The organism is Thermotalea metallivorans (genome assembly GCF_001562415.1).
In the GTDB taxonomy this organism is placed as follows: domain Bacteria; phylum Bacillota; class Clostridia; order Peptostreptococcales; family Thermotaleaceae; genus Thermotalea; species Thermotalea metallivorans.
The window spans coordinates 1-50538 of sequence record NZ_LOEE01000059.1 but is presented as its reverse complement, the minus strand read 5'-3'; the positions used below and the strand labels follow the sequence as shown (position 1 = coordinate 50538).

The 50538-nt window shown below is 42.5% G+C and carries 50 protein-coding genes and 3 riboswitches; of the genes, 9 read left to right on the top strand and 41 right to left on the bottom strand.

Going from position 1 to position 50538, the window contains the following annotated elements:
• Positions 1–445: nucleoside-diphosphate kinase (locus AN619_RS12370; protein WP_278279906.1), on the top strand; the 445-nt coding region annotated here is incomplete at its 5' end.
• A gap of 122 nt (positions 446–567) precedes the next feature.
• On the opposite strand, the gene AN619_RS12365 is transcribed toward AN619_RS12370, so the two are convergent.
• Entirely contained in the window at positions 568–1950 is a 1383-nt protein-coding gene (locus AN619_RS12365; RefSeq protein WP_068557421.1) for an MATE family efflux transporter, read from the bottom strand.
• Positions 1951–2204: 254 nt separating this feature from the next.
• On the opposite strand from AN619_RS12365, the gene AN619_RS12360 reads away from it, so the two are divergent.
• Both AN619_RS12360 and AN619_RS12355 read left to right on the top strand, forming a co-directional pair.
• Positions 2205–2882, top strand: coding sequence for a DUF421 domain-containing protein (locus AN619_RS12360; RefSeq protein ID WP_068557419.1), 678 nt, complete (start codon positions 2205–2207; stop codon positions 2880–2882).
• A 16-nt stretch (positions 2883–2898) separates the two neighbouring features.
• Positions 2899–3279: a DUF4363 family protein gene (locus tag AN619_RS12355; RefSeq protein ID WP_068557417.1), complete on the top strand. Its 381-nt coding sequence runs from the start codon at positions 2899–2901 to the stop codon at positions 3277–3279.
• Positions 3280–3499: 220 nt separating this feature from the next.
• Here AN619_RS12355 and AN619_RS12350 read toward each other — a convergent pair whose 3' ends face one another.
• The 4 genes from AN619_RS12350 to AN619_RS12335 are packed head-to-tail and all read right to left on the bottom strand — an operon-like array spanning position 3500 to position 7413.
• A complete protein-coding gene (locus tag AN619_RS12350) occupies positions 3500–4417 on the bottom strand; it encodes a dihydroorotate dehydrogenase (protein WP_198153307.1) in 918 nt (305 codons plus the stop codon).
• Positions 4410–5177 carry a dihydroorotate dehydrogenase electron transfer subunit gene (locus AN619_RS12345; RefSeq protein ID WP_068557414.1) on the bottom strand — a complete coding sequence of 256 codons (768 nt, stop codon included), beginning with the start codon at positions 5175–5177 and terminating at the stop codon, positions 4410–4412. Before AN619_RS12345 ends, AN619_RS12350 begins: the two co-directional genes overlap by 8 nt.
• An 11-nt stretch (positions 5178–5188) precedes the next feature.
• Positions 5189–6133: an orotidine-5'-phosphate decarboxylase gene (gene pyrF, locus AN619_RS12340; protein WP_068557412.1), complete on the bottom strand. Its 945-nt coding sequence runs from the start codon at positions 6131–6133 to the stop codon at positions 5189–5191.
• A complete protein-coding gene (locus AN619_RS12335) occupies positions 6115–7413 on the bottom strand; it encodes a dihydroorotase (protein ID WP_330382085.1) in 1299 nt (432 codons plus the stop codon). Before AN619_RS12335 ends, pyrF begins: the two co-directional genes overlap by 19 nt.
• A 407-nt stretch (positions 7414–7820) precedes the next feature.
• Between AN619_RS12335 and pyrB the strand changes: the two genes are divergently transcribed.
• The 3 genes from pyrB (at position 7821) to AN619_RS12320 (ending at position 10429) form a co-directional block, all read left to right on the top strand.
• Positions 7821–8759: an aspartate carbamoyltransferase gene (gene pyrB / locus AN619_RS12330; protein ID WP_068557408.1), complete on the top strand. Its 939-nt coding sequence runs from the start codon at positions 7821–7823 to the stop codon at positions 8757–8759.
• Positions 8753–9181, top strand: a complete 429-nt coding sequence (locus tag AN619_RS12325) for an aspartate carbamoyltransferase regulatory subunit (protein ID WP_068557406.1) — start codon at positions 8753–8755, stop codon at positions 9179–9181. Before pyrB ends, AN619_RS12325 begins: the two co-directional genes overlap by 7 nt.
• Positions 9182–9276: 95 nt before the next feature.
• A riboswitch (cyclic di-AMP (ydaO/yuaA leader) is annotated at positions 9277–9412 on the top strand.
• A gap of 177 nt (positions 9413–9589) precedes the next feature.
• A riboswitch (cyclic di-AMP (ydaO/yuaA leader) is annotated at positions 9590–9725 on the top strand.
• Positions 9726–9799: 74 nt separating this feature from the next.
• A complete protein-coding gene (locus tag AN619_RS12320; RefSeq protein ID WP_068557405.1) occupies positions 9800–10429 on the top strand; it encodes a GNAT family N-acetyltransferase in 630 nt (209 codons plus the stop codon).
• 395 nt (positions 10430–10824) lie between these two features.
• Here the strand turns inward: AN619_RS12320 and AN619_RS12310 are convergent, their stop codons facing one another.
• The 7 genes from AN619_RS12310 to AN619_RS12285 all read right to left on the bottom strand — a co-directional run bounded on the left by AN619_RS12310 (position 10825) and on the right by AN619_RS12285 (position 15702).
• Positions 10825–11925, bottom strand: a complete 1101-nt coding sequence (locus AN619_RS12310) for an acyl-CoA dehydratase activase-related protein (protein ID WP_068557401.1) — start codon at positions 11923–11925, stop codon at positions 10825–10827.
• A complete protein-coding gene (locus tag AN619_RS12305; RefSeq protein WP_068557400.1) occupies positions 11879–12895 on the bottom strand; it encodes an acyl-CoA dehydratase activase-related protein in 1017 nt (338 codons plus the stop codon). Before AN619_RS12305 ends, AN619_RS12310 begins: the two co-directional genes overlap by 47 nt.
• A gap of 165 nt (positions 12896–13060) precedes the next feature.
• Positions 13061–13291: a glutaredoxin family protein gene (locus AN619_RS12300; RefSeq protein ID WP_068557398.1), complete on the bottom strand. Its 231-nt coding sequence runs from the start codon at positions 13289–13291 to the stop codon at positions 13061–13063.
• 83 nt (positions 13292–13374) lie between these two features.
• A complete protein-coding gene (locus AN619_RS12295; protein ID WP_198153306.1) occupies positions 13375–13938 on the bottom strand; it encodes a 4Fe-4S binding protein in 564 nt (187 codons plus the stop codon).
• 194 nt (positions 13939–14132) lie between these two features.
• Complete coding sequence (locus tag AN619_RS16740; RefSeq protein ID WP_242867398.1) at positions 14133–14240, bottom strand: iron-sulfur cluster biosynthesis family protein; 108 nt, start codon at positions 14238–14240, stop codon at positions 14133–14135.
• Between the two features lie 116 nt (positions 14241–14356).
• Positions 14357–14959: a nitroreductase family protein gene (locus AN619_RS12290; RefSeq protein WP_068557397.1), complete on the bottom strand. Its 603-nt coding sequence runs from the start codon at positions 14957–14959 to the stop codon at positions 14357–14359.
• A 158-nt stretch (positions 14960–15117) separates the two neighbouring features.
• Positions 15118–15702 (bottom strand): hypothetical protein, encoded by a 585-nt coding sequence (locus AN619_RS12285; protein ID WP_068557394.1) that lies wholly within the window; start codon positions 15700–15702, stop codon positions 15118–15120.
• Positions 15703–15980: 278 nt separating this feature from the next.
• Here AN619_RS12285 and AN619_RS12280 point away from each other — a divergent pair, with 278 nt between their 5' ends.
• Complete coding sequence (locus tag AN619_RS12280; RefSeq protein WP_068557393.1) at positions 15981–16856, top strand: patatin-like phospholipase family protein; 876 nt, start codon at positions 15981–15983, stop codon at positions 16854–16856.
• On the opposite strand, the gene AN619_RS12275 is transcribed toward AN619_RS12280, so the two are convergent.
• From AN619_RS12275 to AN619_RS12240, 8 genes are all read right to left on the bottom strand, one after another.
• Complete coding sequence (locus tag AN619_RS12275; protein WP_068557391.1) at positions 16848–17042, bottom strand: CooT family nickel-binding protein; 195 nt, start codon at positions 17040–17042, stop codon at positions 16848–16850. The two genes, AN619_RS12280 and AN619_RS12275, sit on opposite strands and share 9 nt — an antisense overlap.
• Positions 17042–17467 carry a DUF3842 family protein gene (locus AN619_RS12270; RefSeq protein WP_068557388.1) on the bottom strand — a complete coding sequence of 142 codons (426 nt, stop codon included), beginning with the start codon at positions 17465–17467 and terminating at the stop codon, positions 17042–17044. Before AN619_RS12270 ends, AN619_RS12275 begins: the two co-directional genes overlap by 1 nt.
• A gap of 4 nt (positions 17468–17471) precedes the next feature.
• Entirely contained in the window at positions 17472–19073 is a 1602-nt protein-coding gene (locus tag AN619_RS12265) for an NAD(P)/FAD-dependent oxidoreductase (protein ID WP_068557387.1), read from the bottom strand.
• A 238-nt stretch (positions 19074–19311) separates the two neighbouring features.
• A complete protein-coding gene (locus tag AN619_RS12260; RefSeq protein ID WP_068557384.1) occupies positions 19312–20646 on the bottom strand; it encodes a hypothetical protein in 1335 nt (444 codons plus the stop codon).
• Between the two features lie 27 nt (positions 20647–20673).
• The gene (locus tag AN619_RS12255; RefSeq protein ID WP_068557382.1) at positions 20674–21369 is read right to left on the bottom strand and encodes an FMN-binding protein; all 696 of its coding nucleotides are present in this window, start codon (positions 21367–21369) and stop codon (positions 20674–20676) included.
• 207 nt (positions 21370–21576) lie between these two features.
• Positions 21577–25440 (bottom strand): S-layer homology domain-containing protein, encoded by a 3864-nt coding sequence (locus tag AN619_RS12250; protein WP_068557380.1) that lies wholly within the window; start codon positions 25438–25440, stop codon positions 21577–21579.
• Between the two features lie 328 nt (positions 25441–25768).
• Positions 25769–25851: riboswitch (cyclic di-GMP riboswitch) on the bottom strand.
• A 98-nt stretch (positions 25852–25949) separates the two neighbouring features.
• Positions 25950–26822 (bottom strand): TPM domain-containing protein, encoded by an 873-nt coding sequence (locus tag AN619_RS12245; protein WP_068557377.1) that lies wholly within the window; start codon positions 26820–26822, stop codon positions 25950–25952.
• Between the two features lie 25 nt (positions 26823–26847).
• On the bottom strand, positions 26848–27411 hold the full coding sequence (locus AN619_RS12240) for a LemA family protein (protein ID WP_068557375.1): 564 nt from the start codon (positions 27409–27411) through the stop codon (positions 26848–26850).
• 298 nt (positions 27412–27709) lie between these two features.
• On the opposite strand from AN619_RS12240, the gene AN619_RS15700 reads away from it, so the two are divergent.
• A complete protein-coding gene (locus AN619_RS15700; protein ID WP_242867400.1) occupies positions 27710–27877 on the top strand; it encodes an H-type small acid-soluble spore protein in 168 nt (55 codons plus the stop codon).
• Between the two features lie 73 nt (positions 27878–27950).
• Here the strand turns inward: AN619_RS15700 and larB are convergent, their stop codons facing one another.
• The 18 genes from larB to AN619_RS12150 all read right to left on the bottom strand — a co-directional run bounded on the left by larB (position 27951) and on the right by AN619_RS12150 (position 46741).
• Positions 27951–28697 (bottom strand): nickel pincer cofactor biosynthesis protein LarB, encoded by a 747-nt coding sequence (gene larB, locus AN619_RS12235; protein WP_068557373.1) that lies wholly within the window; start codon positions 28695–28697, stop codon positions 27951–27953.
• 4 nt (positions 28698–28701) lie between these two features.
• On the bottom strand, positions 28702–29508 hold the full coding sequence (gene larE / locus AN619_RS12230) for an ATP-dependent sacrificial sulfur transferase LarE (RefSeq protein WP_068557371.1): 807 nt from the start codon (positions 29506–29508) through the stop codon (positions 28702–28704).
• Positions 29492–30313 carry a selenium-dependent molybdenum cofactor biosynthesis protein YqeB gene (gene yqeB / locus AN619_RS12225; protein WP_068557369.1) on the bottom strand — a complete coding sequence of 274 codons (822 nt, stop codon included), beginning with the start codon at positions 30311–30313 and terminating at the stop codon, positions 29492–29494. The genes larE and yqeB overlap by 17 nt, the downstream gene beginning before the upstream one ends.
• A 10-nt stretch (positions 30314–30323) precedes the next feature.
• The gene (locus AN619_RS12220) at positions 30324–31130 is read right to left on the bottom strand and encodes an XdhC family protein (protein ID WP_068557366.1); all 807 of its coding nucleotides are present in this window, start codon (positions 31128–31130) and stop codon (positions 30324–30326) included.
• A 2-nt stretch (positions 31131–31132) separates the two neighbouring features.
• The gene (locus AN619_RS12215) at positions 31133–32158 is read right to left on the bottom strand and encodes a molybdopterin-binding protein (protein ID WP_068557364.1); all 1026 of its coding nucleotides are present in this window, start codon (positions 32156–32158) and stop codon (positions 31133–31135) included.
• Positions 32133–32741 carry a nucleotidyltransferase family protein gene (locus AN619_RS12210; RefSeq protein ID WP_068557362.1) on the bottom strand — a complete coding sequence of 203 codons (609 nt, stop codon included), beginning with the start codon at positions 32739–32741 and terminating at the stop codon, positions 32133–32135. The genes AN619_RS12215 and AN619_RS12210 overlap by 26 nt, the downstream gene beginning before the upstream one ends.
• Positions 32738–33499, bottom strand: a complete 762-nt coding sequence (gene yqeC, locus AN619_RS12205) for a selenium cofactor biosynthesis protein YqeC (protein ID WP_068557360.1) — start codon at positions 33497–33499, stop codon at positions 32738–32740. Before yqeC ends, AN619_RS12210 begins: the two co-directional genes overlap by 4 nt.
• Positions 33500–33583: 84 nt before the next feature.
• On the bottom strand, positions 33584–34474 hold the full coding sequence (locus tag AN619_RS12200) for a carbon-nitrogen hydrolase family protein (RefSeq protein WP_068557358.1): 891 nt from the start codon (positions 34472–34474) through the stop codon (positions 33584–33586).
• Between the two features lie 81 nt (positions 34475–34555).
• Positions 34556–35341, bottom strand: coding sequence for a cyclase family protein (locus AN619_RS12195; RefSeq protein ID WP_068557356.1), 786 nt, complete (start codon positions 35339–35341; stop codon positions 34556–34558).
• Positions 35342–35387: 46 nt separating this feature from the next.
• Positions 35388–36674, bottom strand: a complete 1287-nt coding sequence (locus AN619_RS12190; RefSeq protein ID WP_242867397.1) for a YlbE family protein — start codon at positions 36672–36674, stop codon at positions 35388–35390.
• A 10-nt stretch (positions 36675–36684) separates the two neighbouring features.
• Complete coding sequence (locus AN619_RS16020; protein WP_068557354.1) at positions 36685–36864, bottom strand: hypothetical protein; 180 nt, start codon at positions 36862–36864, stop codon at positions 36685–36687.
• Positions 36865–36879: 15 nt separating this feature from the next.
• Complete coding sequence (gene fdrA / locus AN619_RS12180; RefSeq protein WP_083525130.1) at positions 36880–38481, bottom strand: acyl-CoA synthetase FdrA; 1602 nt, start codon at positions 38479–38481, stop codon at positions 36880–36882.
• Entirely contained in the window at positions 38421–39395 is a 975-nt protein-coding gene (locus tag AN619_RS12175) for a DUF2877 domain-containing protein (protein WP_068557352.1), read from the bottom strand. Before AN619_RS12175 ends, fdrA begins: the two co-directional genes overlap by 61 nt.
• Before the next feature lie 113 nt (positions 39396–39508).
• Positions 39509–41206, bottom strand: a complete 1698-nt coding sequence (locus AN619_RS12170) for a PucR family transcriptional regulator (RefSeq protein ID WP_198153304.1) — start codon at positions 41204–41206, stop codon at positions 39509–39511.
• 525 nt (positions 41207–41731) lie between these two features.
• Positions 41732–42970, bottom strand: coding sequence for a uracil-xanthine permease family protein (locus AN619_RS12165; protein ID WP_068557349.1), 1239 nt, complete (start codon positions 42968–42970; stop codon positions 41732–41734).
• A 129-nt stretch (positions 42971–43099) separates the two neighbouring features.
• Positions 43100–45409 carry a xanthine dehydrogenase family protein molybdopterin-binding subunit gene (locus AN619_RS12160; RefSeq protein ID WP_068557346.1) on the bottom strand — a complete coding sequence of 770 codons (2310 nt, stop codon included), beginning with the start codon at positions 45407–45409 and terminating at the stop codon, positions 43100–43102.
• A gap of 17 nt (positions 45410–45426) precedes the next feature.
• Positions 45427–45897, bottom strand: coding sequence for a (2Fe-2S)-binding protein (locus AN619_RS12155; protein ID WP_068557345.1), 471 nt, complete (start codon positions 45895–45897; stop codon positions 45427–45429).
• A gap of 1 nt (position 45898) precedes the next feature.
• Positions 45899–46741, bottom strand: a complete 843-nt coding sequence (locus AN619_RS12150; protein ID WP_068557343.1) for an FAD binding domain-containing protein — start codon at positions 46739–46741, stop codon at positions 45899–45901.
• 556 nt (positions 46742–47297) lie between these two features.
• Between AN619_RS12150 and AN619_RS12145 the strand changes: the two genes are divergently transcribed.
• Positions 47298–47930, top strand: coding sequence for a VIT1/CCC1 transporter family protein (locus AN619_RS12145; RefSeq protein ID WP_068557341.1), 633 nt, complete (start codon positions 47298–47300; stop codon positions 47928–47930).
• Between the two features lie 25 nt (positions 47931–47955).
• On the opposite strand, the gene AN619_RS12140 is transcribed toward AN619_RS12145, so the two are convergent.
• The 3 genes from AN619_RS12140 to AN619_RS12130 form a co-directional block, all read right to left on the bottom strand.
• Positions 47956–49077, bottom strand: a complete 1122-nt coding sequence (locus AN619_RS12140; RefSeq protein ID WP_330382084.1) for an amidase domain-containing protein — start codon at positions 49075–49077, stop codon at positions 47956–47958.
• A 135-nt stretch (positions 49078–49212) separates the two neighbouring features.
• Positions 49213–49878 carry a nitrite/sulfite reductase domain-containing protein gene (locus AN619_RS12135; RefSeq protein ID WP_068557338.1) on the bottom strand — a complete coding sequence of 222 codons (666 nt, stop codon included), beginning with the start codon at positions 49876–49878 and terminating at the stop codon, positions 49213–49215.
• A gap of 199 nt (positions 49879–50077) precedes the next feature.
• Positions 50078–50266, bottom strand: a complete 189-nt coding sequence (locus AN619_RS12130) for a hypothetical protein (protein WP_068557336.1) — start codon at positions 50264–50266, stop codon at positions 50078–50080.
• Positions 50267–50538 lie beyond the last annotated feature (272 nt).

Here is a 50538-nt window from a genome sequence, read left to right as displayed (position 1 = left end):
GTTATCGACTGTCAGTACAAACCTATTTTCTGCTTTCATCTTCTGTGATACAATAGACATGTTCAAGAACCTCCCAACCGTTGATTTTAATGGGGTTTTGTCACTTCTATTATATCACAGAGAGGGGGCTTCTTGGACTTTTTTATTGCCCAAAACTATTGATTTTTCAATATTCATCGCACATCAATTTTGTGCGAAAGTTGATTTAATTAAGTATATGTCTTGCGGGCCTATGATGGTAATGGTATGGGCTGGGGATTCTGTTATAGAAATCATTCGCATGATGAATGGAGATAAATCCCCCACAATGGCACTGCCTGGCACCATTAGAGGAGATTTTGCTTTTCATTTGACAAAAAATATAGTTCATGCTTCTGATAGCATAGACGCAGCGGAGAGGGAGATTAATATTTGGTTTCCTGAACTCAGTAAAGATCGGGCGTAGCCCGTTCATTTTAGACTCTACAAACATTTCAACCAGCATAAGGCCTATCATAAAAACACTTCAACAAGACCTAACTGATAAGAAAAGAAAAAACCTGTAAAGGTACTGCCCCTACAGGTCCTTTATTTCATCATATTCATTCTGTTCCCTGTAACCGCCTTGTTTTTCCATCTTCCTGTTCGATAGTAAACATAGCTGATCAAGGCATTCATACAAAGGCTGGCCAACATGGCGAACCATATCCCCCTTGCCCCAAGGGATGTTCCTGATAGTAACTTGGCCAAAGGTATTCTGATTATCCATAGGGTACAAATAGTAATCAGCATAGATGCAAGGGTATCGCCAGCACCTCGAAGTATGCCATTTAAAGCAAACATAAGGGCAATCGGCACATATCCCCAAGAAACAATCCGCAGATATTCTGCACCAATTCGTATTACCTCCCCATCTCGAGTAAAAAGTCTCATTAAAATTTCGGGAGATACCAATACAATCATGGTAATCAGAACGGTCACCGCACTGGAAAGAATACAACCCCACTTGGCGGTTTCTTTTACCCGGTCTTCTCTGCCGGCTCCTATATTTTGCCCTGCCAAAGTGGAAACTCCGATTCCAATAGCCATGGCCGGCATGAAGGCGAAATTGTCAAATCGCATGGCAGCTCCAAAGGCCGCCACGGTAATAGGCCCAAAGATATTTACGATAGAAGTAATCGCCACGGCGGCCAAGGATACCACAGTTTGTTGTATCCCTGTAGGCAAGCCAATCTTAATAGACTTTTTCAGAATATCGTAATCTATTTTTATTTCTGTGAACCGAAACTTAAATATATGATCCATTTTATCCAGATGGCGAATTCCTAAAACAAAAGAAATCCCCTGGGCAATGGTTGTAGCCAGGGCCGCACCACTTACCCCCATTTTTGGGAAAGGTCCTATGCCAAAAATGAATAAAGGATCTAAAATAACATTCAACACCGTTGCATAAATTAAAAACAATAGAGGTGTTTTTGAGTCCCCCAAGCCTCTCAAAATAGCACCCAAGGCATTATACCCAAACATAAACAGCAATCCCGCAGAAAAGACTATCAAATAGTCTACTGCCATGGGAATAATATTCTCCGGTGTATTAATAAATTTCAAAATAGACTCACTAAACAGAATCCCCACAATGGAAACGGCAATACCACATATACCCACAAAGGCAAGGGTTGTCTGGATTGTCTTTTTCAAACTTTCATATTCTTCAGCACCGAAATATTGGGAAATTAAAATTGTAGCTCCCATGGTTAAGCCGATAATCAAAGAAATAAGCACAAATAGAATCGGAAAACTTACCGTTACTGCCGCCAAGGCTTCGGCCCCTAAAAATTGGCCGATCCATATACTATCTACTACATTATAGGCAGCCTGAAGCAGATTTCCTATAAATATGGGTATGGAAAATTTGATCAAATGGGATCGAATGCTCCCCTCTGTCATATTCAGCTTCTGTAGATTGTTCATTGTTCTCTCCTTATGGCATTATCAAAATTGACTGACCAGTCATTCACTCATAACTATCTTACTATAAAATAGAGTGTATTTTCAATAGAATTTTCAGCATCATGATTATTTCCTCGATTCATGGAAATTATGTAGCACATCTCCCATGTCCATAATCTTTTTTTATTTCCAAATAGTTTTGGAATAAAAAAAACTTCTATAGACAAACTTTATATAGAATAGATGAATGAATGAATAGGAAAGGATGCCGTTCCATGATTATCATTCTGATCAGAACCTTATTGCTATATCTCTTTGTATTGGTCACCATTCGATTGATGGGTAAAGGAGAATTAACTGAGCTTCAACCCTATGAAATGGTTATTATGCTGATGATCGCTGAATTGGCAGCCTTATCCATAGAAGATACCGGTAGACCAATTCTAAATAATATGGTTGCCATCATCACCCTACTTTTTGCACAGATTATTATCTCCTATATCAATTTGAAAAGCCAATGGGCAAGACGCATTATTTGCGGGAAGCCCAGCATTCTAGTTCATAGGGGAAAAATCAATACAGAAGAGTTAAAACGTTTGCGAATTAATATCAATGACCTAATGGAACAAATTCGGGAAAAGGATTATGCCAGCCTTGCAGATGTGGAGTTCGCCATTCTTGAAACAAACGGAGAATTAAGTATTATCCCAAAGGCAAATAAAAAACCTGTTACTGCTGAAGATCTAAATATCACTCCTGCGTATGAAAATCTGCCGGTTTCCTTAATTATCGACGGCCATATTCATTATGAAAATCTGAAAATCGCACAGTGCAGCGAGCATTGGCTGATGGACCAATTAAAGATGTACCAGATTGATAATTATAAGGATGTATTGTTTTGCTTTCTTGATGAAAATCGAAAACTTCATGTGCAAAAAAAAGACAATCAGTAGGAGGTGTCCCTTTGCCATGAGATCATTGATTGGTGTTTCTATAGCCATCCTAGTCATCATTAGCGGCTGGTTTCTTTCTTACCGCCATGTGGACAACCATGCCGAAAATTTCATCGAATCACTGAATTTGCTGGAAAGAAAGATAGAAGCGGAGGAATGGGATATGGTCATGGAAAAATATTCAGAGATGAAAGCCCAGTGGCATCAAATTCGACACCGATGGGCCATCATCATAGATCACCATGAAATAGACAATATCGACCTTGCCCTAGCAAGAACCCGCAAGTATGTCCAAGAAAAAGATAAACCCCTTTCCCTAGGGGAGATCGAAGTCTTAAAACAGTTGTTTCAAATTGTAAAGGAAAGTGAAGCTGTTACATTAACAAATATATTGTAATGTAATGGCCTTGTAGAAAAATCCTTGGAACTTTCCTCACTATTCTGACCTGCACCCCTTCTCTAAATAAGAAAGTCTTCCGTTGGAAGATTTCAAAGAAGACTTTGTTGAAGACCATGACAGAAATTATGGCTTATCCATAGTTTATGGAAATGCATCATTTCCTATGTGTTATAAGAAAAAACAAGCTGGGATGATTCCCAACAAATCGTTTTTTTCTCTATGAAAAATTCAATTTCCCTATAATATCTTTTACCGATTGATACCCTTTTCTCTCAAGATAATCTGCAATTCCATCATAAATTTCCATGGTGACATAGGGATTTATAAAGTTGGCCGTTCCGACGGATATAGCACTGGCTCCTGCCAGTAGAAATTCAATGGCATCCTGATCATTTGCAATGCCTCCCATGCCAATGATCGGTATCTTCACTGCCTTTGCTGCTTCGTAAACCATTCTAAGGGCTACAGGCTTAATGGCCGGGCCTGACAATCCTCCGATTCCTCGGGCCAACACAGGTCTTTGCCGTTCAATATCTATACTCATACCGATCAGCGTATTGATGAGAGATATGCAGTCTGCCCCGCCTTCTTCTGCTGCTACGGCAATTTCTCCGATATCCCTTACATTAGGACTTAATTTCACAATCAAATATTTTGGGGTAGATTGTCGCACACACCTTGTCACCCTATGGACCATCTCCGGATCTCTCCCAAAGGCCACGCCTCCTTCCTTTACATTGGGACAGGATATGTTGAGTTCCAAGGCATCTACCGCCGTATCAGAAAGCCTTTCCGCCAGTCTGCAATATTCCTCGATGGTATTTCCGTTAATATTGGCGATGATCTTTGTATGAAATTGAGATAAGTAAGGCAGTTCTTCCTTAATAAAAGCTTCTACCCCCGGGTTTTGCAATCCCACACTGTTAAGCATTCCCATGGGGGTTTCGGCTACCCTCGGCGTAGGATTTCCTTTTCTTTCTTCCAATGTCAAACCCTTTACCATGATGGCGCCCAAACGGTTTAAATCCACATATTCTCCATATTCCCTTCCAAAACCGAAGGTCCCTGATGCCACAGTAATGGGATTTTGAAGCACCAATCCGTTCAAATCTACAGACATGTCTATTTTACTCATCAAACATCACCTCATCTCCGGAAAATACAGGGCCTTCTTTACAGGTTCTTACATAGTCCCAGCCCTCTCCCGCCTTTACTTTGCAACTGCATACCAGACATGCCCCTACTCCGCATGCCATCCTCTCTTCCATGGCCAATTGAGATTTGACGCCATATCTTCTGCTTATCCTCTGTACTTCTTTTAACATTACTTCCGGACCGCAGGCATAAATCATATCCATACTTCTCTTTGCTAATTCTTCCTCCAACAACGTCGTCACATAGCCTTTGTATCCTACACTTCCATCTTCCGTAGCCACTTTCACATGATGGCTATACCTTTGGAATACTTCCACAAGATAGGGTTCTGCTCTAAAGCCCAAAAGTACGGTCACGTCCTTGTCTTTAAATATTCTGCACAATTCCAGCAATGGTGCAGTCCCGATGCCTCCACCGACCAGGATGACCTTTTCCCCTTCTATGGTAAAGCCATTTCCCAAGGGCCCCAGCAAATCCAATGATTCTCCTGGTTTCCTGCTACACAGCAATTCCGTACCTTTTCCGGATTTTCTCACCACAAAGCTGATGCCGATCCCTTGAATCTCACACACGCTGATAGGTCTTCGCAATAGGGGATACCAATCTTCTCCGGCCCGGATATGAAAAAACTGACCTGGTCGAATATTTTCCCATCCTTGGGGCTTCTCTATCACAATTTTATAAACATCTGGTCCAATGCATTGTGTTTCAATAATTTGGCATATTTTACGTTCTTGCATCCTATCCCTCCTTACCAGTACTTTTTTCCATTTTCATCCAAAGCATCATTGATTTCTTCTCGCATCCTGGAAGTCTCTGCCCTTGCAGCTTTCCCGAAATCTTCTTCCCCATATTCCTTGGGATTTTTCCGATAAGCATATAAAATATCCCTTGAAGAGTTGATGATGGCACCCAGTCCCTTTTCGTCAAAACAATCCAAGATGTCTTTTGCAGTTCCTCCTTGGGCTCCATAGCCCGGCACCAGGAAATAGGATGCAGGCATAAGCATGCGGAGGGTTCTGGCTTGCTCAGGATAGGTAGCTGCCACCACGGCTCCCACCGATGCATATCCATATTCCCCTAAGGTTTCTTTGCTCCATCGATTCACCATCTGGGCAACAATTTCATAAATTTTCATTCCTCCCGACTCCAGGTCCTGCAGTTGGCCAGAGGTAGGGTTAGAAGTTTTTACAAGAACAAACATTCCCTTTTGGTACGTTTGAATGTCTCCTATAAATTCCTTCAGACAATCATCTCCCAAATAAGGATTCACCGTAACGGCATCCACGGAAAAGGCCTCCAATTTTTCATCTTCCACCTGGACCATGCCTAGATGGGCATCGGCATAAGCCTTTGAGGTCGTACCAATATCCCCTCGCTTGATGTCTCCGATCACCAATAGCCCCTTCTCCTTCGCCAGATTGCAGGTTCTTTGATATGCTTCCAAGCCCTCGAGTCCATACTGTTCATAAAAAGCAATTTGGGGCTTTACTGCTGGGACAATATCGTATACTGATTCAATGATTTCTCGGTTAAATTCCCATAGGGCCTCTGCAGCAGCCCGTAGGTTTTTTCCATAGAGCCCATAATGCTTTTCCCGAATAAATTTTGGTATCATTTCCAGTCTGGGATCTAATCCCACCACCACATTGCTCTTCTTTTCTTGAATCTGCCGAATCAATCGATCGATAAACATACAATCTCTCCTTTCTCCACGACAACTTTTCCTCCTACCAGCGTATACAACACTTTTCCAAATACTTTCCTGCCATGAAAAGGCGTATTTTTTCCCTTGGACACAAATCTGCAGGCATCAATCACCCCTTCTTCTTCCAAATCCAAAATTACCAAATCCGCCACACTGCCCACTACCAAGGTTCCTTTGTCAAGGCCGAGAATAGTTGCCGGTTTGCAACTCATTTTATCGATGAGTTGGTGAAGGGTTAATCTTCCCTTCCGTACCAGCTCTGTATAGGCGATGGCAAAGGCCGTTTCTAATCCGCTAATGCCAAAGGCCGCCCTTTCATAGTCTACCCTTTTGCTTCCCTCATCATGAGGGGCATGATCCGTAGCAATCATATCAATTGTTCCGTCCCTTAAACCTTGAATTACGGCTTCCACATCTGCTTGTCCCCGGAGGGGAGGATTTACCTTTGTATAGGTATTTTCCCTTGTGACAATTTCATCGGTCAGGGTAAAGTGATGGGGTGCAACTTCACAGGTGACCTTTATTCCCTTTCCCTTGGCCCTGCGAATCAGTTCAACGGACTCCTTTGTACTTACATGGGCTATATGCAGGCAGGCATCATATTTTTTCGCAAGGGCAATATCTCTTTTCACTATTTTCCATTCCGCCACACTGGGAATTCCTTTCAGCCCGGTCCTTTTGCTGGCATTCCCTTCATTGACACTCCCCCCTTGGGTCAGCTGATGATCCTCACAATGATCAATCAGAAGAATTCCATATCTTCTTGCCTCCGCAAAGGCCCTCTCCATAATCTCCATATCCATAGGCGTCTTTCCATCATCGGATATGGCCACGATTCCACTTTTTACCAATTCCCCTATATCCGTCAGTTTTTTTCCTGCAATATCCTCTGTAATACTGCCAATGATCAGCACGTTGACAATTGCTTCCGCCTCCGCCTTGTCCCGGATATAGGCAACGATCTCCTTGGAATGGATAGCAGGCTGTGTGTTGGGCATACAAGCTACAGTTGTAAATCCCCCTACGGCTGCACTCATGGTACCTGTACGAATCGTTTCTTTATATTCAAAGCCCGGCTCCCTTAGATGCACATGCATATCAATAAACCCCGGTGCCACAATTTTATTTCGTGCGTCAATAATCCTGGCCTGCTCTGCATGGATATTTTCCGCAATCATGCTGATTTTTCCATCCAGAATCAATATATCGGCAACCCGGTCTATTCCCTTTGGGGGATCAATGACTCTACCACCTTTGATTACAATCATCATACGCCTCCTTTTCCCCATAAAAAAACCTTCTGCCGGAGACAGAAGGTTGCAATATACCTATGACAAAAGACAGATACGGATTCATCGTATCCTTTTCACTCCATATTCCATCCTTACCGGCCTCACAGGACCAATTTAAAGGCATTTCTATTTGTTTTGTTTCATGTTATCATATTGCTTTTATCATTGTCAACCAAAATATTTTTAACGTTTTCTCATTGACATCCCATGTTTTCTATGATAGGCTTAAGAAAATGAATGTTCCTTTAAATTAACCCCGTGAGGTTAAAAAGGTTATATACAGCAGAATATATTGTTGTTTTGTCATGCCTTTTTTCCTCATGGAAAAAAGGCTTTTATATACCTTTAAATTGGTCCAGAGAGACTAAAAAGGAGGAGAAAAAATGAACAGGAAACCAGTAAGACATCTCATCGAACCAGAAGATTTTACCATCGAAGAGCTAAACGAAGTTGTGGAATTGGGCAAGAAAATGTACGAAGCCCCAGAAAAATATGCAGCCGTCTGTAAAGGAAAGATCCTGGCCACCCTTTTCTATGAGCCAAGTACGCGAACAAGATTCAGCTTTGAAACAGCCATGTTAAGACTGGGTGGCAATATTATCGGCTTCAGCGATGCCAATACCAGCTCCGTGTCTAAGGGCGAAAGCATTGCCGATACTATTCGATGCATGTCAGCCTATGCCGATATTGCCGTTATGCGCCACCCGAAGGAAGGGGCGCCAAAATTGGCTTCCCTCTACGCGTCTATCCCCATCATCAACGGGGGGGATGGAGGCCATCAGCATCCGACCCAAACCCTGACAGACTTACTCACTATTAAAATGTATAAAAGAACCATTGAAAATCATACGGTGGCTTTTTGTGGGGATTTAAAATTTGGAAGAACTGTCCACTCCCTCATTCGCACCCTAGCAAGATACAATACAAAAAAATTTATCTTAATCTCTCCTGAAGAGCTGACGCTGCCTGACTCATTAAAAAGAACCTTAACGGAAAACTTTGGGATAGAACTTCAGGAAGTTCGCTACATTGAGGATGTTATTGGAGAAATTGATATTCTATACATGACAAGGATCCAAAGAGAAAGATTTTTCAATGAAGCAGATTATGCAAGATTAAAAGATAGCTATCTATTAAGTCAGAGCAAATTGCAACATGCCAAAAAAGATATGATTGTCATGCATCCGCTGCCTAGGGTAAATGAAATTGCCTATGACGTAGATGATGATCCTAGAGCTGTATACTTCAAACAGGCAGAGTTCGGTGTATATGTAAGAATGGCTTTAATCACAAAATTATTGGGGGTGGATGTGACATGTTAGAGGTAACAAGCATAAGAAAAGGAATTGTTTTAGATCATATTTCTTCCGGCAATGGCTTGAAAATATTTAACAAACTTATGTTGGATCGCGTCGACTACCCTGTTGTTCTGCTGATGAATGTATCCAGCAAACAAATGGGTAGAAAAGATATCATCAAAATAGAAAACAATATTGACATTGATTTAGATTTTTTAGGCTTAATCGACCATCATATCACCGTGAATGTCATCGAAGACAACAAAATCGTCAGCAAAAAGAAAGTAGAAATTCCCAAAAAGGTAAAAGGCATTTTTTCCTGTCATAATCCCAGATGCATCACGAATTTTGACGATTATGTAAAACCTACATTCCATCTGGTTTCGGAAAAAACTTTAGAGTATAAATGCAGCTACTGCGAGGAAATCACCAAATATAAACTATAAACTTTTTCTAATTTTTTTATTTCTATATGTTTACAGCACCCTTTCTATATGATATAATAATCTTTAAATATCATCTGAATTCACAATTTTATAGTCAATTTGGAGCGCTGAGTTCTTACAAAACAAGAAGCGGGGGAACCATTCTTTTGGGGTGAATCTCTTTTCAGAGTAGGGTCATCTTCTTTCGATCCGAATCCGTCAGCTAACCTCGTAAGCGTGGAAAGAGGAGATTGATTGCGTGATAATGATTACGTTGACACGTTTGGTTTTTTATTCTCATTATCCCAATAAACCAACTATGGTGAAATCTCCATAGTTTTTCTTTTTCATCCTTCCTCATTTCCTAATTTTTGCATATCTTGTAATCCCTCACTTTTGCATCTTTTAGGCTCCCTATTGACTCTGTGATCAAACAATGCGCTGAATTCTTACGAAGTAAGAAGCGGGGGAACCATTCTTTTGGGGTGAATCTCTTTTCAGAGTAGGGTCATCTTCTTTCGATCCGAATCCGTCAGCTAACCTCGTAAGCGTGGAAAGAGGAAGATGTGGTTATGGATCTCCATATGCTCATTTTCCTTAGTCATGAAAAAATCAAATCAAAAAGGAGGATGAAGATTTATGGATGCAATGAATGTTTATCAAGGATTAGAGAGAGGTGCCATCCTTCCGGGTATTGACACTATTCAAGTTCGGAAGGCTACTTCGAAGGATTTGTCTGCCATATACCGCGTAGCTTGTTCTGTAGGCTCTAAAACCAAAGAATCCTATGCCGGTTTTTTAATGGATGACTATACTGCAAAACCAAAATATTATCAGAAATTTTTTATGGAAAGGATACTGGAATTGGATCATTTCTATGTAGCTGAGGCCTCTGGCATCGTCGGTTTCCTCATGGCTTATACAAAAGAACAATGGTTAAAATATAATCCCAATTGGATAGAAGATACCTATTGGTGTCCTGATTTCGATAAGAAAAAAATAGACAATTTCATTGTCATTGACAAAACTGCCATTCTTTCAAATTTGACAGGGAAGGGGATTGGCAGCATTCTTTATAAACAATTGATGAAGGATTTAAAGAAAAAAGGCATCCAAGATATTTTTGCCGAAACCATTATCAGTCCTACGCCCAATTTTGCGTCCCTGGCCTTTAGAGAAAAACAGAAATACACCTTATCCGGAGTACGTTACGAATTCTATAACAGTATCCTTTATACCGATTTAATCTACCACAAGCCCGTTTCTTAATCAATGAAACAAACCAAAAAAACGATGGAGTCCTTTTCGAGCCTCCATCGTTTTTCTGTTACAATCCTCGTCTCCAAAATTCCTTTGGTACTGGCGTCTCCCCTTTGGCAGGGTAAATCAATTATACCACTTCGGGTGATATTCTTAGGAGTACTCCTCCGACACCATTCAGCCCTCGGTTTATCTTCTCCGGCCCAAAGAAATTTTCTTAGCACCTTGATTTATCCCTATGAAGATTACGTCCAATACTTTGACCTCGGCAATTTTTCCGATCCCTTCATAGGTTTCTTTCAGGGATGACAGACAAAAAGGATGTCTTATAGGATAAGGATATTTGCTTCTGATTCTGTCAATGATATGCTGAGGATATAAAATTTTGAAAACGCCGTCCTTGCTCAGTTACTTTTTTTGCTTTTGTTTTTCTCTCTTCTATTCCTTAAAAGATCGATATAAGCCTCCAGCCTGGTCTGATACCCTGCTTCCCCCGTCATCTCATCAATCATCAGGGACAAAACCGGAATATTTTTTTCCTCTTGCACCTTCGGCATGATGCTCATGGAAACAATTTCGGGCATGCAGGTAAAGGGCATCAACTGAATGACGCCATCATAACCTTCCTCTGCGTATCGTACCGTATTGCCGATGGTCTCTCTCCCATGGCCGCCGATACATACTTGCACATAAGGTTCTGCTGCATCCCAAATACGTCTTTCACGGCTAGTACCAATGCTTCGATAATAAATAACATCCGTCATCCATTCTCCTGCACTCAAAGACTTATGGACTTCTACGCCCATATCGTTCAACTTCTTTCCAATATCTAAATTAGAAAAATCATCAATAACAGTATAAATCTCCCCTACAATCCCTACTTTTAAAACATCCCTTTTACGGTCTAGGGGAACCTCTTGCAATCGACCCATAGCCCAATCCATATGATGTATCATCGCCTTTGATCCCGTGCTATCTTCTAGTTTTTTCACAAGTTGATGGTATAGTTCATCAATATCTCCTTTGTTTACTTCATAGGGTCTTAATCTTAATACTTTTTCCTCAAAACCATTGATCTTCCTTAATACTTTCATGGCATTTGCAAAGCATTTCATAATCTTAATAGGATTTTTCGTATTGGTAATCTTTCCTATGCGATTACAAAATTCAACTATATCTCCTTCGGGTATTTCAAGAACTACAATTTCCACATTGTATCCCAAATCCCTTAATATTTCTTTTTGTACCTCTGAATAATATCCAAATCTGCAGGGTCCACAACTTCCTACAATGGCAATGGTATCGGCTCCTTTCTCTATGCTCTCTATGTAATTTCCTAAGTTAATTTTCAAGGGCAGGCAGATCAATTCCGGTGCATATTTTGTCCCCAACTCTAAAGTTTTTTTGCTGCATTTCGGAGGTACAACGGTTTCTACCCCTAAATCATCAAATAACGCTTTAATGGGTATGTATGTATTGCCCATGTGTGGAAAAGTAATTTTCATGATTTCTCCTCCATTTGATCATATCTACAAAGGCTTCTATTCTGGTATCCATCCCGGCTTCCCCCGTATGCTCATCCAGCGTCAGCAGCGCAAAGGGTTTATTGGAATGTCTTCTTATTCTCCGTTCTACAATATCTGCAATCACAGAATCCAAGCCACATCCAAAGGAAGATAGATAGATAATTCCACGGACCTCTTCCTGCTCCATGACATGAAGGGCGGTGCCAATAATTTTCCTCCCAAAACTCCAGAACATTTTTTTATCCATGGTGGCAGCCTTTTGATTGATGACAATTTTGTCCATACATTCAGGTGTGAGTACATCCAGTTGATGACTCCTTAACTTTTCAATGATATTCATACTGATATAGGCATCATAAAGATTATAGGGGTGTCCAAGAAGGGCAACTTTATCCCGATGGCAGATATTCTGATGCATGGACTGGTCTCTATCCCCTTTCAGCATATCGATGGGCAACCATCCCTTCCCCAATGCTTCCTTGTATCGATAATAATTTTTTAAAGCTTCCTGGAAAGCTCCTTCAATTTTTCTTATATCCTTTGTGAAATAGCTTCCTACCTCCCATACAATTTTTGATAAATCTTTTTTTGATTTCCGAAAATCTATGGTAGGCTGAATCATGATTGGTAATTTTTTTATGGAGTGATTCACCATTTCCGGCAATCCACAGAACTTAGGGCATATATATTCATTTCTGTACACACTCATCAGCCTAGGCAGAAAGATATAGTCTACCTTCCGATCTACTAAATCCATGACATGCCCATGGTATACTTTTACAGGCAAACAGGCTTCATCTACTGTATTTTTGACTCCCATCTCAACAATTTTTTTGTTAGTAGGTGCAGAAATTATCACTTCCGCATCAAGACATTTGAAAAATTTGGTCCACAGGGGTCCATAATAATAATATAGCAATCCCCTGGGTATACCAACGCGAGCTGTCATTGTATCTCTCCCCCAACCTCATGATATTTTTCTATATTGTCTTTTTTCTCATATGTATTACCTATATCAGTATGTACCATTCTGCATGATTTTAAACTTGCATTTCCCTGCAAAGCAAAAAAAGCTATGATTCCTTAGAATCACAGCTCTTTTCCCATCATGTTTTTAACCCAGCAGTTGTTCTAATCTTTCCTGATCAAAACCTTGAACAATTTCATCTCCGATCTTGATCACAGGAACTCCCATGAAACCCTGAGTCATTAATTCTTTGCGTGCTGCCATATCCCTTGAAACATTCTTCTCTACATAGGAAATTCCCCTTTTCTTAAAAAACTCCTTTGCATAATGGCAGTAAACACAGGTATCACTGGAATAGATCGTTACATTTTTATTCATAATATCTCCTCCTTTATTTTACCTTCATTTATGAATATATTTTCCTATGGACTTCATTTCCTGATTCTTTTATGTCCTAGCGATCATGCCACCTTTTTCCCATTCCCCACGTCTTTTTCCATCTTTTCCATCCTTTTTCTATCTTGGGCTTCTTTTATCAAGCCTGTCGCATACCCCATCGGGCATACCTGGCACCAGCTTCGGGGCTTAAATATCACGCCCATGATCACCCCAAGGGCCAAAGAAGCCATCATCAATCGAAAAAGCCCAAATCCTACAGCCTTGATGACATTGGATGCCTGAAAAGCATGATATAAAGATATGCCAAACATCGTCATCATGAGAATTAAGAGACCGTTCTTTACATTTTTCCCTTTCAGAGATTTCGGTAAATTATGCGCCATACTGATATTCTGTAAAAATTTTCCTAAAATAGACCCCCTTGGACAGTATTTGGAACAATGAATTTTGCCCCTGCCTCTGAAGGCATGGTAAATCGGTGCTCCCATGCAGATAAATCCTAACAAGCCAAAACGTATATCTACGATGGATAAGGTGATAAACAAAACCATCAATATCCATGACCATGATTGATGGGATTTGCTTCCGGACATATGGTCACCCCTTTCTGTCATCTTTTTTTCCATTAGCAGGAAGACCCTCCCCCCTCCGGAATAATCCGAAAGCCTTTGCTGAACCATCCATCTGAATAATCAATCTGAAATCCATGATACTGTTTCAGCAAGTCCCTCTCAGCAATTATTCTGATGCCGTTAATCTCTTCACTGTAATCTTCTTCGTTCTTAAACTCTTCCAGAGTTATACCAAAAACTGGACCTCCTCAGCCAAAAGCTTTCACCACAATCCTCAAAAATTTTTCTTCCATGTTTTTATCCTTCAACTGTTGTTTGATCATCTCCTGTGCCTTCTGAGTAATCGTTATATGCATGAATATTCCTCCTTTCAATCCCCTCCCCCCTGTATAGGGGGTACATTTTTATTTTAACTTACTCCCGCTTTTTTGTCAATAGCAGACAAGCTTTCATTTTTTAAAAAATTATGTATCTATTTGTTTTGAAAACTGCCTTCGAACACAAGCTCATCTAAGGGCTTTCTACCAGATGGCTTCTCCCTTTCCTGCAGTTCTATGGGTAACATTTCCTTTTTTCCCCTTTTTCCTACAGCAATAATCGCAAAAATATCATGGTCGTCATCCAAACCTAATATTTCCTTTGCTTTCTTGACGCTAAATCCCCCCATGGCATGGACCAGCAAACCTTGTCTTTCCCCTTCTAAGGACAAATAGCCCCAAGCAGTTCCTGCATCAAAGCCATGCCATCGATTTACCTTGCCGTTTTCAGTAAAGTTTGTCTTGGATATCCATGCAATCAGGACTGGTGCCTTTTCCGCCCATATGCGGTTGCTTTCCGTCAAAAATTCATAAAATCTCTCCCGGTCTTCTTTTTTTCGAGCCAAAATAAACCGCCATGGCTGTTCATTATAACAAGAAGGAGCCCAACGAGCTGCTTCCAATAAGGTAAACAATTCCTTCTCCGTGATCTCTTCTTCTGAAATAGCCCTGGGAGACCATCGATTTAAAATTAGCGGATTTATTGGATATGCCGTTTCTCTGATCCCTTTCACTTCATCCTTGATATAGTTCTCCATCCTTGTTCTCCTCCCTTTGTTTATTGTATTAAATATATCCAAATTCATCGCCTTTTACTCATTTTCCTATATATGATGCCGATTCCCCTTGCAGAGATTTCCGTAGGTAGTTTATCATTTTTCATAGAAAATAAAGGCTCCTGAAAAGACAGAAGCCTTTACTTCCTCAATATTTCCATCATCTTGTGTACCTTATTTAAAACATTCCTCACTTCTCTCCCCTTGTCTGCCTTTAGTATTTCCAGTATGTCGGTCATGTACTCAAAATCCTCTGCAATATTTCTATTCCTCGGATCCCTGTTTCTCAGCCGATTCACCCTGTCGTTCAATGTCAACAGCTTATCGATATTTTCTCTTCCCTTTCCTCGCATATAAGGTCGTATGGCCTCCATCACTTTTATGGGCTTATTCGCCACATTATGATAGGATTTGCCGAATCCTCCTTCTGATCTATACTCTCCCTTTGCATATCGATTCAAAGAATGGATGATATCTACAATATTTTCTGTTTTGGCAAGCACCTCCCTATGTTTGTCCCCAAAATAAGGCCTTGCTGTTTTCAGGATTTCTCCCGCACGATATAAATCATCTGAACTAAATTTCATAGTTCCTTCCCTGTTCAACATAATAAATAAAACAATGGGCAACCATATGTTGCCAGATGTCAAACTGGAGATCATATTTGCCAAGGGATGCTTTCCCCTCTCATGGTTTTCTATCTTTACCAAATTATTCCCTTCCATGGAACCCCTCCAATATATCGTCATACAGCACTTTCACGATTTCACTATATATTATGCCTAGGACTCTTGAATCGTGAAGATATGGGCAAATTTTCTAAGGAAGGGAAATGGTGCTCTACAGCGAATAGAGTATATATCAGAAAAACCTTTGAATTTTATATGGTCCCTATGGCGATCCCATGCTTGCTCCAGATTTCTCTAGTATGAAAGTTTGTGATGATCACATATATATTATGTAAAGAAGAAATATGCTATCTGCGAAAGGGGGCTTATTACCTATGGGAAAAAGATTAAAATCATCCCTGCACAGCCTTTTCCATCCGTTTCCCGCTTTTTTTAAGAAAAAAACTGTCTCTCTGCCACAGAAAACTCACCCTACCATTGCCCTGGCGCTGGGAGGCGGTGCCGTATGGGGCATCTCCCATATCGGTATTCTAAAGGTCTTGGAAAATCACCATATACCTGTCCACTATATGAGCGGCACCAGCATCGGCGCATTGGTAGGAGGTCTATATGCCGCCGGTATACCCCTTCAAAAACTTTATGAACTGGCCATTTCTACCCAATGGAAGAATCTATCCAAGCTTTCCCTTCCCTTGGGAGGAATATTGTCCAACGAACCCATGGAATTTTTTATCTGCAACCTCATCGGGAATAAAACCTTTGAAGATCTGAAAATTCCCTTTGTCGCCGTTGCCACCGACCTACTGACGGGAGAAGAGATTATACTGCATTCCGGAAAGCTTTCTACAGCCATCCGGGCCTCGACAGCCATTCCGGGTATTTTCCATCCTATCCATATAAACAATCGCACCCTGGTGGATGGAGGCGTTGTCAGTAATGTACCGGTCCATGCAGTCAAAGGTTTCAATCCGGATATTACCATTGCCGTCAATCTCGTTCCTTCCTTGGAGGACTGGCTTCCGAGCAACAGCCTTGAGACCATTTTAAAATCCCTTTTTATCATGCAACAGAAAGTGGTAGCAAAAGAAACCTCCCAAGCAGATTTGGTGATCAACCTCTCCATGAAAGGTTTCAGTCCTATTGATTTTTCTAAGGCGAAAGAACTATATCAAAAAGGAATGATGACAGGACTATCTTATATTTCTAGGATTCAAGAAATCATCGAAAAAAAGAAAAAAGAACTACCATGATTCTTCTAAGATGATCTTATGTTCCACCAATTTCATTTCTTTGACTCTTGCGGCAATAGTCTTTCGCTCTCCAAAAATATTCTCAATAAACAGCGTGCCGTCTTTATGGAAAATGATAATATTCGCCTGTTCCATAAATAGTTTCTCCTGTCCGTTCCTGTCTATATATACATTTGCTTCACACATTACAGATCTCCTTCCATTTCCCTTTTCATTTCTTGAATCATTTCCTCTATCAGATGGGGCAGCGGTTCTTTTGTGGATCCCATCAATACAACATTTTCTTGGGTAAGGGGCAAAAGCAACTTCTTTGCCTTACTTAACCCTATGGCCTCAGCTGCCTTTGGTGTCATTTCTCCTAACATGGCATTGGGAAACATAATCGATAGACAACCGATAATCAAGGATAAGTCGCCGTGCATGCAATTAAAGCAAATGGCACTTTCCCCCGTTGCCCCCTGATTGGCCCCTGCCTTCATCATTGCTGAAGTAGCCAAAGCATTGGTTCCTAAGGCCAATATATAGATATCTTGCTCCATGATTTTGCGAATTCTTTCTATAATATACTTTCCGATACCTCCTCCTTGTCCATCAATGACAGCAATTTTCATTATCTTACCCCCTTTCCATTGGTGCATAGGCTCCAATGATCTTCTCCGCTGCCTTGATTCCGTCTACGGCGGCAGAAACAATTCCTCCAGCATAACCGGCTCCCTCTCCCACGGGATAAAGTCCCTTTACTGTCAAACTCTCCATGGTTTCCTCATCCCTTTCAATCCTTATGGGCGCTGAACTTCTAGTTTCTACACCGGTCATTAAAGCATCTCCCATGGCAAAACCTCGCAGCCTTTTATCCATCTCCGGCAGGGCTTCCTCTATGGCTTCTGCCACAAAATCAGGAAGACATTTCCTAAGATCCGTCGGTGTCACTCCGGGCAAATAAGAAGGTTTCACCTTTCCTATCTTTATAGAGGGACGATTTTGTAGAAAATCTCCCACCAGCTGGCAGGGAGCATGATCATTGCTCCCTCCCAATGCAAAGGCCGCCTTTTCCCATTTCCGTTGAAAATCTACTCCTGCCAAAGGATGATCACTGTCAAAATCCTCCGTATTTACCTGTACCAAGAGGGCACTGTTGGCATTTTCGCGATTTCTTGCATATTCACTCATACCGTTGGTAACAACGGTGTTTTCCTCAGAAGCTGCAGCAACTACCATTCCCCCAGGACACATGCAAAAAGTATATACAGCCCTGCCGGTTCTGCTTTGATAGGTCAATCGATAATCAGCAGCACCCAATCGTGAGTGCCCTGCAAATCCCTTATATTGTGATTCATTCACAAGGTCTTGGGGATGTTCAATTCTTACACCAATGGAAAAGGGCTTCTGTCGGATTTTCACCCCTCTTTCATAAAGCATCTCATAGGTATCCCGTGCACTGTGTCCTACCGCCAATATCACTGCATTGGCTTCCATTTTCTCCGCCCCATTGATCTGAATACCCGCCAGTGCACTGCTCCTTATATATAAATCTGTCACCTTGCTTCCAAACCATACTTCTCCCCCAAAACTTTCGATAGCCTTTCTCATGTTTTTGACTACGGTTTTTAAAATATCCGTTCCAATATGGGGTTTATAAGAATAAAGAATCTCCTTGGGAGCCCCGGCTGCCACAAACTCTTCCAAGACCTTTCTCACACGAATATCCTTAATTCTTGTGGTCAGTTTGCCGTCAGAAAAAGTACCTGCTCCCCCTTCTCCAAACTGTACATTAGATTCCGGATTGAGCCTCCCCCCTTCCCAGAACCTTTTTACATCCTCGGTCCGAGTATCTACATCCTGCCCCCTCTCCAACAGAATGGGACGATAGCCCCGTTGGGCCAATAGGAGTCCTGCAAAGAGTCCCGCCGGTCCCATTCCTATGACAACGGGTCTATGTTTTAAAGGTTGTCTCCCATGGGGCACATCCTTATACTGAAAATCAGGGCTCCTGCTGACATCCTTATGTTTTTCCAGTATCTTTTCTTCATTTTTTAGAACTACATCCACCGTATACACAAAATGGACCTGATTTCTTTTCCGAGCATCGATGGATTCCCGGAAAATATGGCACTCTATAATTTCCTCGGGCCTTATTCTCAACTTCCTAGCAACCTTTTCCTGAATCTGACCTATATCCTCATGCAAAGACATCTTTATTTCATTTACCCGTATCATTCTAATACTTCCTTTCCTACAATCTCCAAAATATTATACCACAATTATTTTTTCAATATATTAATCAGCAGGATACTTTCTAATAAACTTTTGCTGGGAAGATTTTATTGCAATACATAACCAGAACGATAAAGTTATTTCTATTGATAATTTTCTACCTATCTATGAAGAAACCTCTTGGTTATCATTCAATAACCAAGAGGTATAAAAATTTTCTTGTGAAGCTTTTTCTTTACCATCAAAAGCCCGACATAGCATTTAGTTTTTTTCCGGACATATAAATAGAATTCATCAGAAAATCATAGTTTTGCTGAATAGATTTTTCAATCAATGCATATTCGGCATCTGTCAAAAACTTCGTATAATTTTCCAGTACATAATCTGCCGCAACCATATACCATGCCAGATAAGGTGTTTCTTTTGCCCCGTTTTTCACAGAAACATCAGAAAATTTAGTGTCATGGATTAATCCATAATCATCCATATGGTTTCTGATAGAATAGATTACCATATCTTTTATGAAATGAATATTTTGATTTCGAATGCCTATCAATGTTGCAAAAGGACTTTCATTCCACTTTTCAAGGCCATATAGGAAGGTATACAATCTTCCGGTATTGATCTCATCCTTTGTAGCTTGAGCAACACCTTTATCAATCTGAATTTCCCTTACAATCCCTTCCGGTTTATATGTAACATCCTTTACCAAGGCAGTTGTAAGCATTTTGTGAGTGTTTTTCATGATTTCCAAAGCTTCGTATCCATATCCGCCCTCAGCCAAGATTTGGGCTAATTCTTTGGAACCCCATAGGAATAAACCAAAGTCCCTTAAGTCAAACTTCACCTTATCGCTGTTTCCGTCAAAGGCATATACCCCATAAGCTCCATTCCATGAGGCTGCCATAAAATCATAAATTTCTTTGGAAACAGCAATATAATGTTGTCGGTGGGCTGTATCCTTTTCCAAATTCCATAAAGCATTGAATGCCAACAGGCCATTCCCCATAGACTTTATATCTATCGTTGCCTTTGAAGGCTCATTATAGAACTTTCCTGATTCATATAAGTGGCCCAGCACATATTTTGAAGTGCTTTGGGCATGCTTTAAGGCCTTTTGTTGACTTGTCTCTGTATACCAAGGGTTAGCATTGAATTTATCCCTATTTTGAAGGGCATCATAAAAAGCTGCACTAAATTGAGCTACGGATGCTATATCAAGTTTTGTATTGGGAACAAATTTTCCATCTTTATGGTCATAGGCGGGCAGCACACTGCCATCCGGTTTTAGAAAAAGAAATTCCGATGTAAGGATATAACTGGTATATGTATTTGCAATCCTGTTTTTTATATTTTCATTGTTATCCTGTATATTGGATAGAGCGAATAAAATTGACGCATAATCTGTAGCCGTTAGTTTCCCCTCTACAATTAATTTTCCATCTTTCGATACCGTATGAGGAAAAGCATTTTGCAGTATGGAAGCATCAAAAGTACTATAAGTGGATTCCAGAGCCATAGCAACATTGGAAAGCATGGCTAAAATCAGTATAAGGGATATCACGATTTTTTTCATATCTTATTTCCTCCTATGCTATTTTTTTTATTTTAATGCATTTTTCAATGCATTTTTTACTGCATTCATAAAGGCTTCAGAAGTTTTCGTAGCTCCTGCCACTACGTCTACGTTGGGATTTTGTTTTGAAATCATTTCTTTGGAAAGAAGACGAAAAACATTTTTAGCCAAGTTTTCTGTATCTCCATGGGACAACACTTCAATTGCTGCAATTTTTCCATCTGCTACTGCCACCTGGACTTCCATATTCCCTCCTAGCCCCGCAGCAGAACCCTTATATATCCCATCCTGATAGATAGGTACAGGAGCTGCTTGTTTAGGAGCTTCCTCTTGGGGGGTTTTTTCCCCCAATTGATTTTCCACGGACGGATTTGTACTGACTACCGGCGACTTGTTTTTTTCAGTATTTGAAGGAATATTTTCCTTTTTTTCAGATATCGTTGACGGCTTTTCGTAGGAAGTTTCTTTTTTTGCTGTTGTCTCCTCCTTTGTCTGTGTAGATTTCTCTTCCTTTTGAATATCTGGTGTTTTTGTTTTTTCTTCTTCCTTTTCTGCAGTTTCTTCAATCTTCGATTCCTCATCTTGATTATTGTAAGAAGCTTCCTGATTTTTCCCCTGATCAAAAGATTCCTGACTGGAATTTTTCAGAGAAGTACATGCCGGAAGAAGAAAAAGTCCCATCGTCAATAAAATTGACAAAAGACGATTACGGTATAGATTCAAATAATCTCACCTCTCATTTTGTAATGATATTCATTATCATTATATTTGTTTATATGCCTACTGTCAAGTGCTTTTAAAAAATCTTTATATCCTCAAACATATAACGCATATCCAAATATTAGAAAAAAAGGGGGACAGCAAAATGCATGTCCCTGTCAAAATACCTATTGAATCATCAATGCATATCTCTTAACTGTAAAGGCCCTTTTAGATTTTATCAGAAATAAAATCGAGGGTTTGGAGTACATTTTTTATTACAACAGCAGCCTCTGATCTTTTTGAAGTATTTCTAGGCCGAAAGGCATTATCTTCATATCCGCTTATGATCTTGTGCTGGACAGCAAAGGAGACCGCTTCTTTCGCCCAATCGCTGATTTTCTTTCCATCGATAAATACAGCCATCGAAAGATCAGCAAAGTTATTTTCTTGCTTCGTTCCTTTATCATTTTTGTCTTTATGCATTGCAGCATTTTCTAATGCTTGGGCCACAGCTTCCTTAAAACTTTGGCTGGTCACCGTTGCCCCGGTGATCACATCCACATCTGCCCTTTGATGTTTGATAACACTTTCAGCCATTTTTTGAGCTGCTACCCCGCCTATGGCCGGTGAATCATGGTTCTCCAGTATATCAATAGATTCAATCCTGTCTTGCAGTATTTTTACTTTTACTTTTACTCCCCCATTGGGTCCCTTTCCTGCCCCTTCGTATTCTCCATCTTTCCATTGTAACGTCTTCCCTTGTTGCGGTAGCTGAGCATGATCAGCTCTATTGTCCAGGCCATTCACCAGGTTCATGGCATTTATTGCCATAACAAGCATTTCTTCTCTAGTAATTTCCCGATTTGGTTGGAATGTATTGTCCGGGTAGCCTTTTGCCAGTCCAAAGGCAACGGCTGTATGGATATAGTTTTCATACCAGCTGTTTGCTTCTACATCCTTAAAGGAAATCTCTTTTTCTGTAAATGTCTTCAGACCCAAGCCTTTCACCAACATCGTTACAAATTGTGCCCTTGTTACAAAACCTTCCGGCATAAAATTTCCGCCCATCCCGCTGATGATATTTTTGGAAGCTAGCAATTCTACAACTTCTCTGCTCCAATGTTTTTCCACATCCGCAAAAGTTTTTTCAAATTCAGCTACCCCATAAATGCTATTGGAATTTCTTTTGATAACGGCTACTGTGTTCTCTCCTTCCATCAAAAAGCTCGTAGGTACAGCATGCCAGATTCCATCCTCAAACACAACGCCTGTTGTCCTTTTTACATTTATTGAATGAGGGATAATCAATCTTCTCTCAATAAACTGCCGTCCAAAATTACGAATTGGCATAGTGCTTTCTCCGAAGTCCGCCTCAATAGTAAATTTCACAGGTTGTACCAGCATTTTCCCATTGGAAATGGTGCCTGCAAAATCCTCTGCTTTTTCCACTTTTAGAACCAGCCCTTTGAAATCTCCCTGATCTTTTATTGCATCCAATGCACTGAATTTTGAAGGAATTGTGTAGCTTCCCCCATCAAAAATCACTGCAATAGACATATCTTTTTCTTTCAATTCCCTCAGACTTTCTCCATCTATGTTCAGCGCAAGATTGTCTGATTTTTGGGAAATTACGATCTCTATTTTTTGAATATTTTCTTTTTCCTCTAAGGCCTTATGGAGAACATCCAGCGTAAGTTTCGCCATCTGTTGATTCCCTTTTTTCTCCAAAGGAATGTCTTTTATTCGAAGGATCGATTTGTCATTTTTTTCTATTTTTTGTGTATTTTCTGCTGTTGTTCCCGTATTTGGGCTTCCTCCGCTTTCAGTTCTTGTCGCCCCTGAAACCGTATCTGGATAAGAAACCGGCGGCAATGGCGATATGGGCTCACCCTTTGCGGAGGCAAGGGCACGACTGACAGCAAGAATGATTCCATTGCTGGTGTAGGTAGCTCCTGAAACCACATCTACCTGAAGGCTTTTACTGCTAATAATTTTTTGGGGTATGGCAGAAAGGGCCGTCATGACAGCTCCCCTGTCCTTGGACTCATGATGGGACAACACCATAATTTCTTTTATGGCATGATTCTCTATAATGACTTTTACTTTCAGAGGCCCTCCGAAGCCATATCCTATTCCTTCAAATTCACCATTTTTCAAACCATCTGTCGCAGGAATCTCTCCTATTCCTACAATAACATCTTTGATTTCACCAATATCCGTACCATAGACAAAAACTTTGAAACTTACCTTGACCGCCTGACTATACCTGGCAGTCAATCTATATTCTCCATTCCCTGTTTCTTCGACTTTCACAAGTTCTCCTTTATTTAATGCGATTTGATTCGCTGGAATGCCAGTGATACTATTTCCATTTGCATCCCTCACCGTGATTGTAAATACAAAATCCTTATCTGCAATGACATCGCCATTAGGCCATGTGACAATGCAGTTTTCTTTTTGAGGCAATATTACTCCTTCCGGTGCTTTTACAACGATAGGCTTTATTTCCAAGAAATCTTTTCCGCTGTATCGGATTTTTAGAGATTCATCTGCCTTTGCCTGAGGAAGTCGAACCGTCAGTATGTAAATTCCTTGACTCTCCTCATGGATGGCTGCCAATGTTCCTTTATTTAAGCTGATTTTATCGGCTGCCCCTACTAAAGAATTGCCAAACCCGTCCTTCAATTCAAGGGATATCTGGAAATTTTCATTTGCAAAAATATCTCCTTGAGAAAGAATTCTGGCTGTGCTGTAATACCCATGGGCTATCCCAGTTTCGAAAGACGGATATATTTTTACGTCCTTTAATTCTTTGAATTCTTTGTTATTGAGCAATATTTTGAAAGTTTCCTTATCTTTATCTCCAGTATATTTTGCTTCTATAACATACTTTCCATCTGCCTCTGTTACTTGAATCAAAGAGGCTTTATCCAATGTAATCTGACTGCTCAAACCTGTCACAGGATTTCCATAGCCATCTAAAATCTCTACAGAAAAACTAAAAACCTCATGGGCTACTACTGGATTGGCAGGTAAATGGACAAGACTTTTTCCTATGTGGGGCACACCTGCTTCCAATGGTGCATAAATAGGCAAATCTTTTAACTCTACAATGTCAACACCATTGTATCTCACTTTAAAACTTTCTTTTTCCTTTGCTTCATTATGTCTCGCCGTTAATCCATACACACCGTTTCCTAGATTCTGTTTGTCAACAAGAGTCCCTTTGTTGAGAGTGATCAAGGATAAATCTAGATCATCAATCAGATTACCATGGATATCCTGAAACTCTACCGTAAAATAAAAATCTTGATTTTGAAACACATCTCCTTGCGGCCTTTCAAGAATTCTGCTTTTCTCCTTGCTTGGTATGCCTGGTCCTTCTACAGCATTTACCTTTAACTTCAGTTCTTTAATATCCGCACCAAAGGCTCTAACTTTAAAGGATTCTTCTGATTTTGCTTCATGATGCTTTGCAGTTATTATATAATAGCCCTCCGGATTTTGCTCAACGTTCTCTAGTATCCCTTTATTTAGAGTCACATCTTCCACAGGAATATTAGAAATAATTCCATTGCTAGCATCCCTAAATATAACAGTAAAACTAAAACTTTGATTTACAAATACAGGCTCTTCCGGAGGGATGATGGTGGTCTTGCTTCCATTTGGCATCATATATCCATCGGGAATGTTTACTTTTACATCTTTCAGTTCTACCATATCTTGACCGCCAACGCGAACTTTAAAGGTTTCCTTGTCTTTGACTTGAAGGGGTTTTACAGTTATGGTATATGTACCATCCCCATGATCTTCCACTCCTGCCAAAGTACCTTTATCAACAGAAATAGTATCTGTTAATCCTGCAATGGGAATTTCATTGCTGTCTCTTATAAGTACAACAAAACTAAACTCTTGTTTGTAATAGACTTTGCCAGCAGGCCCTTGAACAATAAGGCATTTTGACTTGTTCGGGGGTCCGGGCGGTATGCTATCCTCTGCCCATCCCATGGCAGGAATCATAAAAGAAAAAGTGCTGCAAATTAAAAGTACAACAAGAAAAATTGAAATGCTTTTTAGATTTTGAGAGAACATACAAAACCTCCTTATAATTGATAATGCATATCAATATTATAATATAATGATTATTGTTGTCAATTGGTTTTTAAAGGATATTTTTATCGGGTTTTATCTACATATAAGAAGAGTTTATGATTTTGGAGCACAGCTTCAGAAATCTTAGAGAAAATCATCCTAAACAACCATTTTTGTTTTTTGAATTATGTAATATATCCTAGTATGACTTGTTGGAAAAAATTTTACATCATAGGCAACGGTACCAATCATCCCACTCCCTTGTCAGATATCATTGCAATAAAAAACCCCATGCTGAAAAAAACATAGGGTTAGTCTAAACCTTAACTTCGACAGCCCGGCTATCATAGCAAATGCTTTAGAACCTTGGCTTTGCATCCCTGCCTTTCAACAGGTTTGCCCTTTACGGTTTTTGGTCTTATATGATTTATCCTTTTATTTTCATTATTTTTGACATAAAATCCTCATATCCTGTTCCATTCCTTCGCCGTATTACGGCATTATTCCTCCTAAAAACCCCGGCTGCTTCCACCACCGCCGGAACGTCCTCCGCCGCCGGAGCTTCCACCGCCAAATCCGCCCCCACCGCCGCGGCCACCTCGACCTCCATGGAAAAATCCCCTCAGAAGCAATCCCGTAAAGAATCCGCCCAAAAAATAATAGTCCATCCAGAGAAGAAGCAAAATCAATAAAATCCCTGCAATCTTGAATATGGGCGGCAGAGTAACTCCACCCTCGTCATCATAGCTTTGCAGCGGCTTTTCCATGTTGGGATCATATCCCTCACCAAAGATTCCACGATCTTCAAAATTGTATTCCCGGTTTACCGCCTGGCTGATCAGATAAAAGGCATATTTTAATCCTTCGGAATAGTTTCCGTCCGATAAATCTCCTTTCACAGTATCTAAAATTTCCCCTGCCAGTCCGTCGGGAATGGCGCCTTCTAAGCCATAACCTACTTCAATTCTGACCTTTCGGTCCTCCAGGGCCAAAAGGAGCAACACACCATTGTCATACTTTTGATTGCCTATTTTCCATTGTTCAAAGAGTCTAACGGCGTAGGACTCCACATCCAAGCCTTGCAGACTGGGTACTGTGACCACCACAACCTGAGGCTTTTCCTCCGTTTTTTCATAATTTCGATTGGTATGGATCACAAAGTTTTCTACCTCATCGGACAATATCCCGGCAAAGTCCCCCACATAAAACGCCCTGGTAGGACTGGGAAATACCACATCGCCAAAGACAACAGATCCATTCACAAGGAAAATGATGCACAAAATACTCCATAGGAGCAGTTTACCCCTCTTCAATGTTTCTTCCTCCCTCCGGTTCGCCAACTGCCGGCAATCTTCTCCCAATAGATGAAAAGTAGGTTTCATTAAAAAACCTACCCTTTCCGTTCCCTTAAAATTTCACCTTGGGTGCTGTTTCTGCTCCCTCGGCCGCTTCAAAGTATGGTTTCGGCTCAAAACCCATCATCCCCGCAATTATATTCCTCGGGAAGGTCTTCAAAGTCTTGTTGTATTCCTTGACCAGCATATTATAACGGTCCCTCTCTACAGAGATTCGATTTTCCGTTCCTGCCAGTTCATCCATCAACCGGTTGACGTTTTCTGCAGATCGCAATTGGGGATAGTTTTCCATGACAACCAGCAATCTTCCCAAAGCACCTTCTAATTCGTTAGATGCTGCCACCCTCTCCTCTGTTGTTCGGGCTCCTGCCATCTTGGCTCTTGCATCGGCAATTCTGCCAAAAACTTCTTTTTCCTGGTTCATGATTCCCTTTACCGATTCCACCAGGTTCGGTATTAAGTCAAATCTCCTTTGCAGCTTGCTCTCAACCACCGCCCACTGGGCATCTACCTCTTCACTTTTTGTAACCAAACGATTATAAGTGCCTGTCACAGACATCACGACCAATGCAATTGCAATGACAATCCCTATGATGATCTTCCATGATCCTTTCATGTTTATCCCTCCAATTCTTCCAGCACGGCAGTTTTCCCGCTTATGCTTAGAAATATATTTCTATTCTACTAGAAATCCTTCACCGCCGCAACAAACCTTTCCTTGATCTTGATGGCACAACGAGATGCTTTTGAAAGCTCCCAGGATATATTTCCCCAAATTGGCAGCTGCCATCCTACCAGAACGGCTGTAGCTATCATTTCCAGCAAAACGTATAAGATGGCATACTGATTGAAACAATAAAAGTATATATGATACCCAAGAAAAAATATCTATGATAAAGGAGAGGATTCCATTGATGTACGAGAGGGCAAGGGAAATACTGAACTCCCCACAAACTATCCATGTTTTTCACAATGATATCCCCATTTGGATTGAGAAACTCAATCCCGATGACCGCACCGCATTGGTAACGGCAAAAACGGGACAATATACCGTACCCGTAGACGAACTGGTGGAACAATGAATAGAAAAGATATCGCATGACCCCATGGGGAGCATGCGAATTTTTTTCATTTGAAGAATGATTTAGGCTTTTCCTACAGTTTATTAATCATGCTTGCCATATAACCCGCTCCAAAGCCATTGTCGATGTTCATCACTGCAACACCGCTGGCGCAACTGTTCAGCATGCACAAAAGGGCAGCCAATCCATGGAAATTGGCCCCATAGCCGATGCTTGTCGGTACTGCCAAAACAGGCTTATCCACCAAGCCCCCCACAACGCTGGCCAGGGCCCCTTCCATTCCTGCCACGGCAATGATGACCTTAGCGCTGGTAATGATATCTAAATTCCCTAAGAGCCTATGAAGTCCGGCTACTCCTACATCGTATACCCTTTCCACTTTGTTCCCCAGCATCTGGGCAGTAACTACCGCCTCCTCCGCCACGGGAATATCTGCAGTCCCGCCCGTTACCACGGCAATATAGGTATCGGGTACAGGCACCTCTTTTCTCTTGACGGTAATCATTCTGGCCAGTTCATGGTACTCTGCCTCAGGACAGATTTTTTTCACTGCCTCATACACGTCCTTTTCTGCCCGGGTAGCCAATATGTTATTTCCTCGTCGCAGCATATCTTGAACAATCTGCTGGATATGCCCTATATCTTTTCCTTGGCAGTAGATCACTTCCGGGTATCCGTTCCGCAATTCCCTGTGATAATCGATTTTTGCAATGCCTATATCCTTATAAGGCAGATTCTTTAGCTGTTCTAGGGCATTTTCTATTTCCACATGGCCATTTTTCACATTTTCCAACAGTTTTCTCAGTTCAGCAACAATCACCCTATCACCCCTTTATCCCTTGATTTAAGCTTCCTGTTTGATACCCTCCCAAATCCAAGGTCACATACCGAAAACCCATTTCTTTCATTGCCCCATGAATATTTTCCATCACTTCCCTATTCAATATTTTTTCCATTTCCCCCTTATCAATTTCAATTCTGCCAATTTCTCCATGAAAGCGCACCCGCACCTGCCGAAATCCTAAATCCAACAGATATCTTTCTGCCTTTTCTATTCTTTTCAACACATCCAGCTTGATTTCCTGCCCATAGGGAATTCTTGTCAGCAGGCAGGCATAGGCGGGCTTGTCCCAGGTAGGCAATCCCAATTCCTTCGACAATTGACGAATCTCCTTTTTTGTCAGTCGGGCCTCCAGCAAAGGACTCCTTACTTCCAGCTCTTTCAATGCCTGCATCCCCGGCCGATAATCAAAGGTATCATCGTAGTTGCTACCATCGGCAACATGCCGAAATCCATTGTCCGCCGCATACTTGCGTATCTCCCCGAAGACATCTTTTTTGCAGAGATAGCATCGATCCACGGGATTCATCCTCAGGGCCTCGTTATCCAAATCCTTCTCAATGATCCTGTGCTGAACGCCGATTTCACGGGCAAGGTCCTTTGCCTCCACCAACTCCCAGGCTGGATGAAAGGGTGAAGTAATGGTGACGGCAGCAGTCCTTTCTCCCAAGGTTTGATGGGCTACTTTCAATAAAAAAGTACTGTCTACTCCTCCTGAAAATGCAATCATCACACTCTCCATTTCCCTCATAATCTCCATCAGTCTTTGGTATTTATATGCCAGCTCCATTTTTTTCCTCCCATTCTTTCGTCAGTATTGCTTCCACTACGCCCCCGGCAATGGAGCGTGCCTTATCCGATATGCTATGGATCCATCCCGCGGCCTCTTTCCTAGGGTCGATATCACCGATCTTGCAGCCCTTGGGTACCTCCAAACCCTCATAAATCAAACCTCTGATCACACCATCCATGGTGGTTCTTATTTCCACATGGCCTATCCATGAAATGACTTCTGATGCTCGAACAAAATCACCAATTTTTTTCACATGTTTTATGATACCCCCTACAGGGGCCTTTAAAACCCGTTGAATATCATATCCCTCCACTTCTCCAGGAATCCCCGTATTAGCCTCTGCTTCCCCTTCCCAAATGACTCTGCCCAAGTGATGGCCCCTATGGGTTTCTATCACAACATCCACGTCCATCCCTGCCCGAAACCCCGGTCCCAAGCCGATCACCAAAGGAGCATCACCCTTGCGGGTACCTGTATTTTTTTTGGCCATAATTCCATCCACCAATACCCAAAAATCCAGTTGATCCTTGATGGCGCCCCTGGGATCAACCACCACCGGTATCATTTGTTCCTCCAAAATTTTCAATATTTCATCCTTTGTATTCGCCTTTTTTGCCCTTATCCCTTCTATCTCCCAAGTTCCCTCGTAGATGCAATTAGCAAAGGAGACCTTTCTTCTTACACAGGTGGGCTTTTCCACCTCCGTCATTACCACAGCAAAACCGCACCGGAATAATTTATGGGCAACGCCGGAGGCAATGTCTCCCGCCCCTTTGATCAGTACCATGCCACGGGTCTTCATATCCTTCACCCTATTCCTTGATTCGATCCCGCATATGCTGCGGTGTCCTTTTATTTTTCACCAACAGGATTTCTCCCAGGATGCTCAAGGCAATTTCCATGGGCGTTTCGCCCCCCAAATCCAGCCCGATGGGTGCATACACCTTTCTTATTTTTTCTGTGGATATACCTGCCTCCTTCATGCGATCCATTACATATTTTGTTTTATTTTTACTCCCAATCATGCCGATATATCCCGCATCCCGGTCAATCACCACCCGCAATGCCGCCTCATCGTAGCGATGACCCCTGGTGACAATGACAATATGGCAGTACTTATCCACAGGATAATTGCTCAATTGTTCTTCAATATTCCCCAGGATCAATTCATCGGCCTCAGGAAATCTCTCTTTGGATAAAAAACTTTCCCTATCCTCAAAAATCGCCGTATAAAATCCAAGAAGCTTGCCCAGTTGATACAGCTCCAGGGCAATATGGCCTCCCCCTACAATCAACAGCTTGTCTTTGGGTACAAATACCTTGATGAATACATCGGCTGTGCCACCGCACTGCATATGCAGGCTGCCTTCCTCATCATTCAGCTGGAAATGAAAAGCCCTGCTTTCACCTGTGGAAAGGCACATTTTGGCTTTTTCCGTCACTACTGCCTCAAAGGTCCCACCCCCCACCGTACCAAGGGTCCTTCCGTCTTCGAAGATGGCCATCATGGCCCCTTCTTTTCTGGGAGTAGAACCTTCAATCTTGGTAACGGTGGCCCAAGCAACCTTTTTATTGGCTTTGATTTGTTCAGAAATCCTATCTAACAGCAAATGTTCCATTCCTAACCCCTCCCAAAAGAACAATTTGGAAATCTGCAAGATTCGCATTTTCTACATAGGCCACCATTGGCCAAAGCAATAATATCTTCCTTTTGAATCCGTTCTCCTGCAGCAATCCTCGGATAAATCAAGTCAAACACCGTGATTTTTGCATACATGCCGCAGGCGGGGATGCCAATGACAGCAACATCACCGATGTAACTCATCATGAACATGGCTCCCGGCAATACAGGAGACCCGTATTTCACCACTTGGGCCACAGAACAGATAGCCTTTGGCGTTACATCGTCAGGATCAACGGACATCCCTCCTGATACCAGCACAATATCGCTGCCTAAACCAAGGGCCCTCTGGATCTTTTCTCTAATCATCCTTTCATCGTCTGGTGCATAACTTACATCAATCACTTCTCCCCCAAGGGCTTCCACCTTTTCCCGCAAAACAGGTTGAAAGGCATCTTGGATGATCCCCTTGTACACCTCTGTCCCCGTAATAATGAGGGAAATCTTTACCGGCCGGAAGGGGACAACAGATACAACAGCCCCCTCTTCTTTCCCAATTTCCCGCACCTGTTCCATGATCCCTCGCTTAACAACCAAAGGGATTGCCTTTGTCCCTGCCACCATTTCTCCCTTGCCTACCACAGAATAGTTGGGCAGGGTGGAAGCCGCCACATCATCCAGACGATTTATCCTATAAAGGGCTTTGGTATTTACTTTGAGCAGCCCGTCGACGGCGGCATGGAGATTGACGCGGCTTTCATAGGGCTCCGTCACTTTAATATTCTCCCCCGCCAAAACTTCCCCCAGGATTCTGCCGGCATCGTCTTCATGGACATCGTCCTCATCCATATGCAGTACATAGATATGATTTTTCCCAAGGCCTTTTAACCGCTCCAGGTCTTCCTCTCGAATCCGGTGTCCCTTTCCAAAAGCCCTGCCTTTTTTTTCCCCCGGAATAATCTCCGTAATGTCATGGCACAGAATCATGCCCACAGCCTCTTCAATCTTCACTTTTCTTGTTTTCACACGTATCCCCCTTCTGATATGCCCCATAGATATCCATGGTATCGATATCCATGGCCTCCTCCGTCTCTTCAAAGAAAACCTCCGTTACTTCTGCTGCATGGCTGCTCATAAGACTCCGGCCTCCCCTGTCTCCCTTCAGCCCATAGAGTTCCCTTGCATATCTTCTGGAAAACAAAACCGGGTTTCCCCGCTGCCCTCCATAGACAGGCACAACAATCTCTTTGGAAGTATGATGATAGGCATCGATAAGCCTGTTGATCGTAGAAGCCTTCACAAAAGGCATATCCCCCAAAAGGAACATCACGGCCTCCCATTGGGAAAATATCCGTTGCAAACCGGCAATGATGGAAGTACTGAGGCCCCTCTCATAATCCCTGTTTTCCACCGGCAAAAGGCCATGTTTGCAGGCCAAGTTTCTGCTGTTTTCATACTTTCCCCATACTAGGACTACTTCATCCAATTTTGATTCCTTTGCCGCGAGAATCACATGCTCTAGGATGGGTTTGTCATCAAGCATGAGGGCCAGTTTGTCTTGCCCCATCCTGCTGCTTTTCCCTGCTGCCAAAATAATCCCCGATATCATCGGATCACTTCCTTCCCCATGGGATACAAAGCCGTATCTCCCAATATAACGCTGTGGAGGATATCTTTCCCCAGCAACATTATCTCCTCACCAATTTTCCTTGCCACAGGCAGTTGATGATCGGTAACTTTATTGATGAACACATATTTTTCTCCCGTGCCATCCAATCCCTTGACCAAACCCCTGGGATGGAATAAGGCGGCAATCCGCTCCTCCAGATCCGGATTTTCTTTATTTTCAAAACATTTTCCCAGAGCCTCCACCCGATGGGCTACCTTGCCAATGGGGACTTCCAAAAAAGCATCCAAACCCACCACAATCACTACCTTATCTGCCTGGGATGGGATGCATGGCTCATGTTCTCCATAGACCTTTATGGATTTTCCTTTGCACCCGTCCCCTTCTATCAATATACAATGCCGTGGAAATCTTTTATGAAGCATCTCCATCCATTCCTTTGGAATCCCTAAGAGTTTCCCTTCCCCATCCACGGCACAACCTAGGGTAACGGTTTTTCCCTTTGCCCTTTCTATGCCTTCTATGAGTCCGTCTGGTTCACTGTTAACCACCACTGGCCGCTCCTTGGGCAGGTAAATTTTCGTGGTAGTGGTATGGATGACAGGTATCCCCTGGCAGATCAGTTCTTGGAGGACTCCCTCTATGGCCGATGTTTTCCCCCCGCAGCCGACAAAGACCACCACAGATCCTCTCCCCGCCGCAATCATCCTAATAAGATTCACTTCCAATCCCCTCTTCAAAAAATTATCCTCTTATCCCTATTATAGCTTTCATCGGCACGGAATAAAATCCATAATTTATCTTTAAAAAATATAACGGTCCCATCATTTTCTATAGGGAATTCTTCTTGCCGGCTCAAAAGGGCTTTTCCCTTCCTGCAGAATCTCTTTGTACACCTTTACATTTCTATCTTCCAGGTGATCAAAAATCATGGGTGACTTTGTTCCATAACTGACATATCGAATAGGATTCGGATCCAGCTTTGCTGCAATGATTTCCTCCGTCCCCCTGGCCAGGGCCAATACCTGGGCAATAGGACTTACAATCATGCTGTGGCCGAAGAAATAATTTTCCCCTCCATCGGGTCCCACCCCATTGGCTGCCAGGATATAGACGTGATTGTCATAAGCTCTGGCTTTATTGATCGTCTCCCATATATCATAGCTTCTCAATAAGGCCGACGGCCGTGTAATAATCTCGGCCCCTTTCAATGCCAAAACCCTGGACAATTCAGGAAAATCCCCATCATAGCAAATCATCATGCCGATTTTACCCAATTTTGTATCTACCACCACCGTTTCACTTCCCGGCGTGGTCCATCCTCCCCCCTCCAATCTTTCCGTAGGAAAGGGATGGGTCTTTCGATAATGCCCCAGCATCTCCCCCTGATCATCAATGAGAATGGAGCTGTTGTAAATGGTTCCCTTCTCATATCCCCTTTCATATAGGGGAAATACCACATGGACTCCTAGATCCTTTGCCAGCCTTTGTATTTTTTCCACATGCTTTCCCGGAATAGGTTCAAGGATCTCATAAAAGGCTTCCACCTCCATACTGGGCGTAAATCCCGTAGTAATGGATTCTGGAAATACCACCAGTTCTGCTTCATATTCCTTCACGGCCCTTTCCAACCACAAACAACATTTGTCAATATTCTTGCCAATCTCATTAGGTTCTACGGCAATTTGCACACAGGCTGCAATATGCTCTTTCATCTTTTTACCCCCCAATCATATACCGTTGCCCGCCATTTTGGCGGGCAACGGCGTTCGTGAGCCAAGGAGAATTTCTGCCCATTATTTTATCTCTTCGTAGGCGACAATGCGGCAGATGCTAGACTCTCCCCCTTCAAATCTCCATGGATAACAACCGATAATCAGGCGTTTGTTCAAGATCTTATCAATCTCTCCTCCCAAGTTTTCTGCATGGATGATGTCATGGGGAAACAAATCAATATGCATCAGTTGATAATCTTCATCGGGGAACATTTCCTCCAGGGATTTTCCGTATTTTCCCTTCATATATTTATCGGCTTCCTTTGCCTGTCTTGGACACCACTCGCGAATTTTTGTATTCATGGGATGATCTGCAGATCCACAGTCCACACCGATCCACTTTAGCTCCATTTCCTTGCACCACTTGGCAAATTCTTTTGTGGGCCCGGGATGTTTTACCATATAGCGTACCTCATCGGCTTCAGGTTGGTCCCAGGCATATCTGTGATAACCTGTATTGATGATCAGAATATCTCCTTTCTTTACTTCCACGCGATCGGTAATATCCTTGGAAGTATAAATCCCATAGTCCTCTGCAATATCCGATAGATCTACCACAACACCTGGGCCGATTAAATCCTCCAAGGGAATGGAAGCGATATCTCTGCCATGGGTACAGAAATGCAGGGATCCGTCCAAATGGGTGCCCACATGATTGGATGTGGTAATCACTTGACCGTTTGCCCCATTGGAAGACAACCTTTTGAAAAATTTGATCTGCAGAGGTTCATAGGTAGGCCATGGTGGTGTTAAATGACTCAATTTTTGCGTCAGGTCATACATTTTAATGTTTTTCCAAAATTCCATAGAGAAGCTCCTCCCTTTCTTTTTTTATTTTTCTTGATGAACGAACCTATAACAATCCCTTTTCCTCTAGGTCTGCCACAAAGGCTTCCAATGCGTCTTCAAAACACTTCATGGGTGGTCTCACCAGTCCGGCTCCTATCTGCCCCACGCCCGGCTCCTTGTGGGCAATACCCGTATTGATGATGGGCAATATCCCCGTTTCCACTACCTTCCGGATGTCAATCCCAGTAGCAGTGCCCCGGAAATTCAATACGGGAATTTTATAGGCGTTGTTTTCTCCTTCCGTAATCTCATACATCATTTTCGAATAATTCATGGCATCCTCCGGTGTCCCCCCTACAAACTGTACGATTGCCGGAGCGGCTGCCATGGCAAACCCGCCAATTCCGCAGGTCTCTGTAATGGCACTGTCCCCGATATCGGGATTGGCATCGGCCGCCGAATAACCGGGAAAATACAAGCCGTCAATCACTTCCGCCGGGGCCGTAAACCAGCGTCCTCCTAAGCCGGAAACCCTGATGCCGAACTCCGTTCCATTTCTGGCCATGGTATAGACAATCGTACTATAGGGTATACCTTTGGCGGCTTCCAGGCTTGCCTTGCAGGCAGGCATGGTCAGATTCAAGAAAAAGTGATCATTGCCGTGCATAAACTGCAGCACGTCGATTTTCTCCTTGTTGCAGAAATCTGCAGCCACAATATGGGGTGCCAGTTCCCGAATCAACAAAGATGTACCCCCTTTGTTCCTGTTATGGCCCTCATCTCCCATCATAATGGCTTGGGCAATCATATTTTTCAAATTGATAGGTCCCGATAATTCTAGGGCTGCCTTTAGTACGGGAGCCAACACCTTTTCCATCCATCGCAGCCGTGCAATCACCTCTTCACCATATGCACCATACCGCAGCACCTTTCCAAGTCCTTCATTAAAAGTACAGTAGGCTTGGTTCCCCTGAACCATGTTTCTCACAATCCACACGGGCATGGAGGCTGTAACAACCCCAGCCATGGGCCCTACAGCATCATGATGATGGCAGGGAGCAAAAACGATCTCCCCCGATGCTGCCAATTCCACAGCTTCTTTCTCATCCTTGGCCAAACCTTCGTAGATGAGGCCGCCCATCACAGCCCCCCGCAGGGGTCCCCTCATCCTTTCCCAGGAAATGGGGGGACCGGCATGTAGGATTGTTTTTTTTGTCATGCCTGGGATCACTTCTCCTGCGGTACCGATGCCTATCAGTGTCGGCTGGGCATTGAGAATTCTCTCCAGGGCCAACCGATTGGCTCCTTCGATTCTCTCTTGGACCATTTCATCATCTCCCTCTTCCTTCATTTTTCATCCTTTACCCCTTTTTTCTCAATTTTGCAAGCAATAGGACCATCCTCTCATTTCCTCCTGCCGGCGGCCTCCAAGCCACATGGACGACTTTCACCTTTTGTTTTTCTAAATCCTTTGCAAAGTCCTCCAAGCCTATATTGATGACCTTTATCTCTTTTTTGAACAGCTCACTGATTTTGGACATGATCCCTCTCCCTCCTTAAAGAATCCTTTTGAGAATCTTTGCTGCCATCCTTGCGGCCTGGGCATTGGACGGCATTACCACAACCCCTGCTTCCTTTAGTCGTTCCTCCTGTTTTCGAAGATTCTGGGGATCCTGTTCCGTACCGCATATGGATGCAATAAAACATGTCCCCAAACCCTTTTCCTGTCGTTTTTGTTTTCCCTCCATCATGATGGGCAGCATTTCACCGACGGGATCGGGATGGGAGCCATAACCTAACACAAAATCCATCAAAATGACAGCCACGGTTTCATCTTCCAGTTCTATTTTCAGGCGCTCCTGCCGATAGGAAGGATCAATCATAGGATGAGGCCTGTTCAGCGTAAACAGATCATCCCCTAAATCGATACAGGTATGACTGTAACTTCTATAGACATTTTCCAATCGATATCCTTCCTCTAGGGGAATATTGGAATAAATGGGTCCTACGGCATCGGTCAGCAGCTTCATGGCTTCATCACAGAGGGTTCCCCCTGTATAAAGTCCCCGTAGATACCTTTGGCCAGCCTTTAGCTCTTTTGTCTCCCTCCGGACCACAGCCTCAATTTCCTCTTCAGACATCATAAAACCTAGCATATCCTTGACAGCTTCTCCTTTGGACAAAGCCACAGCTTTGTAGGCCGTATCCTCCAAGGTAAGGCCCGGTACCATGCCATATTGTTCAATCATCTCCATGTCCCCGCCGATAAAATTTACCACTACAGGCTTTTTGCTGTCTTTGGCCGCCTGAAGCATTTTTTCTGCTACTTCTGGAGCAGGCGGCTTCGAAATCAGTACGATCACCTTTGTGTTCTCATCTTCTCCCAAGGCTTTGATTCCCTCTATCATCATGATACCTCCGATTTCTCTCTTTAAATCCCTTCCTCCCGTACCAAGGACTTGGGATACGCCCCTCCCCAACTTATGAATCATAACGCTAACCTCTTGAGTACCCGTACCAGAAGCCCCTACAATACCTATATCCCCCCGCCGAACCACGTTGGCAAAGGCCAAAGGGACAGCATTGATTATCGCTGTTCCGCAGTCAGGGCCCATCATCAGAAGTCCCTTTTCCCTAGCCAATTCCTTCAACTGTTTTTCCTCTTCTATGGAAACATTGTCGCTGAAGAGCATGACATGAAGTCCCAGATCCAATGCTTTTCGCGCTTCTTCAAAGACATATTTTCCCGGTAGGGATATGAGAGCCAAGTTGGCATCGGGGGTATGTTTTACGGCAGAATCCAAGGTAACAGGACGATAGTCTAAGGCCGATGATGGTTTCTTTTCGTGGAGCAGTTCATCTACCCTTTTTATCACCTTTGTCATCCGATCTTCTTTTTCCCATAGAATAGCAATAAAGAAATCACCGGGATTTAATGCTTGGATCCTTTCATCCCCCATGCCAAGATTCACAGCCAACGCTTTGTTGAGTTCCGTGCCCATTCCTATCAATGCCTCACGGACTCCTTCCATTTTTTTTATCTCTTTGCTCATCAGCATCAATGTTACAGAATCATAATAAGTATTTTTTCTGATTTCTAAACTCTGGCACACTTCTCTACCACCCTCTCTTTGTTCTTCCACAGGCTGAGTTTGCATCCCATATAGATCCCTGCCAACAGATCGGAGCCCGACGTTTCCCCATGCCCTAAGACAGAAAAGATTTCCTTGATCAGACCTGTAGCATTTGTTTTCGAATAGATACTGACCATCAGCTGCCGGATATCTTCCGAAGCTTCTCCCACAGCCGCAAAGCTGAGCATTTCTCCACTGACCCTTGTGGTTCGATTTTTTGCCCCTTCTATCATTGCCTGATTTATTGCCCATACCCTTCTATGGTCGAAACCGTGGTAGACGGCGCCATAAACCATGGCAATCATCATGCCCGCCAACAAGTCATCGGCTGCAGGTGTAAGCCCAGGTCCAAAGCCAATGATCTGTTTTGCCGCACTGGAAATTTCCTGCAATTCTTCTTTCCATATCCACTGGAGCAGTTTTTGTATTCGGGGCCATATAAATTCACGGTAGGGATAATTCCCCTCCTCTTCCCTTCCATAGACAGAGGGCTCCATGAATTTGTCAAAATCCGCAATCAGAGCTGCAATACCTTGGAGTTTTCCATTTTCTAAAAGAATCTTTCTAAGGAATTCAATATTTTTCAAAAAATCTTCCTCTTTTATTTTTGAAAAATCCAATCTGGGCTTGCCATCCCAAACCCTCGCCTCCTCCAGTTCTAACCGAAACTTTGATTCTTTCATCTCCAGCACCCAATTTTGAATGATGATCCTTTGCCCCTTCTCCAAACCCAAGGATACCATCGTGAGAGGACTAGGGATACAAAATGAAATAGCCATGGGCATGGGAGGCATACGATGGGATATGAGGGGAATAAAAGCTCCCTCCTTAGTTTCAATATTGCACACTTGCTGAAATACAGAATGAACAACTCCGTAGGTCACCGACTGCCCTCCCAGTATTTGTTTTGTATTCACACAAATTTCTACCGCCTTCATTTTCCTTTTCCTGCTCTTTCCATTGTTTTTATATTCTATCAATTCTTTATGCAGTTACCTTTTTCCTTTGGCAAATCCATCTAAACATCCTTATGGAATTTTGTATGATTTTGCTAATGTTCCCCTTCTTCTTTTTGTAAAAACTGCAAAATTTTCAATGCCACTTGAAGATTCATCTTCACCTCCGGAACTTCTAAGTCCATTCCTGTAATTTCCTTGATGCGCTGCATTCGATAAATGATGGTATTATAATGGGTGTACATCTCCTCCGATACCCTTTTCAGATTTCCTCCACATTGGAAGTACATTTCCAACGTTTTGACCAGTTCTGAGTCCTTCTCCCGGTCATAAAGCACCAAAGGATGGAGGGTTTCCTGATAAAACTGTATTAGTTCCTCTTCCATCTCCTCAAAACAGAGAATTCTCCATATCCCCAGATCATCAAAATGCATCATCTCATTCCCGCGATGACTTCCTTGACTTTGTACAGCTTTCACTGCTTCCCGATAGCTCTTCCATAAATCCTTTGTTTCCCCATAGTAACGCCCCAATCCGATAATACAACATACTTCCTTTAGCTCATTCTCAAGATGTTTTATGATCTTTTCGGCAAAGACGATGATTTCTTTTTTGGCTTCTTCAGTAGATTTTTTTCTATCCATTCCGTACAGTACGATCATCTGATCGCTTTTGTTGCCATAAATCAGTTTCCCCTTATGGCTTCTGGCCAATCTTTCCAAAACCTGGAGAATTTTGCTGTTGGTCTGGTATAAGAAATTTGAATTATTGATGGTATCTTTAATAAAACCTTTTATGTTTTTTAGGGCAATGACCATCACCCCATAGCCCTTTTTACAGTCAAAGTCAAAGAAAACTGCCCTTTCTGCAGCCCGCTTCTGTCTTTTTTCATCTTTTGATAGAAGATCATCAAAAAATTCAATCTTATGCCGGCTTTCAATCTCAAAAATAGAAGTTTTCTTTACCAGTTCCAGGGCGACCACAGGGATCGCTGCCTCTATGGCAGACCGTTCGATGGCACTTAGTTTTTTATGGTCCTCCCACACGTACAGGTATCCAAAATGCCGTTCATCTATATAGATGGGCACATGGATCCGTGTGATTCTCTCTCCAAGGATATCATCCTCCGTGCATAGAGAAACGTTTTTCTGTAAAGCCCCCCAGGTCCTTACCTGTCTCCATGGATTTTCCTCTTCCAGTATTCTCTTTATTTCTTCCTTTTTTTCTTCATTGCAGCAGATCACCATAGCATCAAAGACCATATCCCGGATAGCTACGGCATTGCCAACGGTAGCTGCAATTTCTTCAGCAATTTCCTGAAAGCCTCCGCCCCGCAGCATCAGATGGATCAATTTGGAGTGAAGTTCATCAATTTTCATGAGGGTATGGGTTTGCCGGTGAATGATTTCCGTCAACACAGGCATCATAATATCCGTATGGGATGTCTCAAAAGGTATTTCAATAATAGGGAACTTCAATGCGTTAGCAATTTTAATAATTTTTTCAGGAAGTTGATCCACATACCGCTTCATTTTGATGCCCATGCCTGCCAGCTCTTTTTCGTGGAGTTGGGGAATGAGACTTTCCAATACATGGATGTTATCTTTGATGGAATAGGCTGTGGTAAGCAAAAATTCTCCCGCCGTTACCCAATCCAGAATATCGGGAACCTCCATAACATTTATCTTGGTTACCTTATTGCCCAGGCCGCCGATTCCTGCCAATATCTTTGCGTTTTTCAATATTTCCAGATTTAGCATTTCCTCAATCGTAATTCCAAAGAATCTATGCAAGTTTTCTCCTCCTATCCACCTTGATCTTTTTTTCTCTTTTGTATCTTTGTGAATGAATACCAATCCATGGTGGTCTTTAGGGAAAAATATTTTCCCCTTGGGAAATACCCCCTCCCATGATTCTTCTTGCTTTTTTCCCATTTTCCATGGCATTTTATTGATGCTAACCTTCTATCTACTTATTTTTATGGTAGCAATTCCATATACATGTCTGTTTCCCTTTGTAGATACTTTACAAAAAAGAACACCCTTCCTTGGAAGGGTGTCAGACTGAAGACAAAGTAATTAAATACTTGGAACCCTTAAGACTTCGGCTTCATCTACTGGCTGCTGGCTACTAGCGAATAGCTACTGGCTGATAGCTGATAGCCAATAGCCAATGGAGGTACATCCTTAGCAGTAACTGACAGCCGGCAACTGGCAGTTGGTGACTGAAGAAAAGGGGCGCAGGTCTGAGCAGGAAGCCAAATTTTAAGGGTTTTTCTACAGACTGCACCCTTCCTTGGAAGGGTGCAGTCTGTAGAGTTACTGGGGCAATATCCGATTTAATAGAATTCCAACGATAGCTGCCAAGGCCATTCCTTCCACAGAGACATTCACAGCCCCTATGCTAATGGGCAGTGAGGCACCACCCAAACCCAGCACTAAAATGACGGCTGCAATAAGCAGGTTTCTAGATTTTGTAAAATCCACCTTGTTTTCTACAAGGGTCCTGCCACCGATGGAAGCAATCATGCCAAACAATACGATGGAGATACCCCCCACCACTGGTGTTGGAATCGTCCCAATAAAAGCACCCAATTTTGGAACAATTCCCAACAGGATGGCAAAGCATGCGGCAATTCGCATAATTGCAGGCTGAAATACCCTTGTCAAAGCCAGGACCCCTGTATTTTCAGAATAGGTGGTATTGGCCGGCCCTCCGAACATAGCCGATAGGGAAGTGGCAAGACCGTCTCCCACCAAGGTGCGATGAAGCCCTGGTGATTTCATGAAGTCATTTTCGACAGTGGCACTGATAGCCAGCACATCTCCGATATGTTCCACCATCGTAGCTACAGCAACGGGAGCCACCATCATAATGGTTTCAAAATTAAATTTAGCCATGGTAAAGTTAGGCATCCCGATAAATTTTGCCTCTGCTACCGATGAAAAATCAACATTCCCCGTAATCAAAGCAAACATATATCCTCCGATTAAACCGCACAATACAGGCAACACTTGAATAAAACCTCTCCCGTATATGCTCACCGCCGTTACTATCGCAAAACTCACGATAGCCAGGGTCCAGTTCCCCTTTGCCATATCGATGGCCACCGGCGCCAGTTTTAAACCAATCACCATAATGATAGGTCCTGTGACCACTGGAGGGAAAAAGTTCATCACTTTTTCCTGTCCAAAGGCATATACAAATCCCGCCAGAATCAGATATACAAGACCTGCCACCACAATTCCCCCCTGGGCATAAGGAAGGCCGTACTGGGGCATCCCTGCCACAGCAAGGATTGGTGCAATAAATGCAAAGGAAGAACCCAAAAATGCCGGTACTTTTCCCCCGGTAATGAAATGGAAAAAAAGCGTTCCTACCCCTGCCATGAATAAAGATACAGAAATATCCAGCCCGGTAATCAAAGGTACAAGAACTGTGGCGCCAAACATGGTAAAGGTATGCTGAATACCAAGGATAATTTTCTTGCCGACAGGCAGATCATCACCCTCCCTAATAGCATCTAGCCTTTCAACAGCTGTTTTCTTGCTACACATAAAGAATCCCCCTCATCATCAATAGATTGGTGAAAATTACCCTGCCTTCCTCCTTCCTTTTCCCGCAGATTTTATTGAAAAATTCTCCTAAAACAAATTGATGCTACAGCTTTTTATTTCAAAGGAAATTCATTTATTTTTCTCTTGCAAAGCCTTTAAAATTTTCTCCGCTGTTATGGGAAGGGAAGTAATGCGTATACCCAAGGCATCATACACGGCATTGGCCACAGCAGGAGCAGCCGGTACCATGCAAGGCTCTCCAATTCCTCTGGCACCAAAGGGCCCTGTTTCCTCAGGATTTTCCACGAAGCTTACAAGCATCTCGGGCATATCCGCTGCCGTAGGAATCTTATAATCCACGAAAGAAGGATTTTTGACAATTCCTTTCTCCAGAATCAATTCCTCATATAAGGCGGAACCCAATCCTTGCACAATGGCTCCTTCCACCTGACCTTCAATCAGCATGGGATTAATCACCTTGCCTACATCAAAGCAGGAAGCCACTTTTAAAATCTCAATTTTCCCCGTTTCCACATCTACTTCCAACTCCACTCCCTGACACCCGTAGGTCCAAAAAGCCACAGGTTTTTCTCCCTGTCCCGTCTGTTTGTCTGTATTCCTTACATTGGGTGGAATAAAGGCTCCCCTGCCGAGAATGGGGCCGTGGAAGCCGGACCCGTCGTCCATGGACAATCCAAGGGCCAGATCCTTGATAGCAATCTTCCTGTCTGGATATATCTTGGATACAATATATTCATCGCAAAGAGTTAAATCTCTTTTAGGTATGCCGAAACGGATCTGGGCCAATTCCAAAAGTTGCTCCTTTATATCCTCGCAGGCTCTTGCAACGGCATTTCCGGCACAATAGGTAATACGACTGGCAACAGTCTGCCACTCATAGGGAGTGTAATCCGTGTCCCCTGTCTTGATGGTGATCTTGTGGGGCGGTATCGTCAATATCTCCGAAGCAATCTGTATCAAAGCCGTATCGGAGCCTTGCCCTATATCCTGGGCGCTGACCAAAAGATGGGCTGTTCCGTCTTCATTTAATTTGACAATCGCTGATGATCCTACATTGTTGGGCATGGAAGGCGCTTTATAGGCACAGGCAATTCCTTTTCCCCTTCGTTTATTGGGTTGGCTGGATTTATCCTTATGGCTCCACGCCAGTTTTTGTGCCACCTCCTCTATACACTCCTGAAGGCCGCATACTTCTACCACTTGTCCCGTAGCATTTTTTCCCCCTGGCCTCAATCCGTTAATTCTTCGAATATCTAACGGATCCATGCCGATTTTCTCTGCCAGCATATCAATATTTTGCTCTATGGCAAAGTGTATTTCCGACATTCCGAAACCCCGATAGGGCCCTCCCACAGGATGATTGGTATATACGCAAATAGAATCCGTCCATACGTTGGGTATGTCATAGGGTCCCGTGGAAGCATAACCTCCCGCCCTTACAATGTTGACACCATACTCTGTATAGGCCCCTCCATCCCATATGAAGGTATTTTTTACGGCAGTAATCTTTCCATCTTTATCGATACCTGTTTTGATAACCGCATGCATTCCCTGCCTTACAAAGCTATTGACAAACTCATCTTCCCGGGAGTAAGTAAGCTTCACTGGTCTTCCTCTCACTTTTTTTGCCAGAGGAATGATAATCCCTTCCAAGGTAGTTCCTGCCTTGCCACCGAATCCTCCCCCCACGGCAGGAGAAATTACCCTGATTTTGTTCAGCGGTATATCAAAAGCCACAGACAGAGCTTTTTGCACTGCATAAGGGGATTGACAGGTAGACCATATGGTCAGATTTCCTTCGGCATCCATCTGGGCAATGGCACTGTGGTTTTCAATGGGACAATGCTGGATATGTGGAACAAAAAACTGATTTTCCACAATAAAATCTGCTTCTGCAAATCCTTTTTCAATATCTCCCTTTCGTATCTTGTAGTGGTTGCTGATATTGCTCCCCGGTTTTGGGAAGAAGATAGGCCCCCACTTGTATTCCCCTAAATCCGGATGGACCAATGGGGCATCAGGCTTCAGTCCCTCTAGGGCATTGGTCACGGCCGGCAATTCCCTGTATTCTACTTCAATCAAGGCTACAGCTTCCAAGGCAATTTCCTTGGTTTCCGCAGCGACGGCTGCCACTGCCTCCCCCCTGTAGCGGACTTTGTCTGTAGCCAAAAAGGTTTTATCTTCCAGATACAGTCCTGCCCGTTTAGAAACATCTTTCCCGGTGATGACTGCCTTAACCCCCGATAATTTTTCTGCCTTGCTGGTATCGATGCGAATAATCTCGCCATGGGGGTAAGGGCTTCTTTTTACAGCTGCATGGAGCATACCGTGGAGCTTGATGTCGTCCACATATTTTAGCGCCCCGGTTACTTTTTTGATTCCGTCTACCCTGGGTACACTGATTCCCACATATTTCATTGTCTTCCCTCCCCTCTTCATTTTCCATTCTTTTGAGATACGGCCATGACTGCTTCCACAATTTTTTTATATCCCGTACATCGGCACAAATTGCCACTAATTGCTTCAATTACTTCTTTTTCCGTAGGTGTGGGATTTTCCATCAGCAAAGCCTTTGCCGACATAATCATCCCCGGTGTACAATAACCGCACTGCAAAGCCCCATGATCAATAAAGGACTGCTGCAGCACATCCAATTCTGTCCCATTGGCTAACCCTTCTACTGTTAAAACTTCCGTACCGTCTGCCTCCACAGCCAACATCAGACAGGCATTGAGCGGTTTCCCATTCACCAATACGGTACATGCTCCGCATTCCCCGGCACCACAACCCTCCTTGGCCCCTGTTAAATCAAACACTTCCCGCAACATCTCCAGTAAGGTTATATGGGGCTCTATCCTTATGCTTACAGCTTCCCTATTTAAGATAAAATTAATGGCATGTTTCACCTCAATCCCTCCTTATGCTACCGAGTCCCCTTCTTACGAGGACCTTGATGATCTCCTCCCTGTACTCCTTAGATGCTCGAATATCGCCAATGGGTGCCGTCTCCCTCAAGGCAATTTCAGCAGCTTCTGCAATCACATCTTCCGTCAAGTTTTTTCCTTTCAGAAACTCCTCCGTTTTCCAAGCCCGTATGGGTGTCGGTGCAACAGCCCCCAAGGCAATACGGACCTGGTCCCCTATTTTTACAACAGCACCACATACCGTAGACAGGTCTACTGCATCCCTTCGTCCATGTTTTTGGTAATTGCCGATAACGTTTTCCTTGTAGACAGGAATTCTAACAGCCGTAACAATTTCTCCTGCTTGTAGACACGTTTTTCTTACCCAAAGGAAAAAATCATGGATTGATACCTCCCTTTCCCCTTGAGGACCAAACACCTTCACCATGGCATCCAATACCAAAAGGGGTGTCGCTGTATCTGCTAACGGCGAAGCATTCGTAATGTTGCCTGCCATGGTGGCCCTATTGCGCACCTGGCAAGAGCCTACTGTGTGGGCAGCTTCCGCAAGAATCCTGTATTTTTCAACAAGGACAGGATATTGGATCATGTCATTCAAATTGACACAGGCGCCTATGGTCAATCCTTTTTCTTCATCAAAGGAAATTTCTTTTAACCTATCAATTCCTTTGATATCTACAACTGCTTTGGGGCGGCTGATTCCGTCACGAATTCTAACCAGCAAATCCGTCCCCCCATTGAGCACACTGGCTTCCTCCCCATATTGGACCAACAATCGGCTGGCTTCCTCCAGGGTTTTTGGTTTCAAATACTCAAATTGCCGCACAACCTCCACCTCCATATAGAAAAATTACATCCATCATATTTGATCAGAATTAGATACTTCATCTATTTTGTTTAAATATTCTAAATATTCTATATTGTATTCTATTTACCTTTATCAACTAACACCAATTTTTTTACCCATATTATTTTTTCTTTGGTAAAAATAGAACAATAAAAAGCCTATACTCATAATTATTGAATATAGGCTTTGCGCTGTACAAAATTTTTTTGTGATAAACTACTAAATTTTTTCACCTTCGTTTATCATTCCGTTTTTCTAGCATATTTTTCCCCATGCTGTTTTCCACTGCCTGCAAAGTTGACATCATCATTTTCCCCCGTTATAATTATTAGAAACAGTAAAAGGGAGTAACTCGGTTTTAGGCTTTTATCAATCATCATTTCGGCATGGGGCATGCCTGGTTGATTGTCAGATGGCTTTCTGAGGGTGAGACTTTTGCTGCTTGAAGGATATTGCCAAGTCCAGTAAATACCTCTTATGTAGTGGAAGGCTTTTTCGTGATGCAGAGACAATTATCGTTCGATGGGAGGCAGATATGCTTAAGAAAATTTTTGCAGAAAACAAAGCAGAGTTTTTATCAGGGATTTTGTACGGTACAATCACGATTATGAGCATCATCTTGTTCGAAGGACAACTTCTGGGCAAACGAATTATACAGATATGCATTTACACCGGCTTAGTGCTGGGATTAACCAAAAGCTACACCGCTTATTTTTCAGGGTGTACAAGATACTTTTTGCAGCACAACAGATTTCATCGCAAAATGGAGGATGCACACTTAGAAATTATTGTTTCCCAATTGGAAACCATTCTAACAGATAATGATATGGATCCAGAGCTGACAACCCATGTCCTTGAAGAAATTGAACAAAAAATGAGAACCCAAGAATATAAGGAAAAGTTTAAATCGAATATAAAGCATATCCAGCGGGATAAAATCATAGAAGCACTACTTGAGGGATTTGGTGTATTCCTATCGGCTTTGATCATTACCCTTCCTTTGCTGTTTATTCGGGATCTGGCAATGGCCATCAATACCTCTGCCACCATGGCCATCATCATGCTTTTTCTTCTAGGCCATTTTAAAGGTTATGTGAGCAACAAAAGTATCTGGATTTCCTCTTTGGAATGCGTCCTCATTGGATTCTTTATCATACTTCTCCATTAAAAAATACATCTTCTTTGGTTTTTGGTCATTCATAATGAACCCGGATCAGCCAAAATTTAATTCCCCGATTGCTCCATCCCAAATCCCAGGGCACCCTATACCGATCTGTATTATGGCAGTTCACCAGTGTATATCCCTTTGAATCTGCACCCGTCACCACAGAGATATGGGTTACTTTGCCGTTTTTTTCATAGGCGATAAAATCTCCTGGCCTTAATTGGTAGGACAGCTTATATACTTTGTCATAATTTCCATAGGCAATGGTGGAGGCCCTTCCGCTGTATAGCATGTAATTTTTGAAGGCCTGGGCATTCACCCAGGCTTTACTGCCATCCCGGTCATAATTCCAAGTTCTTGTTTTTCTAAATTTTCCTCCTTCATACAAAATCTGAGAAGCAAAATTGGCGCAATCTCCTCCCAAGGGGTTGTAATTCTTATATTTCTTGTTATAACTGTATCCGTATTCTTCACTGCCGGCGGCACCAGAATACTGATCTGCATAGGCAACGGCATTTTTTCTACGCTCATGGATATCTGAAAAATCCCTTGGCTGCTGAGACAGTATAAATTCTTTGATGGCTGCCGACTTCTCCATATCCAGATGCAGTGAATCGGCAAAGGGATCCGTATACCATTCCCTTGTGATGACCCATGTCCCATCTTTTTGCTTTATATCTAAAGAATGATATGTCCCGATTCGAAACATATTTTTCTTCCCGGGAGCATCTTCATAAACATAATGATATTCTGTGGCGGTCATTAAATTGATCACATATCCGTCATTTTTTTTCTTTACCCATTTGATCATGGTTTTGGCTCCAATACCTATAAACTGAATCCCCTGTTTTTCCGACCATTGGTGCAAATACTTCATCTTTTTCAGTTCATGTTCATAGGCCCATCGGCCGTACTTCAATTCCTTATCATACAAAGGATCTAGCAGATCCGTGTTTTCCTCCATAATCGCCTGATTTCTGGCATCAAAAATATGCTGCACGATAGGTGAGAATTCTTCTTCCATGGTCATATCAGAAACCATGGCCCCCATATACTTCTCCCGATAAATCGTTGCACCACTAACAGTGAGAAATAAGATTAGGGCAACATAGAACCATAAACGTTTTTTTGACAAAATCAATAGTTTCACGCCATTCCCTCCTACATACCACACCTATAAGAGTATATGTAGAAACGATGACGGATAGGATAAAAATTTACAATGAAAAAACAAAGGTTTCCGTGGGATCAGACATAGAAACCTTTGTTTTTTCACTACTGCTGCCTAACTCTCTACCTGCCTTTTAAATTCCTCAATCCCTACTCGATCAATATAAGCTCCTAATCGTTCATGCTTCTTTGCATTTTCTCCATATACCTTTACAATTTTATCAATGATCGGATATACATCCTCCTCATCCACATTCTCGTACAAAGTATCTCCTATCCTAGGTTTGATTCCACCCTTTCCGCCTACTTGGATTTTAAACCCTTTCGGCATTCCCATGATACCAATGTCTCGAAAATGATTTTCAGCACAGGAATTAGGACATCCACTGACGCCAATCTTTAACTTGTTTGGTAGATTCATCCCATGATATAAATCATCCAACTTCATCCCTACACCTACCGCATCTTGCTGCCCCCTTTTGCAAAAATTCGTTCCTGGACAGAATTTCACACTTCTTACGCACAAGCCGATGGCGGCTCCTGGTTTCATGCCCAAATCCTTCCACACATTATCGATTTCTGCTTCCTGAAGACCTACAATGGCTATTCTTTGAGAAGAGGTGAGTTTAATGGTTTGTGCCTTGTACTTGTCAGCTACATCGGCAATCTTTCTCAAGGTATCACTACTTACAATGCCCCCCGGTATATGGGGTGCAATGGCATAGGTTTCATTATCTCGCTGCAGAACAGCGCCCTTTTCCAGCAAATCTTTTCTTGTCATCTTTTTATTTTCCTCCCTCCGAATCTGGTATTGCCTTCATGATCATCATCATTTCTCAATCCAGCACATATCCTAATATTAGTATGAGCGAAAATTTTGATTTTATCTTCCAACCCTAAAAGAATTTATTGAAACAAAAATAGGACATATTTCCCTATGTCCCATATTTTTTCGAATTTCTCCACTTTTTGATCAATACTTAATAATTCATAAAACCAAGGGCATAAGCTACAAAACCTAGGATGATTCCTAGTCCGATACCTGCCAGTAATAAAATTCCTAACCCTTTCGCCACAAGTCGCTTTTGTCGGATTCCGAGCTTATAGCTTTTGGTTTTTACAAAATCATCAAAAAAATCCTCAATCCACGTAAAAATTCGCCTAGACATTGCCTCCATCTCCCTACAATATCAAATAGATTGCTTCTCTCTCCCTTAATATATCATAAATTCTACGGAAATCAATCGATTTGTTGCATTGGGCAAAATTGTTTTTATGGAACGAAAAAATCAAAGCCTCCGTAATTTTACGGAACTTAGAGTAAAATTATAGTTGGCAAATAAAATAGGCTACCGGTTTAGGGTAGCCTGGAGCACAATCATCCTGTATAATATTAATTATCCCAAAAAACAAATACAGGGTGGTGACTATGCTCAATAAT

Excerpts from the sequence above, each read along its gene's own strand:
- AN619_RS12365 (WP_068557421.1), bottom strand. The coding sequence starts at position 1,950 with ATGAACAATCTACAGAAGCTGAATATGACAGAGGGGAGCATTCGATCC.
- AN619_RS12360 (WP_068557419.1), top strand. The coding sequence starts at position 2,205 with ATGATTATCATTCTGATCAGAACCTTATTGCTATATCTCTTTGTATTG.
- AN619_RS12355 (WP_068557417.1), top strand. The coding sequence starts at position 2,899 with ATGAGATCATTGATTGGTGTTTCTATAGCCATCCTAGTCATCATTAGC.
- AN619_RS12350 (WP_198153307.1), bottom strand. The coding sequence starts at position 4,417 with ATGAGTAAAATAGACATGTCTGTAGATTTGAACGGATTGGTGCTTCAA.
- AN619_RS12345 (WP_068557414.1), bottom strand. The coding sequence starts at position 5,177 with ATGCAAGAACGTAAAATATGCCAAATTATTGAAACACAATGCATTGGA.
- pyrF (WP_068557412.1), bottom strand. The coding sequence starts at position 6,133 with ATGTTTATCGATCGATTGATTCGGCAGATTCAAGAAAAGAAGAGCAAT.
- AN619_RS12335 (WP_330382085.1), bottom strand. The coding sequence starts at position 7,413 with ATGATTGTAATCAAAGGTGGTAGAGTCATTGATCCCCCAAAGGGAATA.
- pyrB (WP_068557408.1), top strand. The coding sequence starts at position 7,821 with ATGAACAGGAAACCAGTAAGACATCTCATCGAACCAGAAGATTTTACC.
- AN619_RS12325 (WP_068557406.1), top strand. The coding sequence starts at position 8,753 with ATGTTAGAGGTAACAAGCATAAGAAAAGGAATTGTTTTAGATCATATT.
- AN619_RS12320 (WP_068557405.1), top strand. The coding sequence starts at position 9,800 with ATGGATGCAATGAATGTTTATCAAGGATTAGAGAGAGGTGCCATCCTT.
- AN619_RS12310 (WP_068557401.1), bottom strand. The coding sequence starts at position 11,925 with ATGAAAATTACTTTTCCACACATGGGCAATACATACATACCCATTAAA.
- AN619_RS12305 (WP_068557400.1), bottom strand. The coding sequence starts at position 12,895 with ATGACAGCTCGCGTTGGTATACCCAGGGGATTGCTATATTATTATTAT.
- AN619_RS12300 (WP_068557398.1), bottom strand. The coding sequence starts at position 13,291 with ATGAATAAAAATGTAACGATCTATTCCAGTGATACCTGTGTTTACTGC.
- AN619_RS12295 (WP_198153306.1), bottom strand. The coding sequence starts at position 13,938 with ATGGAAAAAAAGATGACAGAAAGGGGTGACCATATGTCCGGAAGCAAA.
- AN619_RS16740 (WP_242867398.1), bottom strand. The coding sequence starts at position 14,240 with ATGCATATAACGATTACTCAGAAGGCACAGGAGATGATCAAACAACAG.
- AN619_RS12290 (WP_068557397.1), bottom strand. The coding sequence starts at position 14,959 with ATGGAGAACTATATCAAGGATGAAGTGAAAGGGATCAGAGAAACGGCA.
- AN619_RS12285 (WP_068557394.1), bottom strand. The coding sequence starts at position 15,702 with ATGGAAGGGAATAATTTGGTAAAGATAGAAAACCATGAGAGGGGAAAG.
- AN619_RS12280 (WP_068557393.1), top strand. The coding sequence starts at position 15,981 with ATGGGAAAAAGATTAAAATCATCCCTGCACAGCCTTTTCCATCCGTTT.
- AN619_RS12275 (WP_068557391.1), bottom strand. The coding sequence starts at position 17,042 with ATGTGTGAAGCAAATGTATATATAGACAGGAACGGACAGGAGAAACTA.
- AN619_RS12270 (WP_068557388.1), bottom strand. The coding sequence starts at position 17,467 with ATGAAAATTGCTGTCATTGATGGACAAGGAGGAGGTATCGGAAAGTAT.
- AN619_RS12265 (WP_068557387.1), bottom strand. The coding sequence starts at position 19,073 with ATGATACGGGTAAATGAAATAAAGATGTCTTTGCATGAGGATATAGGT.
- AN619_RS12260 (WP_068557384.1), bottom strand. The coding sequence starts at position 20,646 with ATGAAAAAAATCGTGATATCCCTTATACTGATTTTAGCCATGCTTTCC.
- AN619_RS12250 (WP_068557380.1), bottom strand. The coding sequence starts at position 25,440 with ATGTTCTCTCAAAATCTAAAAAGCATTTCAATTTTTCTTGTTGTACTT.
- AN619_RS12245 (WP_068557377.1), bottom strand. The coding sequence starts at position 26,822 with ATGAAACCTACTTTTCATCTATTGGGAGAAGATTGCCGGCAGTTGGCG.
- AN619_RS12240 (WP_068557375.1), bottom strand. The coding sequence starts at position 27,411 with ATGAAAGGATCATGGAAGATCATCATAGGGATTGTCATTGCAATTGCA.
- AN619_RS15700 (WP_242867400.1), top strand. The coding sequence starts at position 27,710 with ATGTACGAGAGGGCAAGGGAAATACTGAACTCCCCACAAACTATCCAT.
- larE (WP_068557371.1), bottom strand. The coding sequence starts at position 29,508 with ATGGAGCTGGCATATAAATACCAAAGACTGATGGAGATTATGAGGGAA.
- yqeB (WP_068557369.1), bottom strand. The coding sequence starts at position 30,313 with ATGAAGACCCGTGGCATGGTACTGATCAAAGGGGCGGGAGACATTGCC.
- AN619_RS12220 (WP_068557366.1), bottom strand. The coding sequence starts at position 31,130 with ATGGAACATTTGCTGTTAGATAGGATTTCTGAACAAATCAAAGCCAAT.
- AN619_RS12210 (WP_068557362.1), bottom strand. The coding sequence starts at position 32,741 with ATGATATCGGGGATTATTTTGGCAGCAGGGAAAAGCAGCAGGATGGGG.
- AN619_RS12200 (WP_068557358.1), bottom strand. The coding sequence starts at position 34,474 with ATGAAAGAGCATATTGCAGCCTGTGTGCAAATTGCCGTAGAACCTAAT.
- AN619_RS12195 (WP_068557356.1), bottom strand. The coding sequence starts at position 35,341 with ATGGAATTTTGGAAAAACATTAAAATGTATGACCTGACGCAAAAATTG.
- AN619_RS12190 (WP_242867397.1), bottom strand. The coding sequence starts at position 36,674 with ATGAAGGAAGAGGGAGATGATGAAATGGTCCAAGAGAGAATCGAAGGA.
- AN619_RS16020 (WP_068557354.1), bottom strand. The coding sequence starts at position 36,864 with ATGTCCAAAATCAGTGAGCTGTTCAAAAAAGAGATAAAGGTCATCAAT.
- fdrA (WP_083525130.1), bottom strand. The coding sequence starts at position 38,481 with ATGCAAACTCAGCCTGTGGAAGAACAAAGAGAGGGTGGTAGAGAAGTG.
- AN619_RS12175 (WP_068557352.1), bottom strand. The coding sequence starts at position 39,395 with ATGAAGGCGGTAGAAATTTGTGTGAATACAAAACAAATACTGGGAGGG.
- AN619_RS12165 (WP_068557349.1), bottom strand. The coding sequence starts at position 42,970 with ATGTGTAGCAAGAAAACAGCTGTTGAAAGGCTAGATGCTATTAGGGAG.
- AN619_RS12160 (WP_068557346.1), bottom strand. The coding sequence starts at position 45,409 with ATGAAATATGTGGGAATCAGTGTACCCAGGGTAGACGGAATCAAAAAA.
- AN619_RS12145 (WP_068557341.1), top strand. The coding sequence starts at position 47,298 with ATGCTTAAGAAAATTTTTGCAGAAAACAAAGCAGAGTTTTTATCAGGG.
- AN619_RS12135 (WP_068557338.1), bottom strand. The coding sequence starts at position 49,878 with ATGACAAGAAAAGATTTGCTGGAAAAGGGCGCTGTTCTGCAGCGAGAT.
- AN619_RS12130 (WP_068557336.1), bottom strand. The coding sequence starts at position 50,266 with ATGTCTAGGCGAATTTTTACGTGGATTGAGGATTTTTTTGATGATTTT.